Annotated in this window: 55 protein-coding genes (2 of these 55 only partly in view); 37 read left to right on the top strand and 18 right to left on the bottom strand. The window is 68.6% G+C overall.

Annotated features, from left to right (window positions below; translation table 11 throughout):
• A protein-coding gene (gene sodC / locus J2X20_RS17050; RefSeq protein WP_310267003.1) for a superoxide dismutase [Cu-Zn] SodC crosses the window boundary here: on the bottom strand, nucleotides 1–61 show its 5' portion. The gene continues 461 nt to the left of window position 1, outside the view; only the first 61 of its 522 coding nucleotides appear in the window; its start codon is at nucleotides 59–61; the stop codon falls past the left edge of the window.
• A 96-nt stretch (nucleotides 62–157) separates the two neighbouring features.
• The gene (locus J2X20_RS17045; RefSeq protein WP_310267001.1) at nucleotides 158–568 is read right to left on the bottom strand and encodes a DUF1801 domain-containing protein; all 411 of its coding nucleotides are present in this window, start codon (nucleotides 566–568) and stop codon (nucleotides 158–160) included.
• 106 nt (nucleotides 569–674) lie between these two features.
• Here J2X20_RS17045 and J2X20_RS17040 point away from each other — a divergent pair, with 106 nt between their 5' ends.
• From J2X20_RS17040 to J2X20_RS17030, 3 genes are all read left to right on the top strand, one after another.
• Complete coding sequence (locus J2X20_RS17040; RefSeq protein WP_310266999.1) at nucleotides 675–1259, top strand: DUF1877 family protein; 585 nt, start codon at nucleotides 675–677, stop codon at nucleotides 1257–1259.
• 16 nt (nucleotides 1260–1275) lie between these two features.
• Nucleotides 1276–1596, top strand: coding sequence for an NIPSNAP family protein (locus J2X20_RS17035; RefSeq protein WP_310266997.1), 321 nt, complete (start codon nucleotides 1276–1278; stop codon nucleotides 1594–1596).
• 80 nt (nucleotides 1597–1676) lie between these two features.
• Nucleotides 1677–2057, top strand: a complete 381-nt coding sequence (locus J2X20_RS17030) for a VOC family protein (protein ID WP_310266994.1) — start codon at nucleotides 1677–1679, stop codon at nucleotides 2055–2057.
• A gap of 7 nt (nucleotides 2058–2064) precedes the next feature.
• On the opposite strand, the gene J2X20_RS17025 is transcribed toward J2X20_RS17030, so the two are convergent.
• Nucleotides 2065–2481 carry a DsrE family protein gene (locus J2X20_RS17025; protein ID WP_310266991.1) on the bottom strand — a complete coding sequence of 139 codons (417 nt, stop codon included), beginning with the start codon at nucleotides 2479–2481 and terminating at the stop codon, nucleotides 2065–2067.
• A gap of 194 nt (nucleotides 2482–2675) precedes the next feature.
• Here J2X20_RS17025 and J2X20_RS17020 point away from each other — a divergent pair, with 194 nt between their 5' ends.
• Nucleotides 2676–3935 carry an SPFH domain-containing protein gene (locus J2X20_RS17020; protein WP_310266989.1) on the top strand — a complete coding sequence of 420 codons (1260 nt, stop codon included), beginning with the start codon at nucleotides 2676–2678 and terminating at the stop codon, nucleotides 3933–3935.
• A gap of 6 nt (nucleotides 3936–3941) precedes the next feature.
• Nucleotides 3942–5441, top strand: a complete 1500-nt coding sequence (locus J2X20_RS17015; RefSeq protein ID WP_310266986.1) for a hypothetical protein — start codon at nucleotides 3942–3944, stop codon at nucleotides 5439–5441.
• Between the two features lie 131 nt (nucleotides 5442–5572).
• Here the strand turns inward: J2X20_RS17015 and J2X20_RS17010 are convergent, their stop codons facing one another.
• Nucleotides 5573–7279: a sensor histidine kinase gene (locus J2X20_RS17010; protein WP_310266983.1), complete on the bottom strand. Its 1707-nt coding sequence runs from the start codon at nucleotides 7277–7279 to the stop codon at nucleotides 5573–5575.
• 144 nt (nucleotides 7280–7423) lie between these two features.
• Here J2X20_RS17010 and J2X20_RS17005 point away from each other — a divergent pair, with 144 nt between their 5' ends.
• From J2X20_RS17005 to J2X20_RS16970, 8 genes are all read left to right on the top strand, one after another.
• Nucleotides 7424–7771 (top strand): YciI family protein, encoded by a 348-nt coding sequence (locus J2X20_RS17005; RefSeq protein ID WP_310266980.1) that lies wholly within the window; start codon nucleotides 7424–7426, stop codon nucleotides 7769–7771.
• 244 nt (nucleotides 7772–8015) lie between these two features.
• Entirely contained in the window at nucleotides 8016–8420 is a 405-nt protein-coding gene (locus J2X20_RS17000) for a YciI family protein (protein WP_310266978.1), read from the top strand.
• A 10-nt stretch (nucleotides 8421–8430) separates the two neighbouring features.
• Nucleotides 8431–8973: an SRPBCC family protein gene (locus J2X20_RS16995; protein WP_310266975.1), complete on the top strand. Its 543-nt coding sequence runs from the start codon at nucleotides 8431–8433 to the stop codon at nucleotides 8971–8973.
• Entirely contained in the window at nucleotides 8970–9410 is a 441-nt protein-coding gene (locus tag J2X20_RS16990) for an SRPBCC family protein (protein ID WP_310266970.1), read from the top strand. Before J2X20_RS16995 ends, J2X20_RS16990 begins: the two co-directional genes overlap by 4 nt.
• Before the next feature lie 11 nt (nucleotides 9411–9421).
• Nucleotides 9422–9811, top strand: coding sequence for a VOC family protein (locus J2X20_RS16985; RefSeq protein ID WP_310266967.1), 390 nt, complete (start codon nucleotides 9422–9424; stop codon nucleotides 9809–9811).
• Between the two features lie 8 nt (nucleotides 9812–9819).
• Nucleotides 9820–10224 carry a VOC family protein gene (locus tag J2X20_RS16980; RefSeq protein WP_310266964.1) on the top strand — a complete coding sequence of 135 codons (405 nt, stop codon included), beginning with the start codon at nucleotides 9820–9822 and terminating at the stop codon, nucleotides 10222–10224.
• A gap of 13 nt (nucleotides 10225–10237) precedes the next feature.
• Entirely contained in the window at nucleotides 10238–10729 is a 492-nt protein-coding gene (locus J2X20_RS16975) for a VOC family protein (RefSeq protein ID WP_310266961.1), read from the top strand.
• Nucleotides 10730–10731: 2 nt separating this feature from the next.
• A complete protein-coding gene (locus J2X20_RS16970) occupies nucleotides 10732–11991 on the top strand; it encodes an RNA polymerase sigma factor (RefSeq protein WP_310266958.1) in 1260 nt (419 codons plus the stop codon).
• Between the two features lie 10 nt (nucleotides 11992–12001).
• Here J2X20_RS16970 and J2X20_RS16965 read toward each other — a convergent pair whose 3' ends face one another.
• A complete protein-coding gene (locus tag J2X20_RS16965) occupies nucleotides 12002–12202 on the bottom strand; it encodes a PEP-CTERM sorting domain-containing protein (protein WP_310266955.1) in 201 nt (66 codons plus the stop codon).
• A gap of 181 nt (nucleotides 12203–12383) precedes the next feature.
• On the opposite strand from J2X20_RS16965, the gene J2X20_RS16960 reads away from it, so the two are divergent.
• Nucleotides 12384–13097: a hypothetical protein gene (locus J2X20_RS16960; protein WP_310266952.1), complete on the top strand. Its 714-nt coding sequence runs from the start codon at nucleotides 12384–12386 to the stop codon at nucleotides 13095–13097.
• A 16-nt stretch (nucleotides 13098–13113) separates the two neighbouring features.
• Here the strand turns inward: J2X20_RS16960 and J2X20_RS16955 are convergent, their stop codons facing one another.
• The 3 genes from J2X20_RS16955 to J2X20_RS16945 form a co-directional block, all read right to left on the bottom strand.
• Entirely contained in the window at nucleotides 13114–15636 is a 2523-nt protein-coding gene (locus J2X20_RS16955) for a putative bifunctional diguanylate cyclase/phosphodiesterase (RefSeq protein ID WP_310266950.1), read from the bottom strand.
• A 93-nt stretch (nucleotides 15637–15729) separates the two neighbouring features.
• Entirely contained in the window at nucleotides 15730–16287 is a 558-nt protein-coding gene (locus J2X20_RS16950) for a DUF2242 domain-containing protein (protein ID WP_310266947.1), read from the bottom strand.
• A gap of 80 nt (nucleotides 16288–16367) precedes the next feature.
• Nucleotides 16368–17246, bottom strand: a complete 879-nt coding sequence (locus J2X20_RS16945; RefSeq protein ID WP_310266945.1) for a LysR family transcriptional regulator — start codon at nucleotides 17244–17246, stop codon at nucleotides 16368–16370.
• A gap of 81 nt (nucleotides 17247–17327) precedes the next feature.
• Between J2X20_RS16945 and J2X20_RS16940 the strand changes: the two genes are divergently transcribed.
• From J2X20_RS16940 to J2X20_RS16930, 3 genes are read left to right on the top strand one after another with little or no spacing between them, the layout of a single operon-like run.
• Nucleotides 17328–18362 (top strand): NADP-dependent oxidoreductase, encoded by a 1035-nt coding sequence (locus J2X20_RS16940; RefSeq protein ID WP_310266943.1) that lies wholly within the window; start codon nucleotides 17328–17330, stop codon nucleotides 18360–18362.
• Nucleotides 18359–19009: a hypothetical protein gene (locus tag J2X20_RS16935; RefSeq protein ID WP_310266941.1), complete on the top strand. Its 651-nt coding sequence runs from the start codon at nucleotides 18359–18361 to the stop codon at nucleotides 19007–19009. Before J2X20_RS16940 ends, J2X20_RS16935 begins: the two co-directional genes overlap by 4 nt.
• A 27-nt stretch (nucleotides 19010–19036) precedes the next feature.
• Complete coding sequence (locus tag J2X20_RS16930) at nucleotides 19037–19480, top strand: OsmC family protein (protein WP_310266938.1); 444 nt, start codon at nucleotides 19037–19039, stop codon at nucleotides 19478–19480.
• Here the strand turns inward: J2X20_RS16930 and J2X20_RS16925 are convergent.
• The 8 genes from J2X20_RS16925 to J2X20_RS16890 form a co-directional block, all read right to left on the bottom strand.
• A complete protein-coding gene (locus J2X20_RS16925; RefSeq protein WP_310266936.1) occupies nucleotides 19477–20238 on the bottom strand; it encodes an ABC transporter ATP-binding protein in 762 nt (253 codons plus the stop codon). The genes J2X20_RS16930 and J2X20_RS16925 overlap by 4 nt on opposite strands.
• Before the next feature lie 4 nt (nucleotides 20239–20242).
• Nucleotides 20243–21004, bottom strand: a complete 762-nt coding sequence (locus tag J2X20_RS16920; RefSeq protein ID WP_310266935.1) for an ABC transporter permease — start codon at nucleotides 21002–21004, stop codon at nucleotides 20243–20245.
• Nucleotides 21001–21435 (bottom strand): cupredoxin domain-containing protein, encoded by a 435-nt coding sequence (locus tag J2X20_RS16915; protein ID WP_310266933.1) that lies wholly within the window; start codon nucleotides 21433–21435, stop codon nucleotides 21001–21003. The genes J2X20_RS16920 and J2X20_RS16915 overlap by 4 nt, the downstream gene beginning before the upstream one ends.
• Nucleotides 21432–22019 (bottom strand): SCO family protein, encoded by a 588-nt coding sequence (locus tag J2X20_RS16910; RefSeq protein ID WP_310266931.1) that lies wholly within the window; start codon nucleotides 22017–22019, stop codon nucleotides 21432–21434. Before J2X20_RS16910 ends, J2X20_RS16915 begins: the two co-directional genes overlap by 4 nt.
• Nucleotides 22016–23044, bottom strand: coding sequence for an ABC transporter substrate-binding protein (locus tag J2X20_RS16905; protein WP_310266929.1), 1029 nt, complete (start codon nucleotides 23042–23044; stop codon nucleotides 22016–22018). Before J2X20_RS16905 ends, J2X20_RS16910 begins: the two co-directional genes overlap by 4 nt.
• A 166-nt stretch (nucleotides 23045–23210) precedes the next feature.
• The gene (locus J2X20_RS16900) at nucleotides 23211–24482 is read right to left on the bottom strand and encodes a Glu/Leu/Phe/Val family dehydrogenase (RefSeq protein ID WP_310266927.1); all 1272 of its coding nucleotides are present in this window, start codon (nucleotides 24480–24482) and stop codon (nucleotides 23211–23213) included.
• Nucleotides 24483–24682: 200 nt separating this feature from the next.
• Nucleotides 24683–25270 (bottom strand): hypothetical protein, encoded by a 588-nt coding sequence (locus J2X20_RS16895; RefSeq protein ID WP_310266925.1) that lies wholly within the window; start codon nucleotides 25268–25270, stop codon nucleotides 24683–24685.
• A 17-nt stretch (nucleotides 25271–25287) separates the two neighbouring features.
• Nucleotides 25288–25899 (bottom strand): hypothetical protein, encoded by a 612-nt coding sequence (locus J2X20_RS16890; RefSeq protein ID WP_310266922.1) that lies wholly within the window; start codon nucleotides 25897–25899, stop codon nucleotides 25288–25290.
• Nucleotides 25900–26078: 179 nt separating this feature from the next.
• Here J2X20_RS16890 and J2X20_RS16885 point away from each other — a divergent pair, with 179 nt between their 5' ends.
• On the top strand, nucleotides 26079–28070 hold the full coding sequence (locus tag J2X20_RS16885; RefSeq protein ID WP_310266919.1) for a cation:proton antiporter: 1992 nt from the start codon (nucleotides 26079–26081) through the stop codon (nucleotides 28068–28070).
• Between the two features lie 69 nt (nucleotides 28071–28139).
• The gene (locus J2X20_RS16880) at nucleotides 28140–29402 is read left to right on the top strand and encodes an acyl-CoA dehydrogenase family protein (protein WP_310266917.1); all 1263 of its coding nucleotides are present in this window, start codon (nucleotides 28140–28142) and stop codon (nucleotides 29400–29402) included.
• On the opposite strand, the gene J2X20_RS16875 is transcribed toward J2X20_RS16880, so the two are convergent.
• The gene (locus J2X20_RS16875; protein ID WP_310266915.1) at nucleotides 29403–31166 is read right to left on the bottom strand and encodes a RecQ family ATP-dependent DNA helicase; all 1764 of its coding nucleotides are present in this window, start codon (nucleotides 31164–31166) and stop codon (nucleotides 29403–29405) included.
• Complete coding sequence (locus J2X20_RS16870) at nucleotides 31163–31921, bottom strand: esterase/lipase family protein (protein ID WP_310266912.1); 759 nt, start codon at nucleotides 31919–31921, stop codon at nucleotides 31163–31165. Before J2X20_RS16870 ends, J2X20_RS16875 begins: the two co-directional genes overlap by 4 nt.
• Before the next feature lie 171 nt (nucleotides 31922–32092).
• On the opposite strand from J2X20_RS16870, the gene J2X20_RS16865 reads away from it, so the two are divergent.
• The 18 genes from J2X20_RS16865 to J2X20_RS16780 all read left to right on the top strand — a co-directional run.
• Complete coding sequence (locus J2X20_RS16865) at nucleotides 32093–32476, top strand: DUF2177 family protein (protein ID WP_310266909.1); 384 nt, start codon at nucleotides 32093–32095, stop codon at nucleotides 32474–32476.
• Between the two features lie 12 nt (nucleotides 32477–32488).
• Complete coding sequence (locus tag J2X20_RS16860) at nucleotides 32489–32722, top strand: DUF2805 domain-containing protein (RefSeq protein WP_310266907.1); 234 nt, start codon at nucleotides 32489–32491, stop codon at nucleotides 32720–32722.
• Nucleotides 32712–33950, top strand: a complete 1239-nt coding sequence (locus tag J2X20_RS16855) for an AGE family epimerase/isomerase (RefSeq protein ID WP_310266905.1) — start codon at nucleotides 32712–32714, stop codon at nucleotides 33948–33950. The genes J2X20_RS16860 and J2X20_RS16855 overlap by 11 nt, the downstream gene beginning before the upstream one ends.
• Before the next feature lie 268 nt (nucleotides 33951–34218).
• Complete coding sequence (locus J2X20_RS16850) at nucleotides 34219–37098, top strand: TonB-dependent receptor (protein ID WP_310266902.1); 2880 nt, start codon at nucleotides 34219–34221, stop codon at nucleotides 37096–37098.
• A gap of 70 nt (nucleotides 37099–37168) precedes the next feature.
• Nucleotides 37169–38122 carry a glycoside hydrolase family 43 protein gene (locus J2X20_RS16845; protein WP_310266899.1) on the top strand — a complete coding sequence of 318 codons (954 nt, stop codon included), beginning with the start codon at nucleotides 37169–37171 and terminating at the stop codon, nucleotides 38120–38122.
• Nucleotides 38123–38241: 119 nt separating this feature from the next.
• Entirely contained in the window at nucleotides 38242–39996 is a 1755-nt protein-coding gene (locus J2X20_RS16840; protein WP_310266898.1) for an IlvD/Edd family dehydratase, read from the top strand.
• Between the two features lie 11 nt (nucleotides 39997–40007).
• Entirely contained in the window at nucleotides 40008–41594 is a 1587-nt protein-coding gene (locus tag J2X20_RS16835; protein ID WP_310266896.1) for an aldehyde dehydrogenase (NADP(+)), read from the top strand.
• A 39-nt stretch (nucleotides 41595–41633) separates the two neighbouring features.
• A complete protein-coding gene (locus tag J2X20_RS16830; protein WP_310266894.1) occupies nucleotides 41634–43175 on the top strand; it encodes an alpha-N-arabinofuranosidase in 1542 nt (513 codons plus the stop codon).
• 203 nt (nucleotides 43176–43378) lie between these two features.
• Nucleotides 43379–44947 carry a glycoside hydrolase family 43 protein gene (locus J2X20_RS16825; RefSeq protein ID WP_310266891.1) on the top strand — a complete coding sequence of 523 codons (1569 nt, stop codon included), beginning with the start codon at nucleotides 43379–43381 and terminating at the stop codon, nucleotides 44945–44947.
• Entirely contained in the window at nucleotides 44947–47295 is a 2349-nt protein-coding gene (locus J2X20_RS16820) for a beta-L-arabinofuranosidase domain-containing protein (RefSeq protein WP_310266889.1), read from the top strand. Before J2X20_RS16825 ends, J2X20_RS16820 begins: the two co-directional genes overlap by 1 nt.
• 37 nt (nucleotides 47296–47332) lie before the next feature.
• Nucleotides 47333–48073 carry a substrate-binding periplasmic protein gene (locus J2X20_RS16815; RefSeq protein ID WP_310266887.1) on the top strand — a complete coding sequence of 247 codons (741 nt, stop codon included), beginning with the start codon at nucleotides 47333–47335 and terminating at the stop codon, nucleotides 48071–48073.
• Between the two features lie 102 nt (nucleotides 48074–48175).
• Nucleotides 48176–49126 (top strand): ABC transporter substrate-binding protein, encoded by a 951-nt coding sequence (locus tag J2X20_RS16810; protein ID WP_310266884.1) that lies wholly within the window; start codon nucleotides 48176–48178, stop codon nucleotides 49124–49126.
• Between the two features lie 87 nt (nucleotides 49127–49213).
• Complete coding sequence (locus tag J2X20_RS16805) at nucleotides 49214–50746, top strand: sugar ABC transporter ATP-binding protein (RefSeq protein ID WP_310266881.1); 1533 nt, start codon at nucleotides 49214–49216, stop codon at nucleotides 50744–50746.
• Between the two features lie 17 nt (nucleotides 50747–50763).
• Nucleotides 50764–51753, top strand: coding sequence for an ABC transporter permease (locus tag J2X20_RS16800; RefSeq protein ID WP_310266879.1), 990 nt, complete (start codon nucleotides 50764–50766; stop codon nucleotides 51751–51753).
• Nucleotides 51750–52718 (top strand): galactofuranose ABC transporter, permease protein YjfF, encoded by a 969-nt coding sequence (yjfF, locus tag J2X20_RS16795; RefSeq protein WP_310266878.1) that lies wholly within the window; start codon nucleotides 51750–51752, stop codon nucleotides 52716–52718. The genes J2X20_RS16800 and yjfF overlap by 4 nt, the downstream gene beginning before the upstream one ends.
• 55 nt (nucleotides 52719–52773) lie before the next feature.
• A complete protein-coding gene (locus J2X20_RS16790; protein WP_310266877.1) occupies nucleotides 52774–54108 on the top strand; it encodes an energy transducer TonB in 1335 nt (444 codons plus the stop codon).
• A gap of 28 nt (nucleotides 54109–54136) precedes the next feature.
• Entirely contained in the window at nucleotides 54137–55093 is a 957-nt protein-coding gene (locus J2X20_RS16785; RefSeq protein ID WP_310266875.1) for a glycoside hydrolase family 43 protein, read from the top strand.
• Nucleotides 55090–55271, top strand: the start of a protein-coding gene (locus J2X20_RS16780; RefSeq protein WP_310266873.1) for a DUF6250 domain-containing protein. It continues 514 nt past the right edge of the window; only the first 182 of its 696 coding nucleotides appear in the window; it begins with the start codon at nucleotides 55090–55092; its stop codon lies off the right edge, out of view. The genes J2X20_RS16785 and J2X20_RS16780 overlap by 4 nt, the downstream gene beginning before the upstream one ends.

Here is a 55271-nt window from a genome sequence, read left to right as displayed (position 1 = left end):
CGGCAGCCAGGGCCAGGGAGCTGACGAGCAGGCAGGCGGTGGCGATCAGCGAGTTCTTCATCGAGGGCTTCCTTGAAGTGAGGCCCGTGAGGGTAGCAACCATGGGCGGCTTTTGCGATGGGGTGCGTACCCGCTTGGCGGTACAGGGGGGCGGGGATCAGACGTGGCGTATCCACGCCCGCAGCAAGGCTTGCAGCGCGGGCAGCTTGGCGGCGAGATCGGCGGCCGAGCCGAGCTCGACCTGCGCGCGGTCCCTGCCCAGCCACTTCAGCAGGCCGGTGGGGTCGGGGACGTCCAGGCCGCCGTCGCCCTCTTCAGGCAGGGCGCGGACCTTGGCGCCCAGGTGCAGGATGAGGCCGAGGCCGGCCTTGCTGCGCAGATGGGTGGTGGCGAAATACTCGCTGGTGCGCCAGCTCGGCGCATTCCACTTGATGCCTTCGGCGATGGCGGGGTCGGCGGCAAGGATGGCCCGACGCAGCGTCTCGAGTTCGGCCTTGAAGGGGTGGTTCAGCGCCGCCATGAACTGGTCGACGGCTTGAGACGTGTCGGCGGCGGTCAGTTTGGGCATGGTGGGCGCCGTGAGCGCGATGGGTGGCGAGGATTCTGACGTCTGGTGTCTCGCGTGCCGGTTTGCCGGCATAGTCGCCCGCTGACCAGCACCCCCCCTTGCAGACATGGGCATCAGCCTCATCGCCTACTCTCTCAGCGCCTCCCATCTGGACGCCGTCCTTGCCGAGCCCGCCCTCATCTGGCGCGTGCTCGAAGCCGAGGATGACTCGAGATATCTCGAGCAGCTCGCCGCCGACAACCGGACCTCGCTGTTGCAGCGCCTGCTGGGCAGGGCGAAGCCGCCGCGCGCGCCGAGCACGCTCAGCCTCGCGGACCCGCAACGCAGGGAGCTTGATGTCGACAAGTCCTGGGACGGCCTCAGGCACTGCGTGGCGCTCTGCGCGCCGGACGCTGCCAACTTCTTCGAGGGCGACGGCAAGATCGGCGACTTCGAGGTGGGTTACGGACCTGCGCTTTACGTCGGGCCGGACACGGTTGCGAGATGCGCCGCCGCCCTCGCTTCCTTGGATGAAGGCACGCTGCTGAAGGCATTCCGAACGGCGGACTTCAAGGGTGTCTACCTGGAAGCGCTCTGGAAGCGACAGGACGAGGAGGCCGAGTCCTATCTGCTGGAGAACTACCGCGACTTCGGGCAGTTCATCCAGCATTGCGCCGCGCATCGACAGGCCGCCATCCTTCAATACACCTAGAGCGAGAGACCCCGCCGTGATCACCTGCTATCTGCGCTACGTCATCGATCCGAACAAGCTCCAGGAATTCGAGCACTACGGCAAGCTCTGGCTGCCGCTGGTGGCGAAGTTCGGCGGCACCCACCACGGCTACTTCCTGCCATCGGAAGGGGCCAACAACATCGCGCTGGCGCTGTTTTCCTTCCCGTCGCTGGCGGCCTACGAGGACTACCGCCAGCGCTCGCTGCAGGACCCGGAATGCCAGGCCGCCTTCGCCTACGCGAAAGAGACGCAATGCTTCCCGAGCTATGAGCGCAGCTTCTTCAGGCCCGTGTTGGCGGGCGATGCCCCGGCTTGAGGCTGGCGCCGCCCGAGCACCCGTCCTATGCTCACCGCCCGGCCAGCCCTCGCGTGACCGGCAGAGCGAAAGGACTGCATATGCTGAACAGCGCTCCCGTCACGACCATGCTGCCCGTGGCCGACATGGCCCGGGCCCGGGCCTTCTACGAGGGCCGCCTGGGCCTGGTGCCCGGTGGCTTCAAGCCGGACGGCAAGTTCGTCTACAGCGTCGGCGGCGCCACGCTGGCCCTCTTCCCCAAGCCGGGCGGCACCAAGGCCGACCACACGGCCATCAGCTTCAAGGTCGACGACATCACCGCCAGCATCGCCGCGCTCAAAAAAGCCGGCGTGGTGTTCGAGGACTACGACTTCCCCGACTTCAAGACGGTCGACCATGTCTGCGTGCTGGGCTCGGAGAAGGCGGCCTGGTTCAAGGACACCGAGGGCAATTACCTCTGCATCCACGAGGACCTGTCCTAGCTGCCGGTCAGGGCTTGATGTAGGCGAAGCCCTGGCCCTGCAGCTTCGCGACGCGGACCACGCCCGACGCCGTGAATTCGGCTTCGGGAAGGAACTGCTCCTTCTTGAAGCCGCGCCCCTTCATGGTGTTTTCGCAGACCTCGAACCTCACGCCGCGCGCCTTCAGGGCCGCGACCTGGGCAGCATAGTCGGCGGCGTTGGCGTCCTTGTAGCCCGGCATCAGCATGTCGACGCCGGGGCCCAGGGTCACGACGGTGATCTGCGCGCTGGGGTCGCCATCGAGGTGGTTGCGGATGTTGCGCAGGCCCTTGAAGGCCTGGGTCGCGGCATCGTCGAAGTGGTAGACCACGTGCTGCTGCGCCAGCGCATGCGTCGCCGCGAAGGACAGCAGCAGGGTCGCGAACATCAGTCTCAGGAAGCGCATCGCCATCTCCTTGGGCAGTGGGGCCCGCTTTGCAAAGCCGGTGCATGAAGTGTCGCCGCGGAAGATTCCTTCCGCCCGCCCGGAAGACACCCGCCCCACGCCCCTCTCGTCCCTTCCCGCAGTCATGGCAACCATGGCGGCCATGCATCGCAACCACCACCCCGCGATGCATCACCGCCAAGGAGTTTTCCGTCATGCTGCAACGCCTCAAGACCCTCGCTGCTTCCATCCGCAACGCCTTCAGCCGCGACACGGACGGCGGGTTTGACGCCGAGCCCAGCGTCGCGCTTTCCCTGCGCCGCGCCCTGCCCCCGCTGCTCATCCTGACGGCCGTGACCGGCCTGGGCTATGCCGTCGTCACCCACCCGCCCGTGCAGGCTGTGCCCCACGGCCAGGCCGCGCTGCGCACCAACCAGTTCAGCGGTGGCGCCACCGAATTCCGCGACGGCAGCTTTGTGCGCCTGCCCGGCCTGCACGAGGTGCGCTTCTTCCCGCTGCGCGACCAGAGCTACCACCCCGACGGCATTGCCAAGGCCGGCGGCCCGGCACCGCTGCAGTCGGTGGAAGGCCTGTCCCTGGGCCTGGACATGACGGTGCGCTGGGCCGTGGATGAGCGCCGCCTGGCCGAGCTGTCGCGCAAGCTGCCCGACAACATCGAGGCCGAAGTCATCGCCCCGGCCGTGCAGGCCGTCGTCTACAAGCAGATCGCCAAGCACACGGTGCGCGAGATCTTTTCCAGCCAGCGCGCCGAGATCGCCAGCGCCCTGGAGGCCGAGTTGCGCGCCAAGCTGGCCAGCGACGGCATCGTGCTCAAGAGCGTGCAGATCGGCTCGGTCGACCTGCCGCCCGACTACCGCCGCGGCATGGACAACCTGCTGGCCGACAGCCTGGCCAGCGAGCGCATGCGCTACACGCTGGAGATCGCCGACAAGAAGGTCAAGGAGACCGAGCTGCAGGCCGCCGCCGACAAGGTGCGCCGCGAGACGGCCGCCGAGGCCGCCGGCCGCGAGCAGGTCATCGCGGCACGCGCCCAGGAGGAGGCCATGAAGCATGTGCTGCCCTTCAAGCAAAAGCAGATCGAGCAGCGCGCCCTCGAAGCGCAAGCCGACAGCGCCGCCCGCGTCCAGCAGGCCGAAGGCGCCGCCAAGGCGCGCCGCATCGAGATCGACGCCGAGGCCGCCGCGCGCCAGAAGCTGGCCGACGCCGAGGCCTATCGCCTGAACCAGATCGGCAAGGCCAATGCCGGCCAGATGGCGGCCGAGGGCGCCCTGCTGACCAAGCACCCCCTGCTGGTGCAGAAGGCCATGGCCGACAAGCTGTCGGACAAGGTGCAGGTCATCATCGCCCCGCCCGGCTCGGGCGGCTTCATCGGCAATGCGCTGCTGGGCGGCACCTCGCCCCAGCCCAAGGCCGCTGCCGAAGGCCATGGCGAAGCCACCGCGGAGAAGGAGTAAGCCATCATGCGTCGCATTGCGCTGATCGTTGTTGCCGCCGCGGCCGCCGCCGTCGTCATGACCAAGGCCGAAGCAGCACCCTCTGCCGAGCTGCCCGCCTTCCCGCGCGCCGGCCTCGTCGTGCAGGACTCGCCGCTGCGCGGCGCGCCGCGCGACACCGCCTCGCTGCAGGCCCAGATGGGCCGCGGCGAGGCGCTGGAGATCCGCGCCGAGCGCGGTGACCACTGGCAGGTCTGGGACTACCGCCGCGAGCGCGGCGGCTGGATGCGCAAGGGCCAGGTGCTGGTGGTGCCGCGCGCAGATTCGAACGGGGGCGCCAGCGCCGAGCTGCTCGCCCAGCTTCGGCTCTCACGCCAGCAATGGGGCACCGAAGGCCTGGGCCTGGGCCTGGCCGCGGCCTATGTGCAGCTGGCCACGCCGGCGGAGATGGCCGGCCCTGGCGGCGCCGAGGCGCTGGAAGCCATGGGCATGTTTGCCGAGCGCATCGCCGACCGCGCCTCGCTGCGCGACGCCAAGCCCACCGAGGGCCAGCTGGCCGCGCAGATGGACGTGGCGGCCCGCTATGGCCTGAAGTTCGAGTCCTTCGACGCCGAGGAGGGGCGGGTGCAGGTCTGCTACGAGGGCGAGGCCTTTCGCCGCATGCTGGTCACGGCGGCCACGCCCGAGCAGCGCGTGCGTGCCGCGCTGGCCCTGACGCGCCCCGACTGCCTGAACCCGCGCGCCACGCCGCGCGAGGCCGAGGCGCGCGACCAGTGGCGCCAGCAGGTGCTGGCCCAGGTGGATGCCGCGAGCTTGCCGGCGCATTGGAGGAACCGCCTGCAGATGCGCCGCGCCTCGGTGGCCGCCAGCCTGGCCTTCGCCCAAGCCCGCCGCGGCGCCGGCGGCGAGGCCGTGCCGGCCCTGGCGGAGTTCGCGTCCATCGCACCGACCGAGCTGACCGAGGACGACCAGACGGCCTATGCGGACGCCGCCATGCGCGTGAACGCAGCGCGCTGGCTGGGCACGGGCGTCGCGACGCGCGACTTCGGCAGCCTGCAACTCGCCTTGCAGCCCGGTGCCGACGGCGAGCGCTGCGTCGAGCTGAAGGAGGGGGGCAAGGTCGTGGCGCGTCGCTGCAGCTATGGCCAGATCGCCCTGGCCTCGGCCTCGCTGAACCGCGAGGGCCGCGCCCTGGCCCTGGCCGCCCAGCCGCTGGACGGCTGGCGCGAGCTGTGGGTCTTCCTGAAGGAGGCGGGCAGGAACGGCGGCTGGCGCGTCGAGGTCATGCCGCCGGCACCGGCCCAGCCGGGTCTGGGCGTGGCCGAGTTCGCCGGCTGGGTGCCGGGGGGCGCGCAGATGCTGCTGGCGCGCGAGTTCCGCGCCGAGGGCAAATACCGCCGCAGCTTCGAGGTGGTGTCGCTGGCCAACCTGGCCACCGAGCGCCAGTCCAGCGAGCCCGCCTTGATGGGCGCCTTCCAGCGCTGGAGCGACCCGGCCTGGCGCGGCAGCTCGCCCATTCGCCGGTGACCTTGCGGGCCGAGCGCCGGGCCGCTCCCTAGCCGGCCCGCCTTGGGCGATGTGCTTGCCGGTCGATCCGGCAAGCATCGTCATCCCCTCGGGGGATCGGCCAAGCTACTCCTTGGACGAGGGGCTCCGCCTCAGGCGGCCAAAGCCAGGGTAGTGTCGCCCTGGATCGGCAGCTCCAGCCGGGCCACCGTGCCCTGGCCCGGCTGGCTGTCCAGCTCCAGGCTGCCGCCCAGCATGCCGCTGACCAGGCTGTGGGCGACGAACAGGCCCAGGCCGCTGCCGCCCTGGCCGAAGGTGGTGGTGAAGAAGGGCTCGAAGGCACGGGCCAGGTCGGCCGCTGGCATGCCAGCGCCGTTGTCGCTCAGCTCCAGCGTCAGGCGCTCGCCACTGCGGCGGGCGCTGACGCGGATCTGGCCGCTGCTGCGGTTGCGGAAGGCATGCAGGCAGGCGTTCTCCAGTAGCTGTTCCAGCACCTGCTGCAGCACCTCGGAGTAGCCCTCCAACAGGAAGCCTTCCGGCAGGTCGCAGGCCAGCTGCACGTGCTCGACCGCCAGGCGGGTCTGCACGCGCGCCCAGGCCTGCAGCACGGCCTCGCGCAGGTCGAAGCGTGAGCGCACGGCGCGGCCGCTGCCCTCGGTCAGTTGCTTGAAGCGGTTGACCAGGCGCAGCGCGCGATCGACGTTCTGCTCGACCAGCTCGCTGCCGGCCTGCGCCTGCGCCACCCAGTCGACCAGCTCCTGGCGCTTCAACGGCGCGCCTGTGGCCATCCGCTCGGCAAAGCTGGCGCTGCCGGCGCGCAGGGCGCTGACACTCAGCAGCGCGTTGCCCAGCGGCGTGTTCATCTCGTGGGCGATGCCGGCCAGCAACTGGCCCAGGGCCGCCAGCTTGCGGCTGTTGACGAGCTCGTCCTGGGCGGCCAGCAACTCCTGGGTGCGGGCCTGGACCTGCTCCTCCAGCCACAGGGCGGCGCGGCGGCGTTCCTCGTCGCGGCGGGCCTGGTCGATGGCGATGCCGGCCAGGTGGCTGGCGATATTCAGCGCGCTGATCTCCTCGGGGCTGGGCCGGCGCACCTCGCGGTAGTACATGGCGAAACTGCCGATGACGCCCTGGTTGGCTGCATGGATGGGCGCCGACCAGCAGGCCTTGAACCCATAGGGCAGGGCCAGGTCCTTGTAGGCGGCCCACAACGGGTGGGTGGCGATGTCGTCGACGATGACGAGGCGGTCGTCGAACATGGCCGTGCCGCAGGAGCCGGCTGTGGGGCCGATCTCCGCGCCCTCCAGCGCCTGCATATAGTCATGCGGCATGCGCGGGCCGGCGCCGACATGCACATGCCGGCCGTCCAGGTCCAGCAACAGCACGCTGCAGTACAGGCCCTCAAACTGCGACTCGATGAGGGCTGTCAGCCGGTTCAGCACCGGCGTCAGCGGCTGGCCGGTGGCCACCATCTCCAGCAGCTCGTTCTTGGCCCGGTTCAGCACCTCGGCGAACTGCATGCGGCTGACGTCCACCATGCAGACGGCCACTTGGGGCTCGCCATCGCGCTCGGTCAGCGTCAGGTGCAGTTCGTGGGGGCGGGCCTCGCCGGCGCGGGTCTGGAAGGTCCAGGGCAGGCTCAGCGAGCCGCCCTGCTGCAGCTGCGCCAGCACGCTGTCCAGCGTGGCGGCCGAGGGCCGGCCGTCGGGCTGGCGCAAGGGGCACAGCAGCGACAAGGGCATGCCGCGCAGGGCTTGCGCGTCATAGCCCAGCACCTTGGCACGCCCCGAGGCTGCCCCGACGATGGGCAGCTCGGGCGTGGCCTTCACGAGCAATATCGCGACATGGGTCATGTCGTCCATCTCGGCCTCCGCTGAGTTGCGAGCTTATGCATCTCGCTGCAGCCCGACTGTGCCCGATCCGCGCGAATCACCCAACTGCTGTCAGAAATGAGGAAGGACAGGCGCCAGAATGGCCGCCTGTTGCCACCGACCGCGGACCCGACCATGCCCCAGATGCTGCTCATCGTCGAACCCATAGGCCAGCGCGCCGAACGCGGCCGCGTCAATGGCGAGGCCGTCTACCAGCGCATGCTGGACTTCGCCGCCGAACTCAAGGAGGCCGGCCTGCTGCTGGGCACCAATTCCCTGGGCTCGGCCGCCAAGCGCTATGCCAAGCGCGAGGGTGGCGCCCAGGTCTGGGACGGGCCCTTTGCGGAGGCCAAGGAGATGGTGGGCGGCTATTTCCTGCTCGACACCGAAGACGCCGCCGTCGCCATGACCTGGGCCGAGCGTTGCCCGGCCGCGGAATGGGCCACTGTCGAAATCCGCGGCGTCGGCCCCTGCTATACGTGAGGCCCCTCGTCCACGGAGTACCTTGGTCGGTCCCCCGAGGGGACGGCGATGCTTGCGGCGTCAAGCCGCAAGCACATCGCCAGACGGGCCGGCTCGGGAGCGGCCCAGCGCTCGGCCCGAACACCCCCTAGATCCTGAGGGCTAAGTAATTTCCCGGAGTCTGTCGATTCCGGTCGGTCAGGATCGTCGTGGGAATGAAGGCAGCAAATCAGCAAGCGCTGCCGCCAACCCCAGGAGACCTGCCATGCGATTCATGATCCAAGTCCGTGCCAACGCCGTCAGCGAGCGCGGCGACCCGCCCGGCCCCGAATACGCCAAGCTCTTCGAAGAGATGGGCGCCTTCCACGAGGAGATGGCGCGCGCCGGCGTGCTGCTCGACGGCGCCGGCCTGCGCCCCAGCCGCAATGGCTGGCGCGTGCGCTACGACGCCGACGGCCGCCGCGAGGTCGTCGATGGCCCCTTCGCCGAGGCCAAGGAGCTGATCGCCGGCTACACCCTGATCCAGGTGCGCTCCGAGGAAGAAGCCCGGGCCTGGGCCAGCCGCTTCCCGATGCCTTTCATCGGCATGGGCTGCGAGATCGAGGTGCGCCCCCTCTACGAGGACGCCGACTTCGCTCCCGGCGGCGACATGGCCATCCGCAGCGAGTGAGGAGAGCACCATGAGCAACCTCTCCATCATCTTCATCTGCCTGGGGCTGGCCCTGGCCCTGCTGCTGGCCTATGCGGCCACGCGGCCCGACGAGTTCCGCGTCGAGCGCCGCCTGCGCATCGCCGCGCCGGCCGACAAGGTCTGGCCCCTGGTCAGCGAGCTGCGCGCCTTCAACCGCTGGAACCCCTATGAACGCAAGGACCCGCTGATCAAGAGCGCCTACAGCGGCGCCGCGGCCGGCGTGGGCTCGCGCTACGACTGGGACAGCAAGGAGGTCGGCAGCGGCAGCCTGGAGATCGTCAACCAGCAGCCGGGCCGGGTCGTGCAGATGAAGCTGGATTTCGTGAAGCCCTTCGAGGCCCACAACCAGGCCGAGTTCGCCCTGCTGCCGACGCCCGACGGCGCCACCGAAGTGCGCTGGACCATGAACGGGCCCGCCAACTTTGCGTCAAAGCTGATGGGCGTCTTCATCAACATGGACAAGATGGTGGGCCGCGACTTCGAGGCCGGCCTGCAGAACCTGCGCCAGCTTGCCGAAGGGAGGCCCGCATGAAGGACCTGCAGTTCGGCATCGACATCGCCGCGCCGGCCGCCCGGGTCTGGGACTGCATGTTCGACCCCCTGGCCTACCGCGACTGGACCCGCGCCTTCTGCGAGGGCTCCTACTTCGAGGGCAGCTGGGAGGCCGGCCGCCGGCTGCGCTTCCTCGACCCGCGCGGCTTCGGCATGGAGGCCGTCGTCGACGAGAGCCGGCCGCATCAGGAGCTGTCGCTGCGCCTGGTCGGCGAGATCAGGGACGGCCGCCCCGTCGCCGACAGCGCCCTGTATCGCGAGCCGGCCCGGGAGCGCTATGTCTTCAGCGCCGCGCCAACCGGCACCCACCTGGCCATCCACCTGCAGAGCTGGGACGACGGTTTCACCGAGTTCCTGAACACCACCTGGCCGCAGGCCCTGCAGCGCCTCAAGGCCCTGTCCGAATCCACGCACTGAAGGGACATCTCATGCAGATCAAGATCTCCTCCATCTTCGTGGACGACCAGGACAAGGCCCTGGCCTTCTATACGGAGAAGCTCGGCTTCAGGAAGATGGCCGACATCCCCATGGGCCCCACCTATCGCTGGTTGACCGTCGTGTCGCCCGAGGGCGTGCACGGCGTCGAGCTGGCCCTGGAGCCCATGGGCTTTGCGCCGGCCAAGGTCTACCAGAAGGCCTTGTTCGACGCCAACATGCCCGCCACCGCCTTCGTCACCGCGGACGTCGAGGCCGAGGTCAAGAAGCTGCGCGAGCGCGGCGTCGTCGTGCGCGGCGAGCCCGAGAACATGGGGCCGATCAAGGCGGTCATGTTCGAGGACGGCTGCGGCAACCTCATCCACCTCGTCCAACCTTTGTGAGCACCCCCATGCACAAGCAGATCTACGTCAACATGCCCGTCAAGGACCTGGCCAGGAGCAAGGCCTTCTTCGAGGCCGTCGGCTACAAGTTCAACCCGCAGTTCACCAACGACAAGGGTGCCGGCATGGAGCTGGGCGAGAACCTCTACGCCATGCTGCTGTCGGAAGAGTTCGCACGAACCTTCACGCCCAAGGCCTTTCCCGATGCCAAGACCGCCACCACCGGCTGGGTCTGCCTGAGCTGCGAGAGCCGCGAGGAGGTCGATGCCCTGGTTGCCAAGGCCAGGGCTGCGGGCGGCAACATCCCCGGCGAGGCGCAGGACCATGGCTTCATGTACGGCCATGGCTTCGAGGACCTCGACGGCCACCACTGGGAACTCGTCCACATGAGCGGCATGCCCCCTCAAGCCTGAACAGGAGATCGAGATGCAGATCCAACACAAGCTCCAACCCTTCGTCTGGTACGAGAAGGGCGCCGAAGACGCGGTGGCCCATTACCTGAAGGTCTTCGGTCCCGACCAGGGCCGGATCATCGACACCCAGCGCTGGGGCGAAAACTCTCCCGGCGCAGCGGGCACGGTCATGATCGTCACCTACGAGCTGTTCGGCGTGCGCATGACGGCCTTCAATGGCGGTCCGCACTTCAAGCTCAACGAATCCTTCTCGCTGACCGTCTTCTGCAAGGACCAGGCCGAGATCGACCATCTGTGGGAGCAACTGCCCGCGGGCGGCGGCGCGCCCTCGCAATGCGGCTGGGTCAAGGACGCCTGGGGCCTGTCCTGGCAGATCATTCCCGCAGACTGGTTCGACATGATTCGCGACCCCGATCCGGCGCGCGTGCAGCGCGTCTTCCAGGCCGTCTGGAAGATGCAGAAGATCGACCTGGCGGCTCTGAAGGCCGCTTACGACGGCGCCTGACCGTGGATCATGCCGAACTGGCCGCCGGCGTCTGGCGTATCGAGCGCAGCCGCCTCGTCGGGGCAGCGGCCAAGATGCTGCGCGACCTCGACGAAGCCGAAGACTGCGCCCAGGACGCCCTCATCGCCGCCATGGAGACCTGGCCGCGCGACGGCCAGCCCGCCAACCCTGCCGCCTGGCTGATGACTTCCACCCGCAACAAGGCCCTGGACCGGCTGCGCCGGCGCGCCATGCTGGACCGCGAGCACGAGCATCTCGCAGCCGATGACGAGGCCATGGGCACCCATGTCGTGCCCGATTTCGTCGACCACCTCGACGCCGCCCGCGACCAGGCCGAGATCGGTGACGAGCAGCTGCGCCTGATCTTCATCGCCTGCCACCCCGTGCTGCCGCGCGAGGCCCAGGTGGCGCTGACGCTGCGTCTGCTCGGCGGCCTGGAGACGCCCGAGATCGCCCGCGCCTTCCTGCAGCCCGAGGCGACGGTGGCCCAGCGCATCGTGCGCGCCAAGAAGGCCCTCAACGGCCAGGCCTATGAGCTGCCCAGTGCGGCCGAGCGCGAGCAGCGCCTGGGCGCCGTGCTCGCCGTCGTCTACCTGATCTTCAACGAGGGCCACAGCGCCGGCAGTGGCGCGAGTCTCTTGCGCCCGGCCCTGTGCGACGAGGCCCTGCGCCTGGTGCGCCAGCTGCAGCATCTGCTGCCGGATGACGCCGAAGTGCACGGCCTCGCCGCCCTGCTCGAGATCCAGGCCTCGCGCCTGCCGGCCCGCCTGGACGCCCAAGGCCGCCCCGTGCTGCTGCCCGACCAGGACCGCCGCCGCTGGGACCAGTTGCTGATCCGCCGTGGCCTGGCCGCCCTCGAACGCGCCCTGGGCCTGGGGGAGCCGGGGCCCTACACGCTGCAAGCGGCAATCGCCGCCTGTCATGCGCGTGCGGCCAAGGCCGAGGACACCGACTGGGCGGCCATCGTGGCGGGCTATGACCGTTTGCTGGCCCTCAACCCCTCGCCCGTCATCGCGCTGAACCGTGCCGTGGCCCTCAGCTTCGCGCGCGGCCCGGCCGCGGCCCTGCCGCTGCTGGAGCAGCTCGCCGCCGAGCCCCAGCTCAAGCGCTACCCCTTCCTGGCCGGCGCCCAGGCCGATGTGCTGGAGCGCCTGGGCCGCGTGGGCGAGGCGCGCGAGGCCTATCTGCGCGCGGCCGAGCTGACCGACAACGAGATGCAGCGCGAGCTGCTGCAGGCCCGCGCGGCGCGGTTGGCCAACTGACGGAATCTGGCTATTTGCGGCGGTTGAACTTCACCGCCACCAGCACGCCGATGGCCAGGGCCACCAGGGGCCAGCTGCCGGGCTCCGGCGTCGGGCAGGGTGGGGTGCCGGGCACGCCGCAGTTGGGCGCGGCCTGAGCGCCCGCCAGTGCGGGCGCCAGGGCGAGGGTGGCGGCGGCCACGCGGGCCGTCCAGGTGGACAGTGTGCTCATGGGGTCACTCCTTGTCCGGATCCCTCCGGTGCAAAGAGCTTGGGCGCCGCGCCGCGCCGTTTCAAACCCGGCATGTCCTGCAAAGCGGTGGCAAACCCCTGGATGAGGGGAGGTGTCGGTACGGCGGTACGACGGCCGCTTGCCGCGTGCCGAGCGGCCGGCCTTGGCTGATGATGGCGCCATGTTGCGACGCCACCTTGCTGCATGGGCTGCGGGCCTGCTGCCTTGGGCCGGCTTCGCCACGGCAGCGCCCGCCGCGGAGCCGCTGCGCCTGGTGGTCAGCCCCGCGGCCTCGGCGCGTGGCAACGAGATTGCCGACGCCGCCATCGCGCTGCTGATGCGCCAGGCGGGCCTGAGCTACACCCTGTCGCGCGAACCCGTGGAGCGGGCGGTGGCGAGCTTTCGGGCCGGCCTCTATGACGCCGACATGCTGCGCCTGCCGCAGTTCGACCAGGTCGTGCCCGGCGCCCTGCGCGTCGACCCGCATCTGCTCAGCACCACGGTCATGGCCTTCAGCCGATCGGCGTCGCTGGCACCCACCTCCTGGGCCGAGCTGGGCAGCGCGCGCGTGGCCCATGTGCGCGGCATCAAGGCCATGGAACTGGCCCTGGCCGGCCGCTCCGGCGTCGAGATCACGAGCACGGCCGAGGCCTGCCTGGGCATGGTGGCGATGCAGCGCGTCGACCTCTGCCTGCTCAATGCCGAGCGCGACTTCGGCCCACCCCCGCAGGTCAACGGCGTGACCCTGCATCGCAGCGTGCTGGCGCGCGTGAACCTGCATGTCTGGGTCGCGCCGGGCCGCGAGGCCCTGGCCCAGAAGCTGTCGGCGGCGATGAAGGCGATCGTGGCCGGCGGTGAGCTGGAGCGGGTGGCGGGCGGCAACCGGGCGCCGTGACCGGGGCCGCGCGGCCTCAGAACTCCCCGCCGCTGAAACGCGTGTCCGGCAATTGCGTCAGGTTGCGCAGCTGCAGCCGCGTCGACGGCCAGGCGGTCAGCGGCGGGTTGATCGAGTCGAGGTGGGCATCGCGTGCGGCGGCCAGGCCCTGGCGATGGGCCAGCTCGACAAAGGCCTGGGTCGCATCGCGCGGCAGGGCCTGGGCGTAGAGGAAGCCCTGGCCCAGGCCGCAGCCCAGCTCGGTCAGCACCTGCTGCTGTTCGGCGGTCTCTATGCCTTCGGCCACCGTGTGCAGGCCCAGGGCCTGGGCCAGTTCGTGGATGGCCGAGACGATGGCGCGGGCCGTGGGGCCGGCGCGTGGGTGGTCGAGGTCGGTGATGAAGGCGCGGTCGATCTTGAGCTGGTCCAGCGGCAGGCGGCGCAGATAGGCCAGCGACGAGAAGCCGGTGCCGAAGTCGTCCAGAGCGATGCGCACGCCCAGCGCGCGCAGACGGGTCAGCAGGTCGATGGCGTGGTTGCTGTCGCTCAGCAGGGCCGACTCGGTCAGCTCGATCTCCAGGCGGTCGGCGGGCAGGCCGCTGCGCTCCAGCGCCTCCAGCACGTGCAGCTCCAGCGGGCTGCGCTCGAATTGCAGGGCCGACACGTTGACGGCCACGCGCAGCTCGCCCGGCCAGCGCGCGGCGTCGCGGCAGGCCATCAGCAGGGCCCAGGCGCCGATGCCGACGATGAGGCCGCTGTCCTCGGCCAGTGGGATGAAGACGGCCGGCGGCACCAGGCCGCGCGTCGGATGGCGCCAGCGCATCAGCGCCTCGAAGCCCAGCAGCCTGCCGCTGGCCAGCTCGATCTGCGGCTGGTAGTGCATCTCCAATTGACCCGCGTCCAGGGCCAGGCGCAGGTCGGCCAGCAGGGCGAGGCGATCCTGGGCTTCCTGTTGCAGGGCCGGCTCGTAGAGCACCAGGCGGTCGCGGCCGGCGGCCTTGGCGGCGAACAGGGCCAGGTCGGCCGCGCGCAGCAGCGGGTCGGGTGCCTGGGCGTGGCGGGGCGCACAGGCCGCACCGATGCTGGCGCGCACGTCGATCTCATGGCCGGCGATGGGCACCGGCACGCGCAGGGCCGAGCGCAGCTGCTTGCCCAGGCGCTGCATGGCCTCGGGGCTGAGCTCGCCGCGCAGCAGGATGGCGAACTCGTCGGCCGCCAGGCGCGCGACGAGGTCGCCGCTGCCGCGCCGCGCCGCCAGGCTGTCGCGCAGGCGTTCACCGACGGCGGCGAGCAGGTGGTCGCCCGCGGCGTGGCCCAGGCTGTCGTTGACCTGCTTGAAGCAGTCCAGGTCCAGCAGCAGCACGGTGCAGGGCGAGATGGGCCCGCCGCCGCCGAGATACAGGGCCAGGCGGCGATGGAACTGGTGGCGATTGGCCAGGCCGGTGACGGTGTCCTGGTCGGTCAGGCGCAGCAGCTCGCGTTCGCGCTCACGCACCTCGCTGACATCGCTGCCCACGCCGCGCCAGCCGCCGTCGCCCTCCAGGCGGCGCCCGCTCAGCGCCCACCAGACGTCCTCGCCATCGATGCGCAGATGCAGGGCATGGTCGCGCAGCGGCTCGGACGTCAGCAGCGCGTCGCCCAGCCGGTCCAGGCGCTGCTTGGCCTCGGCGTTGTCGGGCGGCAGATGGCGGGCCAGCAGGGCCAGCAGCGGCTCGCCGATCAGGGTTTCGGCCGGGCGGCCCAGACGCTCGGCCATGCGCTGCGACACATGGCGCAGCCGGCCGTCACGGCCCAGCTCCCACAGCCAGTCGCTGGCATGGTGCTCGAAGTCGCGCAGCAGCAGCGATACGGTGAGCCGGTCGCGCGCGGCCTCGTGCTGGGCATGGCGGCCCTGCAGGAAGAGGCGGGCGTTCAACAGGGCCGCCATGCCCAGCACGATGGCGTAAAGCGGCAGCAGCGGCAGCAGGCCGTTCATCCAGGGCAGCGGCAGCAGGGCGATGCCCAGGGCCAGCGTGCCGCAGGCGCCCAACACCCAGGCGATGGCGACGGCGGGCAGCAGGGCGAACATCCAGGCCGCGGCGGCAATGGCGCCTGCGGCCGTGGCAACCAGGGGGGCATGCAGGCTGGGCTGGACCTGCTGGGCGACCTGCAGCAGCAGCACCACGTCCAGCACGCCGCCGATGAACAGATCCAGGGCCAGCAGCAGCCCGGCGCGGATGCCGCGCGGCGGTGCGTCCGCAGGACGCTGGTGGCTCTCATGCCACCACAGCACGAAATTGAAGCCGTTCAGGGCCACCAGCCCGATCAGCACGGGCCCGAGATGCGCCAGCTCGGCGCGCTCGTCGAGCGCCGCCATCAACAGCCCGATGGCGATGGCCGTGGCGATGACGGACGCAGGCAGCTGGTCGACGACGGCACGCCATTGGTCACCGCGTAAGCGGGCCGCCTCGGCGGCGTCGCCCGGGACCTTCCAGGCCGCGTCGATCAGCCGCCTGAAGCCCGCCAGCGGCCGCCAGGCCGGCGCGGCAGGCAGGGCGAGAGGAGGCTGGGGCTCGACCATGGCCGGGCCATCCTAGGCGGACGCTGGCTTGCGCGGTTGTGACGCAATGCCTAAGAAATGACTTATTCCAATGTGATTTTTGACACCAGCCTGTCAGCGCGAAGCGGTGTTTTCGCGCAGCATGCGCTGCATCAGCGTGAAGAAGCGGTCGTAGAACTCGCCGGCGGGGATGGTTTCGGAGGCCACCTTGACGAGGGAGTCGTCGCTCGATGACAGCGGCACCGAGATCGAGCCCAGCGCGCTGACGCCCAGGCTGGCGGCCTGGTTGCTCTTCTTCAGCGCGTAGCGGTCCTGCTGGGCACTGACATAGGCGGTGGCGATCTGCTGCTTGGGGCCGTCGCCGACGCAGACGATGTTGAAGGCGATCTCCACATGCACCTCGCCCGCGGGCTGGAAGTGCTTGGCGCCGCGCACGACGCCGCTTTCCGCCTTGCTGATCACATAGCCCTGGCTGAGCAGGGCGCGGCGCGCGGCCTCGCAGGTGTCCTCCACATTGGCATCGAACAGCCGCGAGAAGGTCTCCTCGGCGGCGAAGCTCTCGCCCTGGTAGACCGACTTCTCGGCTTTGGTCGACCGCGACGGCAGACCGCTGCAGCCGGCCAGCAAAGCGGCCAGCAGTGCGGGCAGGGCAAGGGAGAGGAGGCGAGGCATGGGGGGATTATTCCGTTGTCGACGCGGCGAGGGCTGACGGCCGGCAACGCGGCCGCTGCGGTCGGCGATGACAGGGCTTGTCAGAGGCTCGCCATCAGGCCCGCCAGCCAGCCGCTGGCCGTGGCCGTCCGCCACACCAGATGGACCTGCTCGACGCATTCATAAGGGCAGTCGGGCACTGCCAGGCGCATCAGGTCGCCGTGCTGGGCGAGGGCGAAGTCGGGCAGATAGGCCAGGGCCTGGCCGCTGGCCACCAGGCTGATCAGCAATTGCAAGTCGTCCAGCCAGAAGCGGATGCGCCGCGGCAGGCGGTCGTCGCGCCAGCCGTCGGCGCGGCTGCCGCGCTCCAGGCCGCAGAACATCGAGCGCTGCGGGCAGGCGAAGTCGTGTTGCAGGACTTCCGTCGTGGCCACCTCGCCGCGGCCGGCCAGCGGGTGGCTGGGGCCGGCAGCCAGTTGCATGCGGATCTCGCCCAGGCGTTTGGCCTCCAGGCCGGCCGGCAGCGCAGCGCCCAGGGCCACGTCGGTGACCAGGGCGAGATCGCCTTCGCCGCGCGCCAGGGCGGCCAGCGCGGCGTCCTCGAACAGCGTCACGAAGGCCAGGCTGGACCGCGGCTGCAGGGCCGAAAGACGCGCCGCCAAGCTGGCACCAAATCCCCACTGCAGCACGGCTGGCGCCAGCAGCCGGCAATGTGAGCGCAGGCTCACGCCGCGGAATTCGGCTTGCATCTGCTCGGCTAGCGTGACCAGGGCCAGCGCCCGTTCGCGCAGCCTTTCGCCGGCCGCGTTCAGGCGTATGGCCTTGCCGATGCGGTCGAAGACGGGCGTGGCCAGCGAGGCTTCCAGCCGCTTGACGGCCTTGGACAGGGCCGAGGGCGTCTGGTGCAACTCGTCCGCCGCCGCACGCAGATTGGCGTGGCGGGCGATGACGAGAAAGCTGCGCAGGTCGGCGATGTCCATGCTTGTTCGTGTCTTATCGGGCACTGATTGTCGACTTTGTTTTGCTTCACAGGCATCAGGCGACGCAGGAAGATGGGCCGCATGGACGCTTTCATCGACAACCGTCAGTGGCTTTACCGCCGCCATCCCGAGGGCTTGGTCGGCCCCGAGCACTACGAACTCGTCACCACGCCGCTGGCCAGCGCGCTGTCGGCCGGCGAGGTGCTGGTGCAGGCGCGCTGGTGGTCGGTGGACCCGTATATGCGCATCAACCAGTCGCTCAAGCCGACCTACAACGAGTTGCCGCATGCGCTGGACATGGTGCAGACGGCCGGCGTCGTCGGCCGCGTGCTGGCCTCGTCGGTGCCGTCGCTGGCGGCCGGTGATTGGGTCGAAGGCATGCTGGGTTGGCAGACGCATGCGCGTGTCCACCACTCGGTGCTGCGCAAGCTCGACCCGGCGCTGGCGCCGCCGTCCACGGCCATCGGCGTGCTCGGCATGCCGGGGCGCACGGCCTGGTTTGGGTTGATGGAGTCGGGCCGGCCCAAGGCGGGCGAGGTGGTCATCGTCTCGGGCGCTGCCGGCGCCGTGGGTTCGCTGGTGGCGCAGTTCGCGCTGAAGAATGGCTGCCGCGTGCTGGGCATTGCCGGCGGTACAGCCAAGTGCGGGTGGCTGCGCGAGACCCTGGGCCTGACCTGGGCGGTGGACTACAAGGCCCATGCCGATACCGAGTCGCTGGCGGTCGAGATCAAGGCGCTGACGGGCGGTGTGGACGTCTATTTCGACAATGTCGGCGGCTGGATCAGCGACGCCGTCATCCCCCTCATCAACCGCCGCGCCCGCATCGTCATCTGCGGCGCCATCAGCCAGTATTCGGGCGGCCTGGACGCGCCTGAGCTGGGGCCGCGCTTCCTGCACCACATGCTCTACCAGCGCGCCACCATCCAGGGCATGCTGGCGCGCGACTATCTGCACCGCATGGACGAGATGCTGGGCATCGTCGGGCCCATGGTGAAGCGCGGCGAGATCGTCTTCGAGGAGACCGTCGTGAAGGGCTTTGAGAAGTTGCCGGCGACGCTGCAAAGCATGTTCACCAGCGACCATCGCGGCAAGCTCATCGTGGAGGCTGAAGCATGAAGCGCCGTTCATTCGCATTGGCGGCGTTACTGCCGGTCTTCGCTCGTGCCGAGACCGCCATGGGTGGTCACGGCATGGCCGTCTTCGGTGGTCGCGAGGGCCTGTACGCCTCGCATCTGCCGATGTTCCACACGCCGCATGACAGCCAGGTGCTGCTGAGCTTTCACCTCGCCGACGCGGCCGCCGACAAGGCTCTGCGCGAAACGCTGGCGCGCAAGCCCAGGCTATGGACCTTCGACCCCGAGACCTTTGACCTGCTTCGCTTCACGCCCGGCCACGCCAGGCCGCTGCTCGAATTCAAGGCGCGCTTCTTCGAGGGCCACTTCGAGCGCGGGGGCAAGCCTCAGGCCGCCGAGCAGCGCGTCATCGTCGATAAGGTACTGCTGTTCCGCCGCCTCAGCTCGGCCGAGCGCGATGCCGCGACGGGGCGCTACCGCCTGATCGGCAAGGGCAATGAATGGTTTGCCTTCAAGACCATCGACCGCCGGCCGGATTTCGATCACATCGTGCGCCTGCAAGCGCCTGAGGTGAAGGGCGAGGTCGACGTGGCGCTGCGGGGCGTCAACAGGCCTAACGCTGCTGTCAGGCGCGCCTTCAAGGCCGGTCGTCTGACCGAGATCTATTTCGAGACCGACGACCTGCGCTGAAAATCGCCTCCAACCCAGGAGGCCTCAATGGACAACCCCAGCGTCACCCTGCAGCAGAAGCAGGGCTATCAGTTCGAACACCACTACGCGCCGAGCATCCCGGTGCTGCTGTCCGACGAGCCCGTGCCCTTCGGTACCGGCCTCGGGCCCGACCCTGTCGAGCTGCTCGCGTCGGCCGTGGGCAACTGCCTCAGCGCTTCGCTGTGGTTCGCCTGCCAGAAGTACAAGGACGACCCCTCGCCGCTGCGCACCGAGGTCAAGGCGACCGTCGGTCGCAACGAGCGGGGCCGCAACCGCGTGCAGGGACTGGAGGTCGACCTGCACCTGGGCAAGCCGGCCGCCGAGCTCGGCCACATCCAGCGCGTGCTGGACACCTTCGAGGATTTCTGCACCGTCACGCAGAGCGTGGCGCCGGCGATTCCGGTCACGCTGCGCGTGCTGGACAGCACCGGCGCCGTCCTGAAAGGCTAGGCGGGCATCTCCAGGCCGAGCTCTTTGAGGATGGCCTCGCGCAACTGATCCATCTCGGGGCTGATCAGCCGCCGCGGATGCGGCATGTCCAACTCGAAGCGGGCCTGGATGCGCGTGGGCCGCGGCGACAGCACGAGGATGCGGTCGGCCATGTAGAGGGCCTCGTCGACGTCGTGGGTGATGAGGAGCACGGTGTGCTTCTCCTCGGCCAGGATGCGCAGCAGCTCGTTGCGCATGCGCAGATTCATCAACGCGTCCAGGGCCGAGAAGGGCTCGTCCAGATACAGGATCTCGGGCTTGACGATGAAGGCCCGGGCCAGCTCAACGCGCTTGAGCATGCCGCCCGACAGCTCGTGCGGGTAGGCGCCCTCGAAGCCCTTCAACCCCACCATGGCGGCGTAGTGATCGGCCAGCTTGACGCGCTCGGCATCGACGCCATGCTCCTGGCCCGTCAGGCCGAACATCAGGTTCTGCTGCACGGTCAGCCAGGGGAAGACCGAGCCGTATTGGGAGATGACGATGCCCTGAGGGCTGGGGCCGGGATGGGGCTTGCCGTCGATGAGCAGCGAACCGCCGTCGGGCTTCTCGAAGCCGGCCAGGATGTTCATCAGCGTGGATTTGCCACAGCCCGAGGGACCGACGATGGCGACGAACTCGCCTTCCTCGACTTCGAAGTCGATGCCCTCGATGACGGGCAGCTGGCCGCCCTTGGCGGCCTTGAAGCTCTTGGTCAGGCCGTTGACGGCGATCTTGGGCATCTTGTTATCGGACATAGCGCCACCGCACCGTTTTCAGTTTTTCCAGCAGGCGCGTGATGCCGTCCAACATGAGGCCGATCATGCCGATGATGATCATGGCGGCGATGACGAGGTCATAGCGGTTGCCGGCGTTGCGCGAGTCCATGATGAGATAACCCAGGCCCGAGCGCAGCGCAATCATCTCGGCCGCCACCACCACCAGCCAGGCCACGCCGATGCCGATGCGCATGCCGATGATGATTTCCGGCAGCACGGCTGGAATGACGACGCGGCGGAACAGCACGCCGCGCGAGACGCCGAAGTTGGCCGCCGCGCGCAGATAGCGCCGGTCGATGGTGTGCACGCCCGAGGTCGTCTGCACGATCAGCGGGAACACCGACGAGATGAAGATCAGGAAGATGGGCGAGACGTCACCGACGCCGAACCACAGGATGGCCAGCGGGATCCAGGCGATGGGCGAGATGGGCCGCAGCATCTGGAAGATCGGGTTGAAGGTGCGGTAGGCGCCCGCCACCCAGCCCATCCACAGGCCCAGCGGTATGCCTACCAGCATGGCCAGGCCGAAGCCGATGCCGACGCGGTAGAGCGAGGCGGTGATGTGTTCCCACAGCGTGCCGTCCTGGGCCAGCTCCAGCGTGCCGGTGACGACTGCCCAAGGCGTCGGGAAGATGGGGCTTTCGTTGTGAACGACGATCCACCACCAGAAGCCGATGACGACGGCGATGACGGCCAGTGGCGGCCAGATCTTGGCCAGGCGTGAATTCAAGAGACGGTCTCCGGCTGGACGGGTTGCTTGTTCCGGTGCTGCCAGCGCCATTTCAGGCGTTGCCAGCCTGGCTCGGGCGTCGGCGCGACGATGACGGCCATCTGGCCGCTGGCATGGGCGCTGCACGCGAAGCTGTAGGTCGAGGCGACCTCGAAGGGCAGGCGAAAGCTCTGGCCCGGCATGATCAGCACCGGCCCGAACTGCTGGGGCACCTCGTCCTTGTTGCGCAGCAGCAGCTGGTCGTTGAGGCCCAGGGTCAGGTGGATGGTGTCGGGCAGGATCTCGACCTTGTCGCCGGCCATGCGGCGGGCATAGGTGCCCTTGGGGATCTCGAAGAGCTCGTCGCGCGAGGCCAGTTCCAGCGGCGCGAAGGCGGCCCAAGCCAGCGGCGCCAGCGCCACCACCGGCAGGAGCCAGAGCAGTTTCTTCACTTCGAGGCCAGCAGCAGCTGGAGGTCGTGGACGAAGTCCTTGGCCTCGTGGCCGTAGGGCATCATGGCCCGCAGCTTGCCGGTGCGGTCGATCAGCCAGACCGAGGTCGAGTGGTTCATGCCGTAGGCCGTATTGGCGTTTGCCTGCTGCTTGGCGCCAATCTTCTCGGCGACGACGCCATAGCGCTTGCGCATGACGGCCAGCGTGGCGGGCGTTTCGGTGCCGCCGATGAAGCTCTTGTCGAAGGCTTCGAGGTACTGGCGGATGCGGTTCAGGTCATCGCGCTCGGGGTCGACGGTCACGTAGACGACCTGCACATCGGCGGCATCCGTGCCCAGCTGTTTGCGCGCCTGGGCCAGCGTCGCCAGCGTCGTCGGGCAGACCTCGGGGCAGTGGGTGAAGCCGAATACCAGCAGCACCAGCTTGCCCTTGAAGCGGGCGAGGTTGAGGGCTGCTCCATCGCTGCCCTTGAGCGCGAACTCGGGCGCGGGCTGGGCGGGCTCGAAGACGCCGGCCTTGAGTCTCTCGGGGGCTGCCGTCGCGCTCAAGGGCAGCGTGGCCAGCAACAGGGCGCGACGCTTCATATCGTGATGGGCGCCGCCTTGGTCGCCTTGACGAAGCTCTCGTCCACGTATTTCTCGTAGGCGATCGGCTGCTTGATGGTGCCGGCCTCGATGGACAGCTGCATCAGCTCGTCGAACTCGGCGCGGATCATGCGCAGGTCGCCATAGGTCACGCGGTCCGTGGGGTTCTCCATCACGAAGCGCAGGATGTTGGGGTCCTGATTGAAGAACTTGCGGCCGGCGGCGATCTGGATGGCCTTCTCGCGGTTGGCGGGTCCCAGGTCCAGCCAGTTGCCGGCGCCCTGCACATGGTCGACGAGGTTCTGCACCAGGGGGCGGTTGTCCTTGATGAGTTCCTCGCGCACCGTCAGCACGCAGCAGATGTAGTTGCGCCACTCGTCGCGCGTCATGCGCAGCGGCTTGGCGTAGCCGGCGCGCTGGGCGGCGGCGCCGAAGGGCTCGCCGGTGCAATAGGCGTCCACGGCCTTGGCGAACAGGGCCGCCGGCATGTCGGGGGGCGGCATCTCGACGATCTGGATGTCCTTGGGCGTCATGCCCTCCTGGGCCAGCATCTTGCGCAGGAACAAAAAGTCCACGGCGAAGCGGCTGGGGATGGCGATGCGCTTGCCCGTCAGGTCCTTGAACTTCTTGTAGGGCGAATCGGTGCGCACCATGATGACGGCGCCCGAGCGGTGGCCCAGCGACACGATCTTGACCGGGATCTTCTTGTCGGCCAGGTCCATGACCAGGGGCGCCAGCATGTAGGCGGCCTGGATGCCGCCCGTCATCAGCGATTCCTTGATCTCGGGCCAGCCGTTGTATTTGCTGTACTCGAACTGGAAGGGCGCGTTGCCCGACGCCTTGTTGGTCAGCGCGCGCGCGGAACAGGCGACGGGCAGGGTCAGATTGCAGGTGACTGGCAGGCCGCCGACGATCAGCGGACCAGACGCCGCGGCGGCAGGCAGGCCCAGGGCAGGCAGGGTCGACGCCAACGCGCCGCGCAGCAGTTGGCGGCGATCCAGGCCGGTCGAGGAGGAATCGGGCATTTCAGGGGTCATGACAGCGCTTGCAGCAATGTGCCTGCTTCAGACGGACTGTCCATCCGTGCCAACCGAATTGTGCCTATGTACCTACATGTCACGGCCGTGCGGTCAAGCCCCAGAATGAAAAACGCCGGCATAGGCCGGCGTTCGCGATTCGGTCAGACAACGATCACGGATACAGGCCGCGTTCCTCGCGGGCCTGCAGCACCCGGGTGCAGGCCACCGTGAAGGCAGCGGTGCGCAGCGGGATCTTGTGCTGCTCGCCCGTCTCCCAGATGTGCTTGAAGGCGCCGATCATGATCTTGTCCAGGCGGACGTTGATCTCGTCCTCGGTCCAGAAGAAGGACGAGAAGTCCTGCACCCACTCGAAATAGGACACGGTCACGCCGCCGGCGTTGGCGATGACGTCGGGCACGACGACGATGCCGCGGTCGGCCAGCACGGCCTCGCCGTCGGGCGTCGTCGGGCCGTTGGCGCCTTCCAGCACCAGGCGGGTCTGGATGCGCTGGGCACGCTCGGCGGTGATCTGGCCTTCCAGGGCGGCCGGGATCAGGATGTCGCTCTTGATGTCCCAGAAGTCTTCGTTGGCGATCATGTCGCCGCCCTTGAAGCCGGCCACGCCACGGGTTGCGGCGACGTGGTCGAGCAGGCTGTGCATGTCGAAGCCGTTGTGGTTGACGATGGTGCCGGTGTGGTCCTGCACGCAGACGACCTTGGCGCCGTTGGCGGCGAACAGCTTGGCGGCGATGGAGCCGACGTTGCCGAAGCCCTGCACGGCGATGCGGGCGCCTTCCATGTCGATGTTCAGACGGCGCATGGCTTCGCGGCCGACGACGAAGACGCCGCGGCCGGTGGCGGCCACGCGGCCCAGCGAGCCGCCCAGGGGGATGGGCTTGCCGGTGACGACGCCGGTCGCCGTGGCGCCGACGTTCATCGAATAGGTGTCCATCATCCAGGCCATGATCTGGCCGTTGGTGTTGACGTCAGGGGCCGGGATGTCCTGGTTGGGGCCGATGATGATGCCGATCTCGCTGGTGTACCGGCGCGTAACCTTTTCCAGCTCCTTCATGGACAGCTGGGACGGATCCAGGCGGATGCCACCCTTGGCGCCGCCGTAGGGCAGGTTGACGGCGGCGTTCTTGATCGTCATCCAGCCCGACAGGGCCATCACTTCTTCCAGCGTCACGTCGGGGTGGTAGCGCACGCCGCCCTTGCCCGGCCCGCGCGTCAGGCTGTGCTGGACGCGGTAGCCCTCATAGTGGGCGATGGTGCCGTTGTCCAGTTCGATGGGGATGTCGACGATGAGGGCGCGCTTGGGGCGGCGCAGGGTCTCGACCCAGCGGCTGAGGCTGCCCAGATAGGGTTCGACCGCATCGATCTGCGACAGATAGGTTCCCCACGGGCTGTTGCGCGTGGGCGAAACAAACGACAGGTTGGGCATGAAATGCTCCGTAACTTTTGAGTGGGGCGAACGGTATCTCGAAGCCCGGCCCTCCCGCCACGACTTGTCTAGCCAAGTGCGTATGCGCTCATGCAAGCAACGCATGGCATCGGTTTCCAGTGCGGGATTTCACGGCGCGGCGCCGCAAAGGCAACAAAAAACCCGGCCGAGGCCGGGTTGGCGGCGCGAGCGCGACGAAGTTACTGGGCAGCCAGTGCGCGCTTGAAGTCGGCGTCGTCGAACAGCTTGCCGACCAGCGTCTTGTAGAGGGCGGTGTACTGGTTCATGGCCCGGGGGATGGCGACGGCGCCGACGAAGGACGATTCCCAGGTGGCCTCGGCGACGACCTCCTTGTCGAACGCCGTCTTGCCGTCGCGCTGGACCTGGATCCTGGCCGCCAGGCGGCCCTTGCCGGTGCCGATGGCGGCGTCGACCATGCTGTCGGTGAGCTGGCCTTCGATGACGACCTTGGACTTGGGGTCCAGCAGGCCGGCGGCGGCCAGCTCGGCGGCGATCTCGTCGCGCAGCTGGGTGGAGAAGCTGCCATGGGTCGGGCTCAGCGACGAGCCGCGCAGGCCGCTGAGCGAGGTGTCCATGGAGGCGGGCTTGCCGTCAGCCAGCTTGAAGCTGCCCAGCTGGGCGGGCGCGAGCTTGGCGGCGCGCAGCCTCTCGGCATTGGCGGCGCTGGGCGCCGATTCGGGCATCTTCACGGAGGCACAGCCGGCCATGGCGGCGAGCACGGCGACCAGCGCCAGGCGGCGCACCAGGGAATGGGAAAGGGTGTTCATGGCTTTGGAACTCGGTTTCACTTGAAGTTGGCGTCTTGGGACAGGTCGTTCAGCACGTTGCTGACGATCTGCTGGGTCATCAGGTAGACCGCATCCTTGGCGCTGTCCATCTTGGTGGCATTGCCGGGAGTGGCGGCGGCGCCAAGCGTCGTGTGGATGGCGTGGCGAGCCTGCTTGGTCAGCGCGGCCGAGTCGCCCGCGGCGCGGTAGTTGGCGGTGCAGACATAGCCGTCCGACACCTGGGACCCCGCCAGGCCGAAGGTCAGACCGGTGACGAAGCCCTTGGAAAAGGCGTTGTCCGTCAGGGGCACGTTGTTCAGCGTGATGGTCAGCAGGGCGCCACTGGGCACCGCGTTGGATCCGACCTCGCTGAAGAGGCCGCTGGCCTTGACCTGATCGACGACCCGCTCGCGCAGGAAAGCGGTTGCCTGGGCGTTGGCGACGCCCTTGGTCTGGAAGTCGAACAGCAGCTGGACCGGCACCGGGCTGGCCGGCTTCTTGAACTGCGCGGCGCGGACTTCCTTGGTGGTGCCGTCCACATAGACGCTGGCACAGCCGCCCATCAGGGACGTCGCGGCCACGAACAGGCAAAGCACGGCTCGCCGCGCTCCATTTCTCAGAGCAAACATGGAATCTCCCTTGCGTTGATGGGCGCGCCAGGCGGCGCACCTCTTCTTTTGCACAGCGTTGCCCGACCGTTTCTTGCGGAGCGAGCCCCGCTGGCGCGCGCACTATAGGGAGCTCCCCGGGCGTCGCGCGCCCGCAATATCCCGGGAAAGCGCGCAAAGGTGCCGAATACCATCCGGGCGTGACCTCCCTCGACCTCGCCCTGCTCTACCTGGTGGCCGCCGTCTTCGGCGTGGTCGTCTGCCGCTCCCTGAAGCTGCCGCCCATGCTGGGCTATCTGGCCGTCGGCGTGCTGATCGGCCCGAACGCGCTGGCGTTCGCCCACGATTCGGCCAGCATCCAGTACCTGGCGGAGTTCGGCGTCGTCTTCCTGATGTTCGCCATCGGGCTGGAGTTCAATCTCCCCAAGCTGAGGGCGCTGAAGACGGCCGTCTTCGGCATCGGCATGGCCCAGGTCGTGCTCACCATCGCGGGTGCGATGCTGGGCAACGTACTGCTGGTCGCCGGCTTCGCCCTGCTGGGCCTGGCCTGGCAGATGGGCTGGCAGGGCGCCCTGGTGCTGGGTGCGGCCATGGCCATGAGCTCGACCGCCATCATCGTCAAGCTGATGGCCGAGCGCCTGGAGCTGGAGAGCCCGCACGGCAAGCTCGTCATGGGCGTGCTGCTGTTCCAGGATCTGGCCGTCGTGCCCCTGCTGGTGCTGATCCCGGCCCTGAACAGCAGCGGCAGCGAGATGATGACCGCCCTGGCCTGGGCCGGCCTGAAGGCCGTGGCCCTGCTGACCCTGCTGCTGTACGGCGGCCAGAAGGTCATGCGCTGGTGGCTGACCCTGGTGGCGCGGCGCAAGAGCGACGAGCTCTTCATGCTCAACCTGCTGCTGGTGACCCTGGGCCTGGCCTGGCTGACCGAGCATTTCGGACTCAGCCTGGCCCTGGGGGCCTTCGTCGCCGGCATGCTGATCTCGGAGACCGAATACCGCCACCAGGTGGAGACCGACATCCGGCCCTTCCACGACGTGCTGCTGGGCCTGTTCTTCATCACCATCGGCATGAAGCTGGACTGGCGGCCGCTGGTGGACACCTGGTGGTTGGTCATCCTGCTGACCCTGGCGCCAGTGCTGGCCAAGTTCGCCCTCATCGCCGGCCTGGCGCGGCTCTTCAAGTCGCCGCCCGGCGTGGCCCTGCGCACGGGCCTGTACCTCGCCCAGGCCGGCGAGTTCGGCTTTGTGCTGCTGACGCTGGGCGCCGAGCAGGGCCTGGTGGCCCAGCAATGGGTCAGCCCGGTGCTGGCCAGCATGGTGCTGTCCATGCTGGGCACGCCCATCCTGGTCATGTACAGCAACCGCATCGTCATGAAGCTGTCCAGCAGCGACTGGCTGATGCAGTCCGTGCAGCTGACCACCATCGCCAAGAAGAGCATCCACGCCGAGGCCCACGTCATCATCTGCGGCTACGGCCGCTCGGGCCAGAACCTGGCGCGCCTGCTGGAAGGCGAACACATCCCCTATATGGCCCTGGACCTGGATCCCGACCGCGTGCGCCAGGCCGCCGCGGCCGGCCAGAGCGTCGTCTTCGGCGACGCGGCCAAGGTGCAGAGCCTGATGGCCGCAGGCCTGGCGCGCGCCAGCGCCGTCGTCGTCAGCTATCACGACACGAACTCGGCGCTGAAGATCCTCGACCTCGTGCGCGCCCATGCGCCCAAGGTGCCCGTCGTCGTGCGCACCATCGACGACACCGACCTCGAGAAGCTCAAGACCGCCGGGGCCACCGAGGTCGTGCCCGAGGCCATCGAGGGCTCGCTGATGCTGGCCTCGCATGCCCTGGCCCTCGTGGGCGTGCCGATGCGCCGCGTCATCCGCATCACCCGCGACGCGCGCGACAAGCGCTATGGCCTGCTGCGCGGCTATTTCCATGGGGCCGACGACGACACCGTCGACGAACTCGACCAGGCCCGGCTGTCCTCCGTCACGCTGCCCACCGCCAGCCCGCATGCCGGCAAGCTGCTGGACGACCTGGCCCTGCACGCCCTGGGTGTCGCCGTGGTGTCATTGCGGCGCGCCAACGGCAAGGGCCAGCTGGTCGACGGCGCGACGCTGGCGGGCGGCGACACCCTGGTCATCAGCGGCATGCCGGCGGCACTGGCCCTGGCCGAGGAAAAGCTGCTGGCGGGCTGATGCCGCCTGAGTGACAAGCGCGCGGTGCTTGCTGAGCCAAACTGGCGGCACACGAACACGGAGCCGGCCATGAACTTCGACTACAGCCCCAAGGTGCAGCAAGCGCAACAGCGCCTGCTGGCCTTCTTCGACGAGCACATCTATCCCAACGAGCGCCGCTATCTCGAAGAGGTCGAAGCCAACCGCCGCGCCGGCAATGTCTGGCAGGCGACCAAGGTCATCGAGGAGCTCAAGCCCAAGGCACGCGCGGCCGGCCTGTGGAATCTCTTCCTGCCCAAGTCCAACCGGGCGCCCGAGGGCCTGTCCAACCTCGAGTACGCACCGCTGTGCGAGATCATGGGCCGCGTGTTCTGGGCCCCCGAGGTCTTCAACTGCTCCGCACCCGACACCGGCAACATGGAGACGCTGGAGCGCTACGCCTCCGAAGCGCTGAAGGACAAATGGCTGGAGCCGCTGCTGCGCGGCGAGATCCGTTCGGCCTTCCTGATGACGGAGCCGGCCGTGGCCTCCAGCGACGCGACCAATATCGAATGCCGCATCGAGCGCGATGGCGACGACTACGTCATCAACGGCCGCAAGTGGTGGAGCTCCGGCGCCGGCGACCCGCGCTGCGCCGTCTACATCGTCATGGGCAAGACCAATGCCGAGGCGGGCCGCCATGAGCAGCAGTCCATGATCGTCGTGCCGGCCGACGCGCCCGGCATCACCGTCATCCGCCCGCTGTCGGTGTTCGGCTACGACGATGCGCCGCACGGCCACATGGAGGTCGAGCTGAAGAATGTGCGCGTGCCGGCCTCCAACATCCTGCTCGGCGAGGGCCGTGGTTTCGAGATCGCCCAGGGGCGCCTGGGCCCCGGCCGCATCCACCATTGCATGCGTTCCATCGGCGCCGCCGAGCGCGCCCTGCAGCTGCTGTGCGAGCGCGCCATCGCCCGCACGGCGTTTGGCAAGACCATCGCCCAGCAGACCGTCACGCAGGAGCGCATCGCCGAGTCGCGCTGCATGATCGAGCAGGCCCGCCTGCTGACGCTGAAGGCCGCCTACATGATGGACACGGTGGGCAACAAGGTCGCCAAGGCCGAGATCGCGATGATCAAGATCGTCGCACCCAACATGGCCCTGCAGGTCATCGACTGGGCCATCCAGGTGTTCGGCGGCATGGGGGTGTCGCAGGACACGCCGCTGGCCATGATGTGGGCCCACCAGCGCACGCTGCGCCTGGCCGACGGGCCGGACGAGGTGCACCGCAACTCGCTGGCCAAGCTGGAGCTGGCCAGCCACATGAAGCTGCCGGCCGATCGCATCAGCATGCCCGTCACGCGCGGCAGCTGATCAGCCCTTCGCGGTCGCCAGCACGAAGTCCGGGTGAATGTCCCGGACGCCGTGGCGCGGGAAGCTGATCCTCACCATCTCCGCGCTGCACACCTGCACCTCGCCCCAGCCAAAGCGTCGCACGCGCACGCGCTGGCCGGGTTCGAAAGCGGCGACGGGCGCCGTGTCCGGGGCTTCATCGGCCCTCGGCGCCGGGCGTTCCGTGGCAAGCAGCTGCTCGAAGCGCACGCAGCTGTCGCAATGGCCGCAGCGGCCCGAGGTGTCGTCCAGGGTTTCGCCGAAATGCGCCAGCACGCTGGCCCAGCGGCACCCACCGGCCTTGGCGTAAAGCACCATGGCCGAAAGGCCGTCGCGGCCGCTTTGCAGTCGCTGTCGTGCCGCCGCTTCGGCCGCTTCGACGACGGCTTCGGGCCCGCGCCGCGTGGCTGGTCGCAGCCCGTCCGCCTCGCTGCCACGCAGGGCGCGTACCGAGCGCAGGGCCGCCAGCACCCGCTCCAGCCGACGCATCGGTAGCCGCGCAATTTCGGCCAGGGCCGCCGGCAGCCAGCCGCGTTGCGGCGTGTGGCTGGCCAAGGCATGCCAGACGGCGCTCAACTCCTCGCGCGACGGCGCCTGGCCGCCGGCGAAGAACTGCTGCAATGCGCGGTCGCCTTCGCGGAACAGCAGCACGCAGTCCGCGGGTTCGCCGTCACGGCCGGCGCGGCCGAATTCCTGCACATAGGCTTCGATGGACGCCGGCATCTGGGCGTGCAGCACGAGGCGGATGTCCGGCTTGTCGATGCCCATGCCGAAGGCGTTGGTCGCCACCATGATGCGCGTCTGGCCGGCCATGAAGGCCTCCTGCGCGGCGGCGCGCTCCTTCACTGGCAGCTTGCCGTGATACAGGCCCGCGGGCAGCTGCGCCTCGCGCAGCGCGCGGTGCAAGGCGGTGGCCTCCCGCACGGTGGCGCAGTAGACGATGGCGCAGCCGGCCAGTTCGCGCAGCCGATTCAGCAGCAACTCGCGTCTTTGTTTTTCCGTCTGCGGCAGCTCGACGGCCAGGCGCAGATGGGGTCGGTAGACGCCGTGGCAGATCACGCCGTCGCGCGGGATGGCCAGGGCCTGGGCAATCTCGCGCTGCACCGCCGCGGAGGCCGTGGCCGTCAGCGCCAGCACCGGTGGGCGACCGAGGGCGCGGCGGGCGTCACGCAAGGCGCTGAAGGCGGGACGGAAGTCGTGGCCCCATTGCGAGATGCAGTGGGCCTCGTCCACCACCAGCAGGCCCACGCGCTGTTCCTGCAGCAGGCCCAGCGTGCGTGCGTCGGCCAGGCGCTCGGGTGTCGTGAACAGCACGCGCACCGCGCCGCGCGCCAGCAGGGCCTCGGTCTCCAGCCGCGCGTTGGCATCCAGCGCAGAATGCAATTGCCTGGCCTGCACGTGGCGTTCGACCAGGGCATCGCATTGGTCCTTCATCAACGCGATCAGCGGCGAGATGACGACGGTCAGCGCGTCGCTCAGCACGGCGGGCAGCTGATAGCACAGCGACTTGCCAGCACCGGTGGGCATGACGGCCAGCGTGTTCTGGCCCTCCAGCACACGGGCGATGACCTCGGCCTGGCCAGGGCGCAGGGCCTGCAGCCCGAAGACGCGCTTCAGCGTGGCGCGCAGCTTCACGGGCACGACCGGCTCGCGTGGCGGCAGCTTTTCCGGCACGGGCGTGGGACTGGGGCTGGGTGGCTCGTCGCCAGGGCGCAGGCGGGCCGGCCAGCTGGCCGCGGCGCTCACGCGGCCGCCTTGCGACGGCAGCCCAGGACGCCGGTCACATGGTTCAGCACCTCCGGGGCCCAGCCCATGCCCATGTGGCTGGCCTTCACCTCGATGTCGCGCGCCAGCGGCCAGCGGCGCGCATGCGTGCAGGCTTGCCAGGCGACGACGCCGTCGCGGCGGCTGTACAGGGAGATGGTCGGGACCGGCGGCGGTTCGGCCAGGCGCTCGCGCAGCGCGGCCTCGTCGGGCGCCCGCTTGCCATTGAGCAGGCGGAACAGCCAGCCGACGTTGGTGTCGTCGACGCTGCCGTTGAAGGGCGTGCCGATGGTGACGACATGGTGGACGCGGTCATGCCAGCGCTTGGCCAGCTCGCGGGCATAGAAGCCGCCCAGGCTCCAGCCGACGAAGCTGACCTCGCGCGCCGGCGCCACGCGCTCGTGCAGCTTGTCGGCCAGCTGGTCCAGCCAGGCGTCGACGTCGCCGCGCGGGCCGGTGTTCATGCCCTGACCCCAGTCCAGCGCCCGAAAGCCGGAGCGCTCCAGGTGGCGGCGCAGCGGCCACAGTGTCAGTCCGTCGGTGCCCAGGCCCGGAAAGAGCACCACGGTATGGCCCGCGCCGATCGGGGTCGGCGGCTTGCGCCAGTGCAGCAGCGCCGCCCAGGCCTCCAGCGTGGCGCGTGCGGGCTCGGAAGCCAGCAGCGACAGGGCCGGTCGCCGGTTGGGTGCCGCGGCAGGCTTCGGCGGCAGGGTCACGACGGGAGTGGCGGAGTTCATGGCAGTGGCGGCGTGAGCCAGGATGACATTCGATGGCCCCGATGCTGGCGTGCCAGGCCAGCCCCCGGTGCCAGCGCGGCGCCACAGCCGCTGTAGGACGGCACGGACGCGGCGCCCTCCGACGCCGGGGCCGCGCGCTCGCAGGCAAACTGCGGCGCCATGCAGGCCTTCATGAAACCCTATCTCGCAGCCCTGCTCGTCATGGGCATGCTGGACGCGCTCTGGCTCGGTTGGCTGGCGCGCGACTTCTACCGCCAGGAGATGGGTGAGCAGATGGCCGACCCCATCCGCTGGGTGCCAGCTCTTGTCTTCTATTTCGCCTATCCCGCCGCGCTGGTCGCCCTGGCCCTGTTCCCGGCCGGCCAGCCGCTGGGCCAGCAGGTCGCGCGTGCGGCCCTGGTCGGCCTGGTGGCTTACGGCGTCTACGACCTGACCAACCTGTCCACGCTGAAACACTGGCCGTTGAAGCTGGCGCTGGTGGACACGATATGGGGGTGCCTTGCCAGCACCGTATCTGGTGGGGTTGCTGCCTGGGTTGCGCAGCGCTGGCGCTGACAGAATGCGGGCATGGCCAAGCCCGCCCCCAAGCTCAACCCGGAAGAAGTCAAACGCGTCATCGCCACCGCCTTCGAGGATGCGCCGCCCTACAACAAGGTGCTGCTCACGCATGGCATCGGGCATGGCGAACTGGTGGCCCTGCTCAAGCGCGAGCTGACGCCGGCCGCGTTCAAGCTGTGGACAGCCAAGGGCAAGTCGGGCAAGGGCCCCACCAAGAAGGCAACCTGGCCCCATGGTCGCTGAGTTCAAGCTCCATCGCCGCGCCGTCCTCGCGCTGCTGGCCGCCGTTGCGGCGTGCAGCGACCCGGATGCCCGCATCCGCAACCGCATCGACACCGGCTGGCACCGCGATGATCTCGAGGCCCTGCTGCTGCACTGGCACGGCCATGCGCTGCGACCCGATGGCAGCTTCCAGCTGGCTTTCGACCGCGCCTGGAAGCCCCAGCCCCAGCCCGAGCTGGAGCTGACCGGCCAGGCCCGCCTCGTCTACGCCTTCGCGGCCGGCCACGAATACATCCCGGATGCGGGTTATCTCAAGGTCGCCCGGCGCGGCGCCGACTATCTGCTGCAGCGCTTTCGCGATCCCGTGCATGGCGGCTTCTTCTACAGCGTCACTCCCGAGGGCGCGCCCAAGGGCACGGCCAAGCGGGCCTATGGCCATGCCTTCGCGTTGCTGGCCCTGGCCGAGGTCTATCGCATCGGCGGCGACGTGCGCTATCGCGACGCGGCCCTGCAGGCCTGGCGCGAGATCGAGCTCAACTTCTTCGACCCGGCGGGCGGCCTCTTCAACGAGTGCGAACGGGACTTCAAGCCCGTGGCGGGCTCGCGCACGCAGAACCCGCTGATGCATATGTTCGAGGCCCTGCTCGCGCTGCGTGAGGCCACCGGCGACAAGATCGCCGAGAACGGTGCCCGCCGCCTGGGCGACTTCGTCGTCAACCAGCTGATGCAGGGCCAGGCCGAGGGCAGTGCCCACATCCCCGAGTGGTATGACGAAGCCTGGAAGCCGCTGCCGACCCAGGCGGCCGGCGGCTATATCGACCTCGGCCACCAGTTCGAGTGGAGCCATCTGCTGACAACGGGCGCCGTCGTCTCGCCCATCTATGCCCAGGTGGCCGAACGGGTGCTGTCCTATGCCCTGGCCTCGGGCTATGACGACATCGAGGGCGGTTGCGGCCTCAAGGCCTTCCCCGACGGAGGCAAGACCGACACGCGCAAGGGCTGGTGGCAGCAGGCCGAGTGCCTGCACGGCCTGCTGGTCGGCGCCAAGGAGACGGCGCGCAACGACCTGTGGCGGCGCTACGAGCAGACGCAGGAGCTGATCAAGAAGCAGCTCATCGATGCCGAGTACGGTGGCTGGCGCGCTGCCGACGTGCTGCCCTGCAAGAGCGGCGGCTGCAAGGATGTGCAGCCCGACCCGTATCACATGGTGCGCCTGCACCAGGCGGCGCTGAAACTCGCGAGCGGCTGACGCCGCTGTTGTTCAGGCTCGACAGGGGCGACGACCGGAGCTTCTCCGCGGTCGTCGCCTTGCCGCGAGGCCGCGCAGCGGCGCCTGGGAAAGCTAGTGACTAACCCGGACATGCGATGCGAAAACCAGCATCGAGAAGTCCAAAAATCTCATTAGTCGCGAATCGGTCGGCCCCCTAGCATGAATTCAGACCCGAGCCCACCGGCCCCCTAGAGGCTGACGCTGACAGGGTTGGATCCGCCTACCCATAACGATTCCCGGAGACACGATGAAGAACCAAGGCCTGGCGCCGCAGCCTGCGCGCGCCCCCATTGCCAGCCTTCCGAGCTTTGCCCTCAGCCTGACCGCCGCCGCGGCGCTGGCCGCCCTGTCCGGCAGCGCCCTGGCGCAGGAAGCTGCCAAGTCCGAGTCCTTGGAAACGGTGACCATCACCGGTGTCCGGGCATCGCTGACCAAGAGCCTGGCGAACAAGCGCACCAACGACCAGGTCGTCGAATCGGTCGTTGCCGAAGACATCGGCAAGCTGCCCGACAACAACGTCGTCGAAGCGCTGCAGCGCGTGACGGGCATTCAGGTCACCAACCGCGCCGGCGGCGAAGTCGGCACCATTTCCATCCGCGGCCTGCCCGACATTGCCACGACCTGGAACGGCCGCAACATCTTCACCGCGTCCGGCACGCAGGTGGCGCTGCAGGACATTCCGTCGACCCTGGTGCGCCAGATCGACGTCTACAAGACGCGCGACGCCGGACAGCTCGAAAACGGCATCGCCGGCCAGATCGACGTCAAGTCGCTGCGCCCCTTCGATTTCAAGGGCTCGAAGTTCTCGCTGCTGGCGCGCGAAACCTATCTCGACCCCGCCAAGAAGGCGAATCCGCAGCTGAGCGCGCTGGCCAGCAACCGCTGGAAGACCGACGCCGGTGACTTCGGTGCGCTGCTCAATCTGTCGATGGTCAAGACGGACTACCGCAACGAAAGCGTGACGCCCGGCGCCATGGTGCCGTTCACCAGCCCGAATGCCGCCGAAGTGCCGGCCGGCTATACGCCGCTGCAGCGCATCTTCGACAACAACGTCTGGGCACCCGGCACCTACACCGGCCTGCCGCAGCAAGCCGGTTCGACACTGAACTTCAACGGCGTTGCGAAGCCCTTCTACCTGGCGCGTGACGCCGTCTTCCAGAGCGACGTCGCCGGTGAACGCAAGCGCCCGGCCGCCAACCTCGCCCTGCAGTGGCAACCGAACGCGGACTCCGTCTACACGTTCGAGACCATGTACAACGGCTATCGCGACAAGTCCTTCAACAGGCTGCTGTTCAGCTTCGTGGACTGGTGGGGCAATCTCGGCAGCAACCCCGCGAGCACCATCACGACTTTCCCGGGCACCAACGTCATCAAGACGCGCACCGTCAATGACGTCTATGGCTTCAACAGCGGCGACTACACCACCTCGGCCACCGATTCCCGCATCTATGCCCTGAACGGCAAGTGGAATCTCGGCGACCGGCTGAGGCTGGACGGCGATGTGTCCTACCAGACCAGCAAGTTCCACTCGGAATTCACCGCCACCCGCATTGACCGCGTCGCGCCGCAGATCACCGTCGACTTCAATTCGGGCGGCGGCAACATGGCCTTCAAGTTCAACAACAACGCCGACCTGGCGGACCCGGCCAAGTGGAACGTGGCGCAGTTCTACGACAACGCCAACCGCAACGAGGGCAGCGCCGCCACTGCCAGCCTGAACGGTGTCTACGACGCCGACTGGGGCCCGCTCAAGACGCTGAATTTCGGCGCGCGTTTCGACAGCCGCAAGGCCTCGGAAGCCAACCGGACGCAATCGGCCTTCCTGGGCCGCAACCTGGCGTCGCTGGGCGCCAACTACTACCACGTCAACTCGAATTTCGGCACCGACATCTCGGACGTGCCGCGCTCCTGGATCGAGCCGAACGCCTACTACATCCGCGACAACATCGATGCCTGGCGCAAGCTCTACAACTCGGTCGATGCGAACTTCCTGACGACCGACAAGCTGAGCCTGCAGAAGACCTTCGACGTCAAGGAAGACACCACCAACCTCTTCCTGATGGCGGACACCGAAAGCCAGTTGTTCGGCCGTCCCCTGCGCGCCAACTTCGGCGTGCGCTATGTGCAGGTCGACACCAGCATGACCGCCTACGCCGTCAACGCCACCACCAAGGTGGTGACGCCGACGAACGGTGAGAAGACGGCCAGGAAGTTCCTGCCCAGCCTGACGCTGCGCTACGAGCCGGTCAAGGATGTGATGGTGCGCTTGAACTACGGCGAGACGCTGCGCCGCCCGGGCTTTGGCGATCTCAACCCGGTGCTGCAACTCAGCGACGACGTCTCGCGCGTCGGCTACGGCGGCGGCGGCGGTGGCAATCCCGGCCTGGAGCCGACGCGCTCCAAGAACCTCGACCTGACGGGTGAGTGGTATTTCCAGAAGGACAGCGCGCTGTACGGCACCCTGTTCCAACGCAAGATCGAAGGCCTGGTCGTGCCCCTGCGTCGCCGCGTTCACGTCGATCCGGCCAACGACCCCTTCCGCAACTCGACCTCCGGCGGCGACCACAGCAACGGCTATGACTACGTCATCAGCTCGCCGGTCAATGCGTCCAACGGCAAGATCAGCGGCCTGGAACTCGGCACCGTCTACTTCCCGAAGGGCTTGCCGGGCCTGCTGGACGGCCTGGGCTTCCAGGGCAGCGTGACGCGCCTGACCTCGTCGCAGAACGTGCCGACCGCCAACAGCGCCGGCGAGATCGTCTCGCAGCTGGAGACGCCCTTCTTCGGCGTGTCCAAGCTGTCGTGGAATGCCACCCTGGCCTACGAGAAGGGCCCCATCGGCGCCCGCCTGTCCTATGTCCGTCGCTCGGCCTTCCTGGCCGCCAACGAAGCCGCGCTGTTCGCCAACCCGATCGGCATCTGGCGCCAGCCGGAAAAGAGCGTGGACCTCCAGCTGACCTACAACATCAACGATCAGATGGCGCTGGACATCAGCGGCGTCAACCTGACCAACGAGATGCAGCAGCAGTACTACCACTTCGGCAGCGCCGGCAACCCCGAGCTGACCAATTTCGGCACGGTCCAGATCGGCCGGGCGGTCTCGATCGGTTTCCGCTGGAAGCTTTAAGCCGGGCCTGTGCTCGCAGGGCGTTGCAGGGGCCTCCCCGGCAACGCCCTTTTTCTCTTTGGCTGACTCCATGTCCGACCTTCTTGAGCCGCTGATCCGCCAGCGCGCCGACCCCCACATCAGCCGCCACGACGACGGCTTCTATTACTTCACCGCCTCGGTGCCGCAGTACGACCGCATCGAGATCCGTCGCGCGGCCACCATCGAGGGCCTCGTGAACGCGCCGGTCTTCGACGTCTGGCACAAGCCCGACACGGGGCCGTGGTCCGAGCTGATCTGGGCGCCCGAGTTGCATTTCAATGACGGGGCCTGGTATGTCTACTTCGCCGCCGCGCCGACCCGCGCGCTGGATGGCCTCGGCATGTTCCAGCACCGCATGTATGCGATTCGCAATCAGGCGAAAGACCCGTTGGGCGGTGCATGGGAGTTCCTCGGTCAGGTCGACACGGGCCTGGACAGCTTCTGCCTGGACGCCACCACCTTCAGCCACCGCGGCCAGCTCTACTACCTGTGGGCGCAGAAGGATTCGGCCATCCCGGGCAATTCCAACCTCTACATCGCGCCGATGCAGACGCCCTGGCAGCTGGCCGGTGAGCCGGTGCTGCTGAGTCGACCGGAGTACGACTGGGAATGCCGCGGCTTCCTCGTCAACGAGGGGCCGTCGGTCTTGATCCGCAACGGCCGCGTCTTCATCAGCTACTCGGCCAGCGCGACGGACGAGAACTACGCCATGGGCCTGCTGTGGGCGGACGAAAACGCCGACCTGCTGGACCCGACGAACTGGCGCAAGTCCGTCCAGCCCGTCATGCGCAGCGCGGCCGAGGACAGCGTCTTCGGTCCCGGCCACAACAGCTTCACCGTGACGGACGACCCGGACGAGGTGCTGCTGGTCTATCACGCCCGCACCTACACCGAGATCGAGGGCGACCCGCTGTGGAACCCCGACCGCCACACGTTTGTGAAGCCGCTGCGCTGGTCGGCCGACGGCATGCCCCTCTTCGGCAAGCCGTCCCGACGCGATTGATGCCGGTTTCGGTATCGGTACGCCGAGTTAATTGATTGGATTGCGTATCCCAGCCTACCTAGCATCGTCTGCAAGCGGCTCAACCTGCCTTGCCGCAAGAACGACATCCGAGACAAGACATGACGACTGAGGACAAGAAGAGCAAGGTCAAGCTGCGTTCCGCCGAGTGGTTCGGTACCCAGGACAAGAACGGCTTCATGTACCGCTCCTGGATGAAGAACCAGGGCATCCCCGACCATGAGTTCCAGGGCAAGCCCATCATCGGCATCTGCAACACCTGGAGCGAGCTGACCCCCTGCAATGCCCATTTCCGCAAGCTCGCCGAGCATGTGAAGAAGGGCATCCTGGAAGCCGGCGGCTGGCCGGTCGAGTTCCCGGTCTTCTCCAGCGGCGAGAGCAATCTGCGCCCCACCGCCATGCTGACGCGCAACCTCGCCAGCATGGACGTCGAGGAGAGCATCCGCGGCAATCCCGTCGACGCCGTCGTGCTGCTGGTGGGCTGCGACAAGACCACACCCGCCCTGCTGATGGGCGCGGCCAGCGTCGACGTGCCGGCCATCGTCGTCACTGGCGGCCCGATGCTCAACGGCAAGCTCAACGGCAAGAACATCGGCTCGGGCACGGCCGTGTGGCAGCTGCACGAGCAGGTCAAGGCCGGCGAGATCAAGATGCACGACTTCCTGGCCGCCGAGGCCGGCCACTCGCGCTCGGCCGGCACCTGCAACACCATGGGCACGGCTTCCACCATGGCCTGCATGGCGGAGTCGCTGGGCACGTCCCTGCCGCACAACGCCGCCATTCCGGCCGTCGACGCGCGCCGCTATGTGCTGGCCCATCTGTCCGGCATGCGCATCGTCGACATGGTGTGGGAAGACCTGCGCCTGTCCAAGGTGCTGACGAAAGAGGCCTTCGAGAACGCCATCCGCGTCAACGCGGCCATCGGCGGCTCCACCAATGCCGTCATCCACCTCAAGGCCATCGCCGGCCGCATGGGCGTGGAGCTGGAGCTGGAAGACTGGACCCGCATCGGCCGCGGCACGCCCACCGTCGTGGACCTGCTGCCCTCGGGCCGCTTCCTGATGGAAGAGTTCTATTACGCCGGCGGCCTGCCCGGCGTCATCCGCCGCCTGGGCGAGGCCGGCCGGCTGCCGCATCCGCAGGCGCTGACGGTCAACGGCAAGAGCCTGTGGGACAACTGCGTCGACGCGCCCATCTACGACGACGAGGTCATCCGGCCGCTGGACAAGCCTCTCATCGAGGACGGTGGCATCTGCATCCTGCGCGGCAACCTGGCGCCGCGCGGCGCCGTGCTCAAGCCCTCGGCCGCCACGCCCGAGCTGATGAAGCACCGCGGCCGCGCCGTCGTGTTCGAGAACTTCGACGACTACAAGGCCCGCATCGGCGACCCGGACCTGGACGTCGACGCCAGCAGCATCCTCGTCATGAAGAACTGCGGCCCCAAGGGCTACCCCGGCATGGCCGAGGTCGGCAATATGGGCCTGCCGCCCAAGCTGCTGGCCCAGGGCATCAAGGACATGGTGCGCATCTCAGACGCGCGCATGAGCGGCACGGCCTACGGCACCGTCGTGCTGCATGTGGCGCCCGAAGCCCGTGCGGGCGGGCCGCTGGCCGTCGTGCAGGAAGGCGACTTCATCGAGCTGGACTGCGCCGCCGGCCGCCTGCATCTGGACGTGGCCGAGGACGAGCTCAAGAAGCGCCTTGAGGCCTGGGCCGCCGCCCAGACCGTGGACCCGGCGGATGCCACCGGCTACCGCAGCCTCTATGTGCAGCATGTGCTGCAGGCCGACGAGGGCTGCGACTTCGATTTCCTGCGCGGCTGCCGCGGCTCGGCCGTGCCGCGCCACTCCCATTGAGGTTGGATTCCATGAGCAACACCATCCAGGGCCTGGCCCTGATCGGCGGCGAAGCCGTGCGCGGCAAGGGCGCCGCCTTCCAGGCCTTCGACCCCAGCAAGGGCGAAGCCCTCGGCCCCGACTTCAACGCCGTCGACGCCGCTCAGGTCAGCGAGGCCTGCGCCCTCGCTGGCGCTGCCTTCGACGCCTTCCGCGCGACGACCGACCACGAACGCGCCGACTTTCTCGACCAGATCGCCGCCCAGATCCTGGCCCTCGGCGACGAGCTTATCGTCCGCGCGATGAGCGAGACCGGTCTGCCGCGCCTGCGCCTGGAGGGCGAGCGCGGCCGCACGATGAACCAGTTGAAGCTCTTCGCCGAACTGCTGCGCGAAGGCAGCTGGCAGGACGCCCGCATCGACACCGCCCTGCCCACGCGCACGCCGCCGCGGCCCGACCTGCGCCTGCGCTTTGTCGGTGTCGGTCCCGTCGCCGTGTTCGGCGCCAGCAACTTCCCGCTGGCCTTTTCGGTCGCCGGTGGCGACACCGCCGCGGCGCTGGCCGCCGGCTGCCCCGTCGTCGTCAAGGCTCACTCGGCCCACCCGGGTACGTCGGAGCTGGTCGGCCGCGCCGTCGTCGAAGCCGTGCGCAAGAGCAACCTGCCGGCCGGCGTCTTCGCGCTGTTGACCGGCAGCGGTCATGGCATCGGCGACACCCTGGTGCGCCACCCGGCCATCCAGGCCGTCGGCTTCACCGGCTCGCGCAGCGGCGGTACGGCGCTGATGGCCGCAGCCGCGGCGCGCCCGCAGCCTATTCCCGTCTATGCCGAGATGAGCAGCATCAACCCCGTCGTCCTGCTGCCCGGTGCACTGGCCGCGCGCGGTGCCGACATCGCCACCGGCTTTGCCGCCTCGCTGACGATGGGCGTGGGCCAGTTCTGTACCAACCCCGGCCTGGTGCTCGGCATCGCCGGCGCCGACTTCGACCGCTTTGCCCAGGCCGCCGCCGAGGCGCTGAAACCCGTCTCCGCCGCCACCATGCTGACCCCTGGCATCGCCAGCGCCTACCAGCGCGGTGAAGACCAGCTCGCCAGTCAGCCCGGGGTCGCCACGCTGACCCGTGGCGCCTCCAGCGGCTGCCAAGGCGCCCCGGCCTTGTTCAAGACGACAGGCGCGGCCTTCCTGGCCAACCATGCGATGTCGGCCGAGATCTTCGGCCCCGCCTCGCTGCTGGTCGCTTGCAAGGATCTCGACGAACTGCTCGCCGTCATCGAGGGCCTGGAAGGCCAGCTGACCGCCACGCTGCAATTGCAGGACGATGACGAAGCGGACATCGCCGCCGCCCGCACCCTGCTGCCGGCGCTGGAGCGCAAGGTCGGCCGCATTCTGGCCAATGGCTATCCCACCGGCGTCGAGGTCTCGACGGCCATGGTGCATGGCGGACCCTTCCCGGCCACGTCCGACGGCCGCAGCAGCTCGGTCGGCACCGCCGCCATCCAGCGCTTCCTGCGCCCGGTCTGCTACCAGAACCTGCCACGCGCGCTGCTGCCTGCGGTGCTGCGCGAACCCAACGAGCGCGGCGTCTGGCGACGCCGCGACGGAGCACTGACGCGCAACTGAGACGCGCAGGCTCAAACAGAACAACCCCGGAGACAAACGATGAAGAAACAACTGGCCGCTCTGGCGGCAAGCCTGATCTGGGCCTTGGGCGCGCAAGCCGCCGACATCAAGCTGGTCGTCAATGCCGACCAGCCCGGCCCCGTCATCCACCGCAATGTCTATGGCCAGTTCGCCGAGCATCTCGGCACCGGCATCTACGAAGGCATGTGGGTCGGCCCCGACTCCAAGATTCCCAATGTGCGCGGCTGGCGCAAGGACGTCGTCGCGGCGCTGAAGGAGCTCAAGGTGCCGCTGGTGCGCTGGCCGGGTGGCTGCTTCGCCGACGAATACCACTGGCGCGACGGCATCGGTCCGCGCAACAAGCGCCCCGTCAAGATCAACACCAACTGGGGCGGCGTGCCCGAGGACAACGCCGTCGGCACGCACGAGTTCTTCGACCTCGTCGAGCAGCTCGGCGCCGAAGCCTATGTGAACGGCAACCTCGGCACCGGCAGCGCGCAGGAGATGTCGGAGTGGCTGGAGTACATGACCGGCGAAGGCAAGTCCACGCTGACCGATCTGCGCCGCAAGAACGGCCGCGACAAGCCCTTCCGCGTCCACTACTTCGCCGTCGGCAATGAAGCCTGGGGCTGCGGCGGCAATATGCGCCCCGAGTACTACGCCGACCAGTACCGCCAGGTGGCGAGCTTCCTGAAGACGCCGGGCCACAACCGCCCCATCATGATCGCCAGCGGCGGCAACGGCCTGCAGACCGAATGGACCGAGGCCCTCAGCAAGGGCGTGCACAGCGTCAACGCCATCTCCCACCATTCCTACACGCTGCCCACCGGCAAGTGGGAGCACAAGGGCGCGGCCATCGGCTTCCCGGAAGGCGAGTGGATCTCGACGCTGGCCAATGTCCAGCACATCGACGAGATCATCACGAAGAACACGGCCGTCCTGGACAAGAACGACCCGTCCAAGAAGATCGGCTTCTACTTCGACGAGTGGGGCAGCTGGTATGACCCCGATCCCGGCAGCAACCCCGGCTTCCTGGTCCAGCGCAACACGCTGCGCGACGCGCTGCTGGCGGCCCTGCACTTCAACGTCTTCCATGCCCACGCCGACCGAGTGCAGATGACCAATATCGCGCAGATGGTCAACGTGCTGCAGGCCATGATCCAGACGACGAAGACATCGATGGTGCTGACGCCGACGTATCACGCGTTTGCGCTGTACACGCCCTTCCAGGACGCGACCTCGCTGCCCGCCAAGATCGAGAACAACCCGGTCTACAAGGTCGGCAACGTCGAGATGCCCGGCATCTCCGCCACTGCCGCGCGGGCCAAGGACGGCAAGCTCTATATCGGCCTCGTCAACTCGAATGCCAACCAGCCCGCCGAGCTGACCCTGCAGGTCGGCAGCGCGGCACCCAAGGCCGTCAAGGGCAAGCTGCTGACGGCTGGCGCGATGGACGCGCAGAACGAACTCGGCAAGCCGGCCCAGGTCGTTCCCCAGGCCTTCGAGGCCCAGGCGACCAACGGCAAGCTGACGCTGAAGCTGCCGGCCAAGTCGGTCGTCGTCGTCGCCGTCGAGGGCTGACCGCCCCGCTCGACGAGCGTCATCCGTGAAGCTGTAACGCCTGGGCCCGCCGTGCTGCTTGCCCAGGCTTTGCGCTGCGTGCGGGGTCCGCACGCGGCATATCAAAACCCGGATCAACCGCGTCTGCAATGTCATTGGTGCGCCGCTGCCGAGCCCCCTAGGCTGCAGCGACCACAACCAACAGACCCGGAGACACACCCAACATGGCCTTTCACAACCGACGCGACTTCCTCGCGGGCTCGGCCGCCCTTGCGCTGACCGGCTGCGGCGGCGGCGGAGGTGGCGGTTCGCCCGCGCCTTCACCGGCCCCGGCGCCCGCTCCCGCGCCTGCACCCGCACCCGCACCCGCACCCGCGCCCGCGCCCGCGCCCGCGCCCGCGCCCGCGCCCGCGCCTTCACAATCGCCGCTCAGCTTCACCAATGTCTCGGTGCATGACCCGTCGGTCATCCGCGTCGACGGCAGCTTCTACGTCTTCGGCTCCCACCTCGCCGCCGCCAAGACGACGGACCTGATGAACTGGACCAAGCTGGCCGATGGCGTCAACGACAGCAACCCGCTGTTCAGCAAGGTCACGACGGCCCTGGCCGACACCTTCACCTGGGCTCAGGTGACCGACCTGTGGGCGCCCGACGTCGCCAGGCTCGACGACGGCAAGTTCTACATGTACTACTGCGCCTGCAAGGGCGACTCGCCGCGTTCGGCCCTCGGCGTGGCCGTGGCCGACAAGGTCGACGGCCCCTACGCCAACAAGCAGATCCTGCTGAAGTCAGGCATGTGGGGGCTGCCGAGCGAAGACGGCGCCATCTACGATGCCACCGTCCACCCCAATGTCGTCGACCCCCAGGTCTTCAAGGACGCGACGGGCAAGCTGTGGATGGTCTACGGCTCCTACTCGGGCGGCCTCTTCATCCTGCAGCTCAACGCAGCGACCGGCCTGCCGATTGCCGGCCAGGGCTATGGCAAGCACCTGATGGGCGGCAACCATGCGCGCATCGAGGGCGCCTACGTCCTCTACAGCCCGCAAAGCCAGTACTACTACCTGTTCTGCTCCTTCGGCGGCCTGGACGCGGCCGGCGGCTACAACATCCGCGTGTCGCGCTCACGCTCGCCGGACGGCCCCTACGTCGACGGCGCCGGCACCGACATGGCCACGGTCAAGGGTGCGGCGGGCACGGTCTTTGACGATGCCAGCATCGCGCCGCATGCGATGAAGCTGGTCGGCGGCCACCAGTTCGCGCTTGCGGCTGGTGAGACCGGCACGGCCCTGGGCTATGTCTCGCCCGGCCACAACTCGGCCTATTACGACGCGACGACGCAGCAGCATTTCCTGATCTTCCACACGCGCTTCCCCAACACCGGTGAGGTCCACGAGGTGCGCGTGCACGAGATGCACCTGAACGAAGACGGCTGGCTCGTCGTCGCACCGCTGCGCTATGCCCCGCTGAGCCTGGCCACGCCGGCGCAAACGGCCGACATCAGCGCGGCCCAGGCGGCGGGCAACTACAAGCTCGTCAACCACGGGCTGGACATCTCGGCGACGACCAAGACCTCGATCAACGTCACGCTGAATGCCGACGGCACGGTCAGCGGTGCCATGACGGGCACCTGGTCCACCAAGGCGGGCAACAAGCTGACGATCACGTCCGGCGGCACGACCTACAGCGGCGTGCTGTCGCGGCAGTGGAATACCAATGCCAGCGCCTTCGCAGTGAGCTTCAGCGCGCTGTCGTCAGGCGGCGTGTCTCTGTGGGCCATTCGCACGGGCGGTTGATGATGCGAGCCTTGCTGCTGGCCCTGGCTCTCGTCGTCACCGGCGCGGGCGCGGCCACGCAGGGCTTTCCGCTGGATCGCGTGCGCCTGCTCGACGGCCCCTTCCTCGAGGCGCAGACCACCGACCTGCACTATCTGATGGCGCTCGACCCCGAGCGCCTGTTGGCGCCCTTCCGTCGCGAGGCCGGCCTGCCGGTGCCGGTGCCAAGCTATGGCAACTGGGAGTCCAGCGGCTTGGACGGCCACATGGGCGGCCACTACGTCTCGGCTTTGGCCCTGATGTATGCCTCCACCGGCGACGCCGAGGTCAAGCGGCGGCTGGACTACGTCATCGCCGAACTCAAGCGTTGCCAGGACCAGCTCGGCACGGGCTATATCGGCGGCATCCCCGACGGCGCCAAGGCCTGGAGCGAGATCGCGGCCGGCCAACTCAAGGTCGACAGCTTCTCCGTCAACGGTCGCTGGGTGCCCTGGTACAACCTGCACAAGCTCTTTGCCGGTCTGCGCGACGCCTGGATCCATGCGGGCAATGCCGACGCCAAAGCCATGCTGGTCCGCATGAGCGACTGGGCCTTGCGCCTGACGACGCCGCTGAGCGACGCGCAGATGCAGGACATGCTGCGCAGCGAGCACGGCGGCATGAACGAGGTGCTGGCCGACGTGGCCGAGATGACGGGCGACCTGCGCTATCTGGCGCTGGCGCGCCGCTTCTCGCACCAGGCCATCCTGCAGCCCCTGGCGGCCGGCCAGGACAAGCTCACCGGTCTGCATGCCAACACGCAGATCCCCAAGGTCATCGGCTTCGCGCGCATCGCCCAGATCGGCGGTGAAGACGAGGGCCGCCGCGCGGCCGAGTTCTTCTGGCGCACGGTGACGGAGAAGCGCTCGGTCGCTATCGGCGGCAACAGTGTCAGGGAGCACTTCCACCCGGCCGACGACTTCCGGCCCATGCTCAACGAGGTCGAAGGCCCCGAGACCTGCAACAGCTACAACATGCTCAAGCTGACGGCGCTGCTGGCGCAGGCCCAGCCGGAGCAGGGGGCGTACACCGACTTCTACGAGCGCACCCTCTACAACCACATCCTGGCCTCCCAGCATCCCGGCGAGGGCGGCTTTGTCTATTTCACGCCGATGCGGCCCCAGCATTACCGCGTCTACTCGCAGGTCGACCAGGGCATGTGGTGCTGTGTCGGTTCCGGCATCGAGAGCCATGCGCGCCACGGCGAGTTCATCTACGCCCAACACGGTGATGCGCTGTATGTGAATCTCTTCATCGCATCGACGCTGGACTGGCGCGAGCGCGGCATCCACCTGACGCAATCCACCCGCTTCCCCGACGAATCGCGCACGCGGCTGACGGTGCACGAGGCTGGCGAGTTCGCGTTGAAGATCCGCTATCCCGGCTGGGTCGCGCCCGGTGCGCTCCAGGTCAAGCTCAACGGCAGGCCCGTCGCGGTGAAGGCCAGGCCCGGCGGTCACGTGGAGCTGCGCCGCAACTGGGCGCCGGGCGACCAGGTCGACGTCGAGCTGCCCATGCGCACGACGCTGGAGCCCATGCCCGGACTCAAGAACTACGTGGCCGTGCTGCACGGCCCCATCGTGCTGGCCGCCAAGACGCCGCAACCCGGCGAGAGCCTGAGCTTCAAGGCCGACGGCTCGCGCATGGGCCATATCGCCCAGGGCGCTGTCTGCCCGCAGGAGGCCGCCCCCGTCTTCGTCAGCGACCGCGCCGACTTCGTGCGCCGCTTCAGGCCCGTGCCCGGCCAGCCGCTGACCTTCACGGCGCCCGGTCTCATCCAGGGAGGCAAGGGCGCGGAGAACATGCGGCTGATCCCCTTCTTCCGCCTGCACGATTCGCGCTACATGCTTTACTGGGCTCGCAGCACGCCGGCCCAGCAAAGCCTGATGCGCGCCGAGCTGGCCAAGGCCGAGGAAGCGCGACTGGCGCTGGACGCCCAGACCCTCGACCAGGTCGCCCCCGGCGAGCAGCAGCCCGAGTCCGACCATGGCTTCAAGGGCGAGGGTGCCGAGACTGGCATCGCACCGGCGGGCCGCTGGCGGCATGCCAAGCAATGGTTCAGCTACACCCTGAACGACCCGCAGGGCCAGGCCCGCCTGCTACGCCTGACCCTGGCCAGTGGCGACGCCGGCCGGCGCTTCGATGTCGTCGTCAACGGCCGCGTCGTCGCCGAGCTGGAACTGGCCGCCGAAGCCCAGCCGCTCTACGCTCGCGATCTTGCGATCCCGGCCGATCTGGCGGCTGCAGCGAATGGCAAGTTGGAGGTTCGCTTCGTGGCAAAACCCGGCTCCATGGCCGGTGGTCTCTACGGCTTGAGGTTGCTGCGTTAGGTTGACGACAAGGGGTGCGAGCCCTTCCACTGCCCCCATGCCGCTGACCCGCCGCACCTGCCTCGCCCTCGCCGCCACGCCGCTGGCAGCCCGCGCCGCACCCGAGGTCGTCATCGCCCTCGACACCCAGAACCCGCCCTTCATGTACGCCGGGCGCGACGGCCTGCCGCATGGCGTCTACCCGCTGCTGCTGCGCACCCTGTTCAACCAGATCGACGTGCCGGCGCGCCTCGTCTGCCTGCCCTGGCCGCGGGCACTGGCGGGCCTGGAGCGGGCCGAGCATGGCGTGGGCGGCATCTACGCGACGGCCGAGCGCCAGGCCCGCCACGACTTCAGCCAGGCCCTGCATGTCGAGACCCTCAAGGTCTATACGCGGCGCGGTGGCCTGCGGCTGTTCGACCGCATCGAGGACCTGCGTGGCCTGCGGGTGGGCGTGCTGCGCGGCTGGAGCTATGGCGACAGCTTCGACGCCGCTGCCCGGGCGGGCGCTTTCGGGGTCGAGCCGGTGTCGTCCGACTCACAGAACTTCGGCAAGCTGGAGCGCGGCTTTCTCGACGTGGCGGTGGCCATCGAGCAGTCTGGCGACGCGCTGCTGGTTACCGGCGACTATCCGTCGGTGCGGGCTCTGCCCAACCCGCTGACCGAAAACCCGACCTATCTGGCCTTCAACAAGACGGCCCAGCAGCGCGCCCTGATCGCTCGTTTCGATGAGAGTTTGGACAAGCTGCGCCGCAGCGGCGAGCACGCCCGTATCGTCAGCCTGGGGCTGCGCGACTGAGCGATACCAGAATCGGCATTCCTTGGCCGAGAAATGTCATTGGTCGCGCATCGCTCGCCTTCCTACGATGCCCGTGACAAGACCACGATACGGAGACAGACCATGAAGATCCTGCGTCGCAGCCTGCTGGCCGCCGCTTTGCTGACCCCCGCTCTCAGTGCGTTCGCCGCGCCACTGGTCATGGGCTTCTCCCAGGTCGGTGCCGAGAGCGAATGGCGCACCGCCAATACCGCCTCCGTGAAGGCCGCGGCCAAGGAGGCCGGCATCACGCTGAAGTTCGCCGACGCCCAGCAAAAGCAGGAGAACCAGGTCAAGGCCATCCGCAGCTATATCGCGCAGAAGGTCGACGTCATCGCCTTCTCGCCCGTCGTCGAGTCGGGCTGGGACACGGTGTTGAAGGAGGCCAAGGCCGCCGGCATCCCCGTCATCCTGACCGACCGCGCCGTCAAGGTCGCCGACCCGTCGCTCTACGTGACCTTCATCGGCTCCGACTTCGTCGAAGAGGGCCGCAAGGCCGGCAAGTGGGTGCTGGAGCGGGCTGCCAAGGCGCCGGGCGGCGCACTGAACATCGTCGAGCTGCAGGGCACCGTGGGCTCGGCCCCGGCCATCGACCGCAAGAAGGGCTTCGAGGAGGTCATCAAGGCCAACGCCAAGCTGCAGATCATCCGTTCCCAGTCCGGCGAGTTCACGCGCGCCAAGGGCAAGGAGGTCATGGAGTCCTTCCTGAAGCAGCGCGACAAGAAGATCGACATCCTGTTCGCCCACAACGATGACATGGCCATCGGCGCCATCCAGGCCATCGAGGAAGCCGGCCTGAAGCCGGGCCAGGACATCGCCATCGTGTCGATTGATGGCGTGCGCGGCGCCTTCGAGGCCATGAAGGCCGGCAAGCTCAATGTGACGGTGGAATGCAACCCGCTGCTCGGCCCCCAGCTGATGCAGCTGGCCAAGGACATCGTCGCCAAGAAGCCGGTTGAGAAGCGCATCACGGTGACCGAAGGGGTCTACACGGCCGACGTCGCGGCCAAGGAATTGCCGAACCGGAAATACTGAGGCCGGACCGAGGACAGGACCTGCGTCCTGTCTGACGCCTGCCGAAGGACTCGTCGCTTGCAAGCGACGAGGCATGAGCGAGCAGACATGAACCTCCCAATCACCAGTACCCCGGTGCTGGCGCTGTCTGGTATCCACAAGGGCTTCCCCGGCGTCAAGGCGCTGAGCGACGTCAGCCTGCGCCTCTTCCCCGGCGAGGTCCACGCGCTGATGGGCCAGAACGGCGCCGGCAAGTCCACGCTGATCAAGGTGCTGACGGGGCTGTACCAACCCGACGCCGGTGCCGTCACGCTGGACGGCAAGGCCATCGCTCCCAAGCGCACCGAGGACGCCCAGGACCTCGGCATCCGCACTGTCTACCAGGAGGTCAATCTCTGCCCCAACCTCAGCGTGGCGGAGAACATCTGCGCCGGGCGCTTCCCGCGCAAATCTTGGCTGAACGGGGGCCGCATCGACTGGGCGGCCGTCAACGCCGAAGCCAGGCGCGTGCTGGCGCAGATGGACCTCGACATCGACGTCAGCGCGCCGCTGTCGCGCTACTCGCTGTCGGTGCAGCAGATGGTGGCCATCGCCCGCGCCCTGCGCATCTCGGCCCGCGTCCTCATCCTCGACGAGCCCACGTCCAGCCTGGACGACGCGGCCGTGCAGCGCCTCTTCACGGTGCTGCGCCGCCTGCGCGATCAGGGCCTGGCCATCCTCTTCGTCACCCACTTCCTCGACCAGACCTATGCCCTGGCCGACCGCATCACGGTCATGCGCAACGGCGAGACCGAGGGCGAGTACTTGGCCAGCGAGCTGAGCCGCCTGGCCCTGGTCAACAAGATGGTGGGCGCGCCGCCCGACCAGCAGCCCACCCGCCTGGACAGCCGCGCCTCGCAGACCGGTGCCCCTGTCCTGAGCGCTCAAGGCTTGGGTCGGCGCGGCGCGCTGCACCCGCTGGACCTGCAGCTCAAGCGCGGCGAGGTGCTGGGCCTGGCCGGTCTGCTGGGCTCCGGCCGCACCGAGGCCGCGCGCCTGCTCTTCGGCGCCGACGCGGCCGACGCAGGCCATGTCGACATGCACGGCCGCACGCGCCGCTGGCATTCGCCACGCGAGGCCATCGCCGCCGGCATCGCCTTCTGCTCCGAGGACCGCAAGCACGAGGGCGCCATCCTCGAACTCTCGGTGCGCGACAACATCCTGCTGGCCCTGCAGGCCCGCCATGGGCTGCGCCTGGTCATGAGCTTTGACGAGCAACAGGCGCTGGCCGACGACTACATCCAGCGCCTGGGCATCAAGACGCCCAGCGCCGACACGCCGATCGGCCAGCTCTCCGGCGGCAACCAGCAGAAGGCCCTGCTGGCCCGCTGGCTGGCGACGAAGCCGGCCGTCCTCATCCTCGACGAGCCCACGCGCGGCATCGACGTGCGCGCCAAGGAGGACCTGATGGACCAGGTCCGCGCCCTGGCCCATGGCGAAGCGGGCATGGCCATCGTCTTCATCTCCTCCGAGCTGCCCGAAGTCCTGCACTGCAGCGACCGCCTGCTCGTGCTGCGCGACCGCCGCGCCGCCGGCGAATACCGCCGCGGCGAGCTGGACGAGCGCAGCGTGCTCGAGGTCATCGCCGCAGAATCTGCATGAAAGAAGCCGCCCTCCCCATGCCCACGCCCCGAGCACCGGCCACGCCGCTGTGGCGCCACCCGCTCGCGCGGCCTGTGGCGGCCCTGGCCTTGCTGCTCATCGTCGCGGCCGTCTTTGTGCCGGGCTTTCTGCACCTCGAGATCAAGGACGGCCATCTCTACGGCAGCCTGGTCGACATCCTGCATCGCGCAGCTCCCTTGATGCTGGCGGCCCTGGGCATGACCCTGGTCATCGCCACGCGCGGCATCGATGTGTCGGTCGGCGCCGTCGTCGCCATCGCTGGCACGGTGGGCTGTGTGCTGGTCGGCTCCCACGGCCTGGCCATCGCCTTCGCTGCCGCCCTTGGCGCCGCGTTGCTCTGCGGCCTGTGGAACGGCCTGCTGGTCTCGGCCCTGGGCCTGCAGCCCATCATCGCGACGCTGATCCTGATGGTCGCGGGCCGCGGCCTGGCCCAGCTGCTGACCGACGGCCAGATCATCACGGTCTACGAGCCGGCCAGCTTCTTCTGGCTGGGCGGCGGCTATCTGTTGGGTCTGCCGGTGTCCCTCTTCGTCGTGGCGACGGTCGGCGGCCTCACCGCCTTGCTGATGAAGCGCACGGCCCTGGGCCTGTTCATCCAGACGGTCGGCATCAACCCGGTCGCGGCGCGGCTCGCGGGCGTGCGCACGGCGGCCATCGTGTTCTTCGTCTACGTCTACTGCAGCCTGGGTGCGGGCCTCGCGGGGCTGATGATCTCGTCCAACATCAAGAGCGCCGACGCCAACAACGCCGGCCTGCTGCTGGAGCTTGACGCCATCCTGGCCGTGACGCTGGGCGGCGGGCAGTTGAGTGGCGGCAAGTTCAGCCTGGCCGGCAGCCTGATCGGCGCGCTGATCATCCAGACGCTGACGTCCACCATCTATGCCATGGGCGTGCCGCCGCAGGTCACCATGGTCGTCAAGGCGGTCGTGGTCTTTGCGGTCTGCATCTCGCAGTCCTCGGCCTGGTCGACGTGGAGGAAGGCATGAAGCGCCTGCTTGCCGCTCCCTCCTTCACCAGCTGGGTCAGCGTCGTGCTGATGGCCGGGCTCTTCGGCGCCGGTGCCGCCAGCTACACGGGCTTTGCGTCGACCCAGGTCGTGCTCAATCTGCTCATCGACAACGCCTTCCTGCTCGTCATCGCGGTCGGCATGAGCTTTGTCATCCTGTCCGGCGGCATCGACCTGTCGGTGGGTTCGGTGCTGGCCTTGACCACCATGGTCGCGGCCTGGCTGCTGCAGGTGGCGCATTGGCCGGCGGAGCTGGTCATCGCGGTGGTGCTGCTCGGCGGTGCAGCCTTTGGTGCGCTGCAAGGCATGGTCATCCATGTGTTCAAGCTGCAGGCCTTCATCGTCACGCTGGCCGGCATGTTCCTGGCGCGCGGCCTGTGCTTCCTGATCAGCGTGGACAGCATCACCATCGATGCGCCTTTGTTCGTCACGCTGTCGCAAACCCAGATTCCGCTGTTCGCTGGCGCCTTCCTGTCGCCGGGCGCACTGATCGCCGTCGTCGTGCTCGGCGCCGGCCTGTGGATTGCGCATTGCACCGCCTTTGGCCGCACCGTCTATGCGCTGGGCGGCAGCGAGGCCTCGGCGCTGATGATGGGCCTGGCCGTCGGCCGAACCAAGGTGGCCGTCTATGGCTTGAGCGGCTTCTGCGCTTCGCTGGCCGGGCTGCTGTTCGCCTTCTACATGCTCAGCGGCTACGGCCAGCATGCCCAGGGCGTGGAGCTGGACGCGATTGCCGCCGTCGTCATCGGCGGCACCGTGCTGACAGGCGGTTATGGCTATGTGGCCGGCGCGCTGTCGGGCGTCCTCGTCCTCGGCCTCATCCAGACGCTGATCGCCTTCGACGGCACGCTGAGCTCCTGGTGGACCAAGATCGTCATCGGCGCCCTGCTCTTCGTCTTCTGCGCGGTGCAGCGGCTGCTGTCGCTGAAGAAGGCGGCCGGCTGAGAAAACCCTTCACGGGCGCGGTCGGACGGCGCCCCATCCTGGAATGGAAAGATTCATGGATCTGTTCATTGCTGCTCGCAAGCAGTCCGGTCGTCTGGGCAGCGTGACGATCGCGGGCCTGCTGATGCTGGTCTGCGCATCGCACTCGCTGGCTCAGCCACCCGCTGCCGGCCCCGGGGTCCCGGACGCTCTGCCGGGGGCGGCGCAAGGCGACGTGCAGAAGCTGCGCGAGTTCAAGGAAGAGTCTCGGCGCGTCACGGAGTACGACCGCTTGCGCAGCGATGCGAGGGCCGAGAAGAAAAAGCAGCTCGATGCTCTCGAGAAGGACCAGGGGATGCTGGCTCTGCCGCGCCAACTGGTGGACCACCTGTTCGAACTGCCAGCCTCGCTCAAGCTCTCTGCCGACGGACGCGCCCTGGCCGAGGCCGTACTGCAACCTCACCGCGAACGCGCGGCAGCCGTGTGGCCGGCGTGGCAGGAGCAGGCGGTGGCCGCCAACACGGACATGTCCGTCAAGCGCAAGGCTGACCGCAAGGTTGACCTGAAGCAGGCGGCATTGCAGCTGTCGGCGCGCACGGTCAACGAGGCGGCGCTGTGGTTCTCCGATGCCGAGCCCCACGCCAGCGATGCCGTCTGGATCGAGGCGCTGCGCCGGGGCGGGCTGTGTGCGAACCTGGCCGACATCGAGCCGGCCGCGCAGATGGCGACGCTGATCGACGCCCTGCCCGCGGACCAGCGCGCGGCGGCGTGGGCCGGCGAGGCCGCACGCCTGTCGCGCTGGGGCCAGGAGGCGCGTGAGGTGTTGCCGCCGGCGGAGCGTGCGCTGGAGGACGGGCTGGTGCCGGCGTTGGCGCCCGCCAATGCCGCCAAGACGCTGGCCGGCATGCCTGAGGCGCTGCGCACGGCGGTGCAGGCGCCGGGCTGGACGCTGGCGAGCCAACCCCCTGCCCAGCGCTGCGAGCTGCTGCGCTGGTGGAGCCAGGAGCAGGTCCGGCTGAAGCGGCTCGGCCCTCGGCAGGCCATGCTGGCCTGGCGCACCGCACTGGCCCCGCGTTCGCAGGACTTCCTGCTCACCGGCCAGCCGCGCAGTGGCGCTGAAGCCGTCGACGCCGGCGGATACCCGCGCGTTGCGCGCCAGCTGGGGCTGGAGGGCCGCGTCGTCGCGCAGCAGGAGGTCGACGCCGCCGGCATGCCGCTGCACACCTTCATCCAACGTCGCGAGCTGCATGCCGCCAGCCTGGGCAGCCCGCTGGCGCTGGCCCTGGAGCACGAGCTCGACCAGGCGACGCTCGACCGTGTCGCCGCCATGCCCCGCAGCGCGCCGGACCCGGCGACCCTGCGTGACGGCTCGGCGACCCGCCGCGTGACCCTCGAGTGGGTCATGAAATGACCTGCCGCACCTTCAAACCAGGAACGCGATGCTGAAGCAACTTCTCTCGGGTGCGCTGGCCCTCTGCGCGGCTGCGGCACAGGCCGCCAACCCGCTCTTTCCCCAGCTCTACACGGCCGACCCCGCCGTCCTCGTCGATGGCGGGCGGGTCTACCTCTACGCCGGTCGCGATGAAGCGCCGGTGGGTGGCAAGGACTACGTCATGCACGAGTGGCGCGTCTTCTCCAGCTGCGACATGGCCCACTGGCAGGACCACGGCGTGCCGCTCAAGGCCAAGACCTTCGCCTGGGCCAAGGGCCGCGCCTGGGCGTCGGACGTCGCCAAGCGCAACGGCAAGTACTGGTTCTATTCGACGGTGGAACACGCCACGGTGCCCGGCTTCGCCATCGGCGTAGCCGTGTCCGACTCGCCGACGGGCCCCTTCGTGGATGCCCTTGGCAAGGCGCTCGTCACCAACGACATGACGAAGCAGACCGACATTGCCTGGGACGACATCGACCCGGCCATCTTTGTCGACGATGATGGCCAGGCCTGGCTGTACTGGGGCAACACGGTCATGAAGTATGTGAAGCTCAAACCCACCATGACGGAGCTCGACGGTCCCATCCAGGTCGTGGCGGCCGAGCGCTTCACCGAGGCCAGCTATCTGCACAAGCACGCCGGCACCTACTACCTGAGCTATTCGCGCGACTTCCCCGAGGAAACCGTCTACATGACCGGTCCCAGCGCCACCGGCCCCTGGACGCCGCGTGGCGTGCTGATGAACAGGAACGAGGGCGTCAACACCGTCCACCACGCCGTCTTCGATTTCAACGGCCGCAGCTACATCGTCTATCACAACGGCAAGCTGCCCGGCGGTGGCGAGTTCCGGCGCTCGGTGGCCGTGGAGGAGCTGCGTTACAAGCCCGACGGCACGATTGAAGCGCCCATCGCGCAGACGACTGCGGGTCCGGCCGCCAACCCGTCGCCAGCCTGCAGGCCATGAAGGTCTCGCGCCGCGCGCTGCTGCTGAGCTTGGCGTTCAGTGGCGCGGCGGTGGCCGATCCGGCTGCGTTCGGTGAACGCGGCCGGCTGATCTTCAGTGACGACTTTGAGCAGGCACCGGACAGCAAGACCTGGGTCGCCGAGATCGAAGCCAAGCCAGGCTCGACAGTGAACGCCGG

This window comes from Roseateles saccharophilus, from assembly GCF_031458095.1.
In the GTDB taxonomy this organism is placed as follows: Bacteria; Pseudomonadota; Gammaproteobacteria; order Burkholderiales; family Burkholderiaceae_C; genus Pelomonas; species Pelomonas saccharophila_A.
Note: the sequence above shows the minus strand (reverse complement) of the source record. Positions and strands in the feature narration are given on the sequence as shown.

Coding starts and splice junctions, on each gene's coding strand:
- J2X20_RS17045 (WP_310267001.1), bottom strand. CDS start 568: ATGCCCAAACTGACCGCCGCCGACACGTCTCAAGCCGTCGACCAGTTC.
- J2X20_RS17040 (WP_310266999.1), top strand. CDS start 675: ATGGGCATCAGCCTCATCGCCTACTCTCTCAGCGCCTCCCATCTGGAC.
- J2X20_RS17030 (WP_310266994.1), top strand. CDS start 1,677: ATGCTGAACAGCGCTCCCGTCACGACCATGCTGCCCGTGGCCGACATG.
- J2X20_RS17025 (WP_310266991.1), bottom strand. CDS start 2,481: ATGCGCTTCCTGAGACTGATGTTCGCGACCCTGCTGCTGTCCTTCGCG.
- J2X20_RS17020 (WP_310266989.1), top strand. CDS start 2,676: ATGCTGCAACGCCTCAAGACCCTCGCTGCTTCCATCCGCAACGCCTTC.
- J2X20_RS17015 (WP_310266986.1), top strand. CDS start 3,942: ATGCGTCGCATTGCGCTGATCGTTGTTGCCGCCGCGGCCGCCGCCGTC.
- J2X20_RS17010 (WP_310266983.1), bottom strand. CDS start 7,279: ATGGACGACATGACCCATGTCGCGATATTGCTCGTGAAGGCCACGCCC.
- J2X20_RS17005 (WP_310266980.1), top strand. CDS start 7,424: ATGCCCCAGATGCTGCTCATCGTCGAACCCATAGGCCAGCGCGCCGAA.
- J2X20_RS17000 (WP_310266978.1), top strand. CDS start 8,016: ATGCGATTCATGATCCAAGTCCGTGCCAACGCCGTCAGCGAGCGCGGC.
- J2X20_RS16995 (WP_310266975.1), top strand. CDS start 8,431: ATGAGCAACCTCTCCATCATCTTCATCTGCCTGGGGCTGGCCCTGGCC.
- J2X20_RS16990 (WP_310266970.1), top strand. CDS start 8,970: ATGAAGGACCTGCAGTTCGGCATCGACATCGCCGCGCCGGCCGCCCGG.
- J2X20_RS16985 (WP_310266967.1), top strand. CDS start 9,422: ATGCAGATCAAGATCTCCTCCATCTTCGTGGACGACCAGGACAAGGCC.
- J2X20_RS16980 (WP_310266964.1), top strand. CDS start 9,820: ATGCACAAGCAGATCTACGTCAACATGCCCGTCAAGGACCTGGCCAGG.
- J2X20_RS16975 (WP_310266961.1), top strand. CDS start 10,238: ATGCAGATCCAACACAAGCTCCAACCCTTCGTCTGGTACGAGAAGGGC.
- J2X20_RS16965 (WP_310266955.1), bottom strand. CDS start 12,202: ATGAGCACACTGTCCACCTGGACGGCCCGCGTGGCCGCCGCCACCCTC.
- J2X20_RS16960 (WP_310266952.1), top strand. CDS start 12,384: ATGTTGCGACGCCACCTTGCTGCATGGGCTGCGGGCCTGCTGCCTTGG.
- J2X20_RS16955 (WP_310266950.1), bottom strand. CDS start 15,636: ATGGTCGAGCCCCAGCCTCCTCTCGCCCTGCCTGCCGCGCCGGCCTGG.
- J2X20_RS16950 (WP_310266947.1), bottom strand. CDS start 16,287: ATGCCTCGCCTCCTCTCCCTTGCCCTGCCCGCACTGCTGGCCGCTTTG.
- J2X20_RS16945 (WP_310266945.1), bottom strand. CDS start 17,246: ATGGACATCGCCGACCTGCGCAGCTTTCTCGTCATCGCCCGCCACGCC.
- J2X20_RS16940 (WP_310266943.1), top strand. CDS start 17,328: ATGGACGCTTTCATCGACAACCGTCAGTGGCTTTACCGCCGCCATCCC.
- J2X20_RS16935 (WP_310266941.1), top strand. CDS start 18,359: ATGAAGCGCCGTTCATTCGCATTGGCGGCGTTACTGCCGGTCTTCGCT.
- J2X20_RS16930 (WP_310266938.1), top strand. CDS start 19,037: ATGGACAACCCCAGCGTCACCCTGCAGCAGAAGCAGGGCTATCAGTTC.
- J2X20_RS16925 (WP_310266936.1), bottom strand. CDS start 20,238: ATGCCCAAGATCGCCGTCAACGGCCTGACCAAGAGCTTCAAGGCCGCC.
- J2X20_RS16910 (WP_310266931.1), bottom strand. CDS start 22,019: ATGAAGCGTCGCGCCCTGTTGCTGGCCACGCTGCCCTTGAGCGCGACG.
- J2X20_RS16905 (WP_310266929.1), bottom strand. CDS start 23,044: ATGCCCGATTCCTCCTCGACCGGCCTGGATCGCCGCCAACTGCTGCGC.
- J2X20_RS16900 (WP_310266927.1), bottom strand. CDS start 24,482: ATGCCCAACCTGTCGTTTGTTTCGCCCACGCGCAACAGCCCGTGGGGA.
- J2X20_RS16895 (WP_310266925.1), bottom strand. CDS start 25,270: ATGAACACCCTTTCCCATTCCCTGGTGCGCCGCCTGGCGCTGGTCGCC.
- J2X20_RS16890 (WP_310266922.1), bottom strand. CDS start 25,899: ATGTTTGCTCTGAGAAATGGAGCGCGGCGAGCCGTGCTTTGCCTGTTC.
- J2X20_RS16880 (WP_310266917.1), top strand. CDS start 28,140: ATGAACTTCGACTACAGCCCCAAGGTGCAGCAAGCGCAACAGCGCCTG.
- J2X20_RS16870 (WP_310266912.1), bottom strand. CDS start 31,921: ATGAACTCCGCCACTCCCGTCGTGACCCTGCCGCCGAAGCCTGCCGCG.
- J2X20_RS16865 (WP_310266909.1), top strand. CDS start 32,093: ATGAAACCCTATCTCGCAGCCCTGCTCGTCATGGGCATGCTGGACGCG.
- J2X20_RS16860 (WP_310266907.1), top strand. CDS start 32,489: ATGGCCAAGCCCGCCCCCAAGCTCAACCCGGAAGAAGTCAAACGCGTC.
- J2X20_RS16855 (WP_310266905.1), top strand. CDS start 32,712: ATGGTCGCTGAGTTCAAGCTCCATCGCCGCGCCGTCCTCGCGCTGCTG.
- J2X20_RS16850 (WP_310266902.1), top strand. CDS start 34,219: ATGAAGAACCAAGGCCTGGCGCCGCAGCCTGCGCGCGCCCCCATTGCC.
- J2X20_RS16845 (WP_310266899.1), top strand. CDS start 37,169: ATGTCCGACCTTCTTGAGCCGCTGATCCGCCAGCGCGCCGACCCCCAC.
- J2X20_RS16840 (WP_310266898.1), top strand. CDS start 38,242: ATGACGACTGAGGACAAGAAGAGCAAGGTCAAGCTGCGTTCCGCCGAG.
- J2X20_RS16835 (WP_310266896.1), top strand. CDS start 40,008: ATGAGCAACACCATCCAGGGCCTGGCCCTGATCGGCGGCGAAGCCGTG.
- J2X20_RS16830 (WP_310266894.1), top strand. CDS start 41,634: ATGAAGAAACAACTGGCCGCTCTGGCGGCAAGCCTGATCTGGGCCTTG.
- J2X20_RS16825 (WP_310266891.1), top strand. CDS start 43,379: ATGGCCTTTCACAACCGACGCGACTTCCTCGCGGGCTCGGCCGCCCTT.
- J2X20_RS16820 (WP_310266889.1), top strand. CDS start 44,947: ATGATGCGAGCCTTGCTGCTGGCCCTGGCTCTCGTCGTCACCGGCGCG.
- J2X20_RS16815 (WP_310266887.1), top strand. CDS start 47,333: ATGCCGCTGACCCGCCGCACCTGCCTCGCCCTCGCCGCCACGCCGCTG.
- J2X20_RS16810 (WP_310266884.1), top strand. CDS start 48,176: ATGAAGATCCTGCGTCGCAGCCTGCTGGCCGCCGCTTTGCTGACCCCC.
- J2X20_RS16805 (WP_310266881.1), top strand. CDS start 49,214: ATGAACCTCCCAATCACCAGTACCCCGGTGCTGGCGCTGTCTGGTATC.
- J2X20_RS16800 (WP_310266879.1), top strand. CDS start 50,764: ATGCCCACGCCCCGAGCACCGGCCACGCCGCTGTGGCGCCACCCGCTC.
- yjfF (WP_310266878.1), top strand. CDS start 51,750: ATGAAGCGCCTGCTTGCCGCTCCCTCCTTCACCAGCTGGGTCAGCGTC.
- J2X20_RS16790 (WP_310266877.1), top strand. CDS start 52,774: ATGGATCTGTTCATTGCTGCTCGCAAGCAGTCCGGTCGTCTGGGCAGC.
- J2X20_RS16785 (WP_310266875.1), top strand. CDS start 54,137: ATGCTGAAGCAACTTCTCTCGGGTGCGCTGGCCCTCTGCGCGGCTGCG.